This is a genomic window from Paenibacillus sp. CCS19, from assembly GCF_033239625.1.
Classification (GTDB): Bacteria; Bacillota; Bacilli; order Paenibacillales; family Paenibacillaceae; genus Paenibacillus_T.
On record NZ_BTCK01000015.1, the window covers coordinates 1 to 57671 of the forward strand.

At 52.5% G+C, this 57671-nt stretch carries 45 protein-coding genes, 1 pseudogene and 1 riboswitch (1 of these 47 running past the window's edge); of the genes and pseudogenes, 15 read left to right on the top strand and 31 right to left on the bottom strand.

Going from position 1 to position 57671, the window contains the following annotated elements:
• Window positions 1–105 precede the first annotated feature (105 nt).
• Window positions 106–534 (bottom strand): MarR family winged helix-turn-helix transcriptional regulator, encoded by a 429-nt coding sequence (locus SBI19_RS12360; protein WP_317968504.1) that lies wholly within the window; start codon window positions 532–534, stop codon window positions 106–108.
• Between the two features lie 82 nt (window positions 535–616).
• The gene (locus tag SBI19_RS12365) at window positions 617–1294 is read right to left on the bottom strand and encodes a carboxymuconolactone decarboxylase family protein (RefSeq protein ID WP_317968506.1); all 678 of its coding nucleotides are present in this window, start codon (window positions 1292–1294) and stop codon (window positions 617–619) included.
• Window positions 1295–1547: 253 nt separating this feature from the next.
• On the opposite strand from SBI19_RS12365, the gene SBI19_RS12370 reads away from it, so the two are divergent.
• Entirely contained in the window at window positions 1548–1895 is a 348-nt protein-coding gene (locus tag SBI19_RS12370) for a YuzC family spore coat inner layer protein (RefSeq protein ID WP_317968508.1), read from the top strand.
• Window positions 1896–1975: 80 nt separating this feature from the next.
• Here SBI19_RS12370 and SBI19_RS12375 read toward each other — a convergent pair whose 3' ends face one another.
• From SBI19_RS12375 to SBI19_RS12385, 3 genes are all read right to left on the bottom strand, one after another.
• Window positions 1976–3370, bottom strand: a complete 1395-nt coding sequence (locus SBI19_RS12375; protein WP_317968510.1) for an NCS2 family permease — start codon at window positions 3368–3370, stop codon at window positions 1976–1978.
• Between the two features lie 135 nt (window positions 3371–3505).
• A riboswitch (purine riboswitch) is annotated at window positions 3506–3606 on the bottom strand.
• Window positions 3607–3831: 225 nt separating this feature from the next.
• A complete protein-coding gene (locus SBI19_RS12380) occupies window positions 3832–4425 on the bottom strand; it encodes a YdeI/OmpD-associated family protein (protein WP_317968512.1) in 594 nt (197 codons plus the stop codon).
• A 111-nt stretch (window positions 4426–4536) separates the two neighbouring features.
• Window positions 4537–5574, bottom strand: a complete 1038-nt coding sequence (locus tag SBI19_RS12385; protein WP_317968514.1) for a PLP-dependent cysteine synthase family protein — start codon at window positions 5572–5574, stop codon at window positions 4537–4539.
• A 326-nt stretch (window positions 5575–5900) separates the two neighbouring features.
• Here SBI19_RS12385 and SBI19_RS12390 point away from each other — a divergent pair, with 326 nt between their 5' ends.
• A complete protein-coding gene (locus SBI19_RS12390; RefSeq protein WP_317968516.1) occupies window positions 5901–6341 on the top strand; it encodes an OsmC family protein in 441 nt (146 codons plus the stop codon).
• A 33-nt stretch (window positions 6342–6374) separates the two neighbouring features.
• Here SBI19_RS12390 and SBI19_RS29565 read toward each other — a convergent pair whose 3' ends face one another.
• From SBI19_RS29565 to SBI19_RS12405, 4 genes are all read right to left on the bottom strand, one after another.
• Window positions 6375–6554 (bottom strand): IS3 family transposase, encoded by a 180-nt coding sequence (locus tag SBI19_RS29565; protein WP_350340447.1) that lies wholly within the window; start codon window positions 6552–6554, stop codon window positions 6375–6377.
• A gap of 56 nt (window positions 6555–6610) precedes the next feature.
• Entirely contained in the window at window positions 6611–7171 is a 561-nt protein-coding gene (locus tag SBI19_RS12395; protein ID WP_317968700.1) for an IS3 family transposase, read from the bottom strand.
• A gap of 110 nt (window positions 7172–7281) precedes the next feature.
• Entirely contained in the window at window positions 7282–7542 is a 261-nt protein-coding gene (locus SBI19_RS12400; protein ID WP_317968518.1) for a helix-turn-helix domain-containing protein, read from the bottom strand.
• A gap of 703 nt (window positions 7543–8245) precedes the next feature.
• Window positions 8246–8773 carry a GNAT family N-acetyltransferase gene (locus SBI19_RS12405; protein ID WP_317968520.1) on the bottom strand — a complete coding sequence of 176 codons (528 nt, stop codon included), beginning with the start codon at window positions 8771–8773 and terminating at the stop codon, window positions 8246–8248.
• Window positions 8774–9210: 437 nt separating this feature from the next.
• Here SBI19_RS12405 and SBI19_RS12410 point away from each other — a divergent pair, with 437 nt between their 5' ends.
• Window positions 9211–9996, top strand: coding sequence for a hypothetical protein (locus SBI19_RS12410; protein WP_317968522.1), 786 nt, complete (start codon window positions 9211–9213; stop codon window positions 9994–9996).
• A gap of 187 nt (window positions 9997–10183) precedes the next feature.
• Here SBI19_RS12410 and SBI19_RS12415 read toward each other — a convergent pair whose 3' ends face one another.
• Together SBI19_RS12415 and guaA are read right to left on the bottom strand one after the other, a co-directional pair.
• On the bottom strand, window positions 10184–10654 hold the full coding sequence (locus tag SBI19_RS12415) for a hypothetical protein (protein WP_317968524.1): 471 nt from the start codon (window positions 10652–10654) through the stop codon (window positions 10184–10186).
• Between the two features lie 331 nt (window positions 10655–10985).
• Entirely contained in the window at window positions 10986–12524 is a 1539-nt protein-coding gene (gene guaA / locus SBI19_RS12420; protein WP_317968526.1) for a glutamine-hydrolyzing GMP synthase, read from the bottom strand.
• A gap of 309 nt (window positions 12525–12833) precedes the next feature.
• On the opposite strand from guaA, the gene SBI19_RS12425 reads away from it, so the two are divergent.
• The 4 genes from SBI19_RS12425 (at window position 12834) to SBI19_RS12440 (ending at window position 17731) form a co-directional block, all read left to right on the top strand.
• Window positions 12834–13646, top strand: coding sequence for a (2Fe-2S)-binding protein (locus SBI19_RS12425; RefSeq protein WP_317968527.1), 813 nt, complete (start codon window positions 12834–12836; stop codon window positions 13644–13646).
• 169 nt (window positions 13647–13815) lie between these two features.
• Window positions 13816–14907 carry an endospore germination permease gene (locus tag SBI19_RS12430; protein WP_317968529.1) on the top strand — a complete coding sequence of 364 codons (1092 nt, stop codon included), beginning with the start codon at window positions 13816–13818 and terminating at the stop codon, window positions 14905–14907.
• A complete protein-coding gene (locus SBI19_RS12435) occupies window positions 14907–16565 on the top strand; it encodes a spore germination protein (protein ID WP_317968531.1) in 1659 nt (552 codons plus the stop codon). The genes SBI19_RS12430 and SBI19_RS12435 overlap by 1 nt, the downstream gene beginning before the upstream one ends.
• Window positions 16565–17731: a Ger(x)C family spore germination protein gene (locus SBI19_RS12440; RefSeq protein ID WP_317968533.1), complete on the top strand. Its 1167-nt coding sequence runs from the start codon at window positions 16565–16567 to the stop codon at window positions 17729–17731. Before SBI19_RS12435 ends, SBI19_RS12440 begins: the two co-directional genes overlap by 1 nt.
• Before the next feature lie 123 nt (window positions 17732–17854).
• Here SBI19_RS12440 and SBI19_RS12445 read toward each other — a convergent pair whose 3' ends face one another.
• Both SBI19_RS12445 and SBI19_RS12455 read right to left on the bottom strand, forming a co-directional pair.
• The gene (locus SBI19_RS12445) at window positions 17855–20572 is read right to left on the bottom strand and encodes a transglutaminase-like domain-containing protein (RefSeq protein ID WP_317968535.1); all 2718 of its coding nucleotides are present in this window, start codon (window positions 20570–20572) and stop codon (window positions 17855–17857) included.
• A gap of 1497 nt (window positions 20573–22069) precedes the next feature.
• Complete coding sequence (locus SBI19_RS12455) at window positions 22070–23104, bottom strand: AAA family ATPase (protein WP_317968537.1); 1035 nt, start codon at window positions 23102–23104, stop codon at window positions 22070–22072.
• A 239-nt stretch (window positions 23105–23343) separates the two neighbouring features.
• Here SBI19_RS12455 and fabI point away from each other — a divergent pair.
• Window positions 23344–24122 (top strand): annotated as a pseudogene (gene fabI, locus SBI19_RS12460) (enoyl-ACP reductase FabI).
• A gap of 212 nt (window positions 24123–24334) precedes the next feature.
• Here the strand turns inward: fabI and rsgA are convergent.
• The 6 genes from rsgA to SBI19_RS12490 form a co-directional block, all read right to left on the bottom strand.
• On the bottom strand, window positions 24335–25432 hold the full coding sequence (gene rsgA, locus SBI19_RS12465) for a ribosome small subunit-dependent GTPase A (RefSeq protein WP_483312284.1): 1098 nt from the start codon (window positions 25430–25432) through the stop codon (window positions 24335–24337).
• An 865-nt stretch (window positions 25433–26297) separates the two neighbouring features.
• A complete protein-coding gene (locus SBI19_RS12470; protein ID WP_317968541.1) occupies window positions 26298–27818 on the bottom strand; it encodes a polysaccharide deacetylase family protein in 1521 nt (506 codons plus the stop codon).
• Window positions 27819–28429: 611 nt separating this feature from the next.
• Window positions 28430–29380 (bottom strand): class 1b ribonucleoside-diphosphate reductase subunit beta, encoded by a 951-nt coding sequence (gene nrdF, locus SBI19_RS12475; protein ID WP_317968704.1) that lies wholly within the window; start codon window positions 29378–29380, stop codon window positions 28430–28432.
• Between the two features lie 56 nt (window positions 29381–29436).
• Window positions 29437–31521, bottom strand: a complete 2085-nt coding sequence (nrdE, locus tag SBI19_RS12480; protein WP_317968543.1) for a class 1b ribonucleoside-diphosphate reductase subunit alpha — start codon at window positions 31519–31521, stop codon at window positions 29437–29439.
• Window positions 31508–31879: a class Ib ribonucleoside-diphosphate reductase assembly flavoprotein NrdI gene (nrdI, locus tag SBI19_RS12485; protein WP_317968545.1), complete on the bottom strand. Its 372-nt coding sequence runs from the start codon at window positions 31877–31879 to the stop codon at window positions 31508–31510. The genes nrdE and nrdI overlap by 14 nt, the downstream gene beginning before the upstream one ends.
• A gap of 815 nt (window positions 31880–32694) precedes the next feature.
• Window positions 32695–33057, bottom strand: a complete 363-nt coding sequence (locus tag SBI19_RS12490) for an ArsR/SmtB family transcription factor (RefSeq protein WP_317968547.1) — start codon at window positions 33055–33057, stop codon at window positions 32695–32697.
• A gap of 163 nt (window positions 33058–33220) precedes the next feature.
• On the opposite strand from SBI19_RS12490, the gene SBI19_RS12495 reads away from it, so the two are divergent.
• Window positions 33221–34384: a cation diffusion facilitator family transporter gene (locus SBI19_RS12495; RefSeq protein ID WP_317968549.1), complete on the top strand. Its 1164-nt coding sequence runs from the start codon at window positions 33221–33223 to the stop codon at window positions 34382–34384.
• Between the two features lie 1046 nt (window positions 34385–35430).
• On the opposite strand, the gene bcp is transcribed toward SBI19_RS12495, so the two are convergent.
• The gene (gene bcp, locus SBI19_RS12500; protein ID WP_317968551.1) at window positions 35431–35952 is read right to left on the bottom strand and encodes a thioredoxin-dependent thiol peroxidase; all 522 of its coding nucleotides are present in this window, start codon (window positions 35950–35952) and stop codon (window positions 35431–35433) included.
• A gap of 109 nt (window positions 35953–36061) precedes the next feature.
• Complete coding sequence (locus SBI19_RS12505) at window positions 36062–38287, bottom strand: MMPL family transporter (protein WP_483312285.1); 2226 nt, start codon at window positions 38285–38287, stop codon at window positions 36062–36064.
• A gap of 142 nt (window positions 38288–38429) precedes the next feature.
• On the opposite strand from SBI19_RS12505, the gene SBI19_RS12510 reads away from it, so the two are divergent.
• The gene (locus tag SBI19_RS12510; RefSeq protein WP_317968555.1) at window positions 38430–39053 is read left to right on the top strand and encodes a TetR/AcrR family transcriptional regulator; all 624 of its coding nucleotides are present in this window, start codon (window positions 38430–38432) and stop codon (window positions 39051–39053) included.
• Window positions 39054–39148: 95 nt separating this feature from the next.
• Here SBI19_RS12510 and SBI19_RS12515 read toward each other — a convergent pair whose 3' ends face one another.
• The 3 genes from SBI19_RS12515 to SBI19_RS12525 are packed head-to-tail and all read right to left on the bottom strand — an operon-like array spanning window position 39149 to window position 41819.
• Window positions 39149–39940, bottom strand: a complete 792-nt coding sequence (locus tag SBI19_RS12515; RefSeq protein ID WP_317968557.1) for an ABC transporter permease — start codon at window positions 39938–39940, stop codon at window positions 39149–39151.
• An 8-nt stretch (window positions 39941–39948) separates the two neighbouring features.
• Window positions 39949–40743 carry an ABC transporter permease gene (locus tag SBI19_RS12520; RefSeq protein WP_317968559.1) on the bottom strand — a complete coding sequence of 265 codons (795 nt, stop codon included), beginning with the start codon at window positions 40741–40743 and terminating at the stop codon, window positions 39949–39951.
• A complete protein-coding gene (locus SBI19_RS12525; protein WP_317968561.1) occupies window positions 40740–41819 on the bottom strand; it encodes an ABC transporter ATP-binding protein in 1080 nt (359 codons plus the stop codon). The genes SBI19_RS12520 and SBI19_RS12525 overlap by 4 nt, the downstream gene beginning before the upstream one ends.
• A gap of 317 nt (window positions 41820–42136) precedes the next feature.
• Here SBI19_RS12525 and SBI19_RS12530 point away from each other — a divergent pair, with 317 nt between their 5' ends.
• The 4 genes from SBI19_RS12530 (at window position 42137) to SBI19_RS12545 (ending at window position 48419) form a co-directional block, all read left to right on the top strand.
• On the top strand, window positions 42137–43225 hold the full coding sequence (locus SBI19_RS12530; RefSeq protein ID WP_317968563.1) for an LCP family protein: 1089 nt from the start codon (window positions 42137–42139) through the stop codon (window positions 43223–43225).
• 154 nt (window positions 43226–43379) lie between these two features.
• On the top strand, window positions 43380–44690 hold the full coding sequence (locus SBI19_RS12535; RefSeq protein ID WP_317968565.1) for a glutamate-1-semialdehyde 2,1-aminomutase: 1311 nt from the start codon (window positions 43380–43382) through the stop codon (window positions 44688–44690).
• An 809-nt stretch (window positions 44691–45499) separates the two neighbouring features.
• Window positions 45500–46192 carry a response regulator transcription factor gene (locus SBI19_RS12540; RefSeq protein ID WP_317968567.1) on the top strand — a complete coding sequence of 231 codons (693 nt, stop codon included), beginning with the start codon at window positions 45500–45502 and terminating at the stop codon, window positions 46190–46192.
• A complete protein-coding gene (locus SBI19_RS12545; RefSeq protein WP_317968569.1) occupies window positions 46170–48419 on the top strand; it encodes a sensor histidine kinase in 2250 nt (749 codons plus the stop codon). The genes SBI19_RS12540 and SBI19_RS12545 overlap by 23 nt, the downstream gene beginning before the upstream one ends.
• Before the next feature lie 75 nt (window positions 48420–48494).
• Here the strand turns inward: SBI19_RS12545 and SBI19_RS12550 are convergent, their stop codons facing one another.
• The 7 genes from SBI19_RS12550 to SBI19_RS12580 form a co-directional block, all read right to left on the bottom strand.
• Window positions 48495–49232 (bottom strand): nucleoside phosphorylase, encoded by a 738-nt coding sequence (locus SBI19_RS12550; protein ID WP_317968571.1) that lies wholly within the window; start codon window positions 49230–49232, stop codon window positions 48495–48497.
• 40 nt (window positions 49233–49272) lie between these two features.
• Complete coding sequence (locus SBI19_RS12555) at window positions 49273–50124, bottom strand: inositol monophosphatase family protein (protein WP_317968573.1); 852 nt, start codon at window positions 50122–50124, stop codon at window positions 49273–49275.
• Window positions 50125–50208: 84 nt separating this feature from the next.
• Window positions 50209–51027, bottom strand: a complete 819-nt coding sequence (locus SBI19_RS12560; RefSeq protein WP_483312286.1) for a sulfite exporter TauE/SafE family protein — start codon at window positions 51025–51027, stop codon at window positions 50209–50211.
• 102 nt (window positions 51028–51129) lie between these two features.
• Window positions 51130–52215 (bottom strand): UV DNA damage repair endonuclease UvsE, encoded by a 1086-nt coding sequence (uvsE, locus tag SBI19_RS12565; RefSeq protein ID WP_317968577.1) that lies wholly within the window; start codon window positions 52213–52215, stop codon window positions 51130–51132.
• The gene (locus SBI19_RS12570) at window positions 52212–52532 is read right to left on the bottom strand and encodes a hypothetical protein (RefSeq protein WP_317968579.1); all 321 of its coding nucleotides are present in this window, start codon (window positions 52530–52532) and stop codon (window positions 52212–52214) included. The genes uvsE and SBI19_RS12570 overlap by 4 nt, the downstream gene beginning before the upstream one ends.
• A gap of 73 nt (window positions 52533–52605) precedes the next feature.
• On the bottom strand, window positions 52606–53721 hold the full coding sequence (locus tag SBI19_RS12575) for a D-alanine--D-alanine ligase (RefSeq protein ID WP_317968581.1): 1116 nt from the start codon (window positions 53719–53721) through the stop codon (window positions 52606–52608).
• 165 nt (window positions 53722–53886) lie between these two features.
• Complete coding sequence (locus tag SBI19_RS12580) at window positions 53887–55023, bottom strand: amidase domain-containing protein (RefSeq protein WP_317968583.1); 1137 nt, start codon at window positions 55021–55023, stop codon at window positions 53887–53889.
• A gap of 300 nt (window positions 55024–55323) precedes the next feature.
• On the opposite strand from SBI19_RS12580, the gene acnA reads away from it, so the two are divergent.
• Window positions 55324–57671 carry the 5' portion of an aconitate hydratase AcnA gene (gene acnA, locus SBI19_RS12585; protein WP_317968585.1) on the top strand. 364 nt of this gene lie beyond the right edge of the window, so only the first 2348 of its 2712 coding nucleotides appear in the window; the start codon lies at window positions 55324–55326; its stop codon lies off the right edge, out of view.

The following is a 57671-nucleotide window of genomic DNA, read 5'->3' on the forward strand; positions in this document are numbered from 1 at the left end:
ACGATTAAACACAAAGAGAAACCCAGCGTTTTGAAAAAAAACGTGGGTTTCTCTACAATCTGAGGGAGGAGACGTTGTGCGTCTCCTCCCCCTTCGATCACCTATCTAATGCTCGAACCGTTCCGCAATCCGTTTCATCCACACGACCATCAGCGCCGCTTCCTCATCGGACAGCGGCTCTCTTACTTTACGCTCACCTTCGTCAACGATAGCAAGTGCCGGCTCACGCAGTGCCTGCCCTTCCGGCATCAAATAAATTCGGTTCGCCCGTGTATCCTGCTTATCTTGTTCTCTCCGAATAAGCCCCTTCTCCTCCAGCCCCTTGAGCAGAAACGTCGTCGACGCCGGCTGAATGCCCAGCACTTGAACGACCTGCTTCTGCGTAACGCCTTCCTGCTCCCACAGCATCATAAGTACACCGAGCTGTGAATTCGTAATGCCAAGCGGCTCCAATCGCTGGTCCAAGTAGTTGCACATATTCCGATAGTTTCGTTTCAGCCAATAGCCGAGCTTCGACACCAACAACTGATCCATATGATCTCAACTCATTTCAACAAAGTGATTACCCTCATCCTACAATAGAAAGGAAACCACTGGAAGAGTGCAGGCGGTCAACCTATCTCGTCGCCTCCGCCTCCGCCGCATCGAAGGCTTCAAGCGCATTAACGCCATGCGACAGAACGAGACCTGCATTAACGACTCCTGCTACGAGCAGCGCCTCCGCTATCTCTTCACGAGTACCGCCTAGCTCGCAATAATGCTTCACATAACGGGCAATGCTGTACGCACAGCCAATCACATGAGCGGCGGTGACAGCAATCAATCCCTTTAATCTGGCATCCACTGCCCCTTGCTCTGCGAATACGGCGTCGGCGAAACGATCATACGCTGTGAATGAAGCCGGCGCCAGTGCGCGGAACTCGTCAAACCGATCCATATTCGATGCGCTGTATAAGGAATCCGTCTGCTCTCCGCTCATCGTTAGCACTGCGTTGACCCCATGGTACAGCACGCTCTCTGCATGAACGGCGCTGGCGACGAGGATCGCCTCTGCGAGCTCGCTCATGGATCCTTGCTGCTTCTTAAGCTTGCCGGCATGAACATCAATGCAATATGGACAACCTGTCACATGAGCCACCGCGGCTGCTATCAATTCTTTCTCCTTCGTGCTAAGCAGCTTGGGTTCGAATGCCAGGTGCTCAAGCTTGAAGTAGGACTTCGCCCCTTCCGGCACAAGTTTCTGCAGTTCCGCGATACGAGCCAAATTAGAACGCTTATACAATGATCCATTCATCTGGTAATCCCCTCCATATATTGAATCATTATTATGATATCTAACTAAAACTGGAACTGATATCCATCTGCAGAACTAAATTAACAACGTCCATCAAATCCATTCCCACTTCATATCGTTAGATAGTTAACTATATTTCGTTCTATATCTAACTATTCCAACTCATTTTGCAGGCTCACGTCACATCGCCCACATCAAACGCATATGTATGGAGCATCTATTCGAATCGCTGTGCAGGAGGCCGATTCATCTCATGACCGCCCGATATGCCCCTCGCCGACCGATGCTTGCCGCCACGACGCGCGAACTTCCTGCTGTGGATCCGGCGAGACTCGAACATTCCGCTCAATCGTTCCAACCGATGCTGCAGGATGCCTCGCGAGTTATTAGCCGAATGACGGAACGCTCCTTCGCGCTTCCGCTCATGACAGCGGCGCAAGCCGGTCATCAACAAGAAGTGGATCGCATGATCAAAGCTGCAGCCGGCGCCTCGCGCATCCATGCCAAATATACGCCAAGCGGCATCGTCATCACCGTTGAACCAACGAATGTGAATGACAGCTGCTGCAATCTGTCCATGACATTGCGCTGGGGGAACTGATCCTCCCAATCTGCCTATAAACGCAAAACACCCCTGCGCCGGTCCGCGCAGGGGTGTTTCAATCCGTATAGCCGTAAGGTTTAGCCTTGGCTGCCAATATAGACGTAACGGAGTACAACGAGAATAGCCAGAATCCACATAAGCGCGTGGATTTTGTAGCCGCCGTTCTGGTCGCCCTTCTTCGTAATATTAGCGAATGCTGCAAGCAGTACATACGATACGATACCGAACGAGATACCGTTCGCAATGTTGTACGTGAACGGCATAAGCGCCAGCGTCAAGAACGAAGGAATCGCGTACACCATGTCAGTGAAGTCAATGTGCTTAACGGAAGACATCATCAGTACGCCGACGATAACGAGCGCTGCTGCCGTAGCCGAACCAGGAACGAGCGACACAAGCGGTGCCAGGAACAACGCAAGCAGGAAGCAGATACCTGTCGTAACCGATGTCAGACCCGTACGGCCGCCTTGCGCTACGCCTGCCGAGCTTTCAACGTACGCCGTTGTCGTGCTCGTACCGAGAATTGCGCCGCCGCTTACTGCAACAGCGTCAACGAACATCGCTTTACCGATGCGTTTCTTGCCTTCTTCTTCGTTCTTCATCAGTCCTGCACGGCTAGCCGTGCCGACGAGCGTTCCGAACGTATCGAACAATTCAACGAACGTGAACGTCAGAACGACCGAGATCAAGCCAGCTTCCATTACGCCGTCGAAGTCAAAGTCCCAGAAGTTCAGTTGACCGAAGTCAGGTGCCCAAGTAGCGCCCGACAGCGTGTCGTTCACATTCACTTCGCCCATCAGAATTGCAATGATCGTCGTACCGATAATGCCGAACAGGATCGCGCCCGGCACGCGCATAACCATCAGAATCGCAATGAGGAAAATACCGATAATCGTCAGAACAACGCCGTTGTTCTCCAGGCTGCCCATGTGAATGACCGTTTCAAAGCCAAGCACGTCCGTGAAGATGCCCTTCGGCACTTCCGTTACCGTGTTCTCAACGGCAACCGTCAGCAGGCCGCTGTTTTTCAGACCGATAATCGTAATGAACAGACCGATGCCGGCAGTAATTGCATGTTTCAAACTTTCCGGCACTGCGGTAATAAGCATTTGACGAACCTTCGTTACCGTCAGCACGATGAAGATCAAACCGGAAATGAAGACGGCCGTCAAAGCGATTTCCGGTGAAATTTTACCATTGGAAGTCAATACCGTCGTTGCAAAATATGCGTTCAGACCCATGCCCGGTGCAAGTGCAACTGGGAAGTTAACGAACAAGCCCATAGCGACTGTGAAGATACCGCCTGCAAGCGCCGTCGCGAGGAATACGCTTGTCCAGTCCAGCCCCGTCGCAGACAAGATGTTCGGGTTGAGCGCTAGAATATACGCCATAGTCATGAAAGTCGTCAAGCCCGCCATAATTTCTGTCCGCACATTTGTTCCGTGTTCCTTTAGTCGAAAGAAACGTTCCATTTTTCGAAAAATCCTCCTTAAAAAATGTGTTGGAACAAACAAAAGAACCTAGGAAAATGCAGATAATCATCGCACTTCTCCTAGGTTCCTCAAAAACAGGAAAAACATACACGCACGCTGGACCGGCGCACGCGCTGCTCTTCCCATTTTTTTCGTAGCCAGATCATTTACGGTGATCTTGTAGAGACTCTCAAGCCAATTCTTGAGATTATACGAAAAGATATTTTGTTTGTTGTGATAATCAGTCTTCATTTTAAGGACGAGCACACGTTATGTCAACGATAATTTACGAACATTAAATCTTGAAAGGGTTTTCAACCTTCGGTAATTGATGGAAAAACATCGTTCTAAAGCCTCATACAGGATACATTTCGTAGCTCATTTGGGTGATTATGGTGTATGTTTGTAAAGCCAGAAGAAGCCCTGCAGGCCATAATCGGCTTGCGGGGCTTTTATATCGATCAGTCATATAATCCTTTGCCTTCCAGGATCTTAGGGATGTATTTCTCGACCCGAGCGGCGCGCGTCTTGGACGTCTTAGGGTCCGAGAAATGCAGCAAGTATGCTCGCTGCCGACCCGGCGTCAACGCCTCGAAAGCATCCTTCAAGCCAGCGACCTCATCGAGCTTCGCTTGAAATTCCTCCGCCATCGCAAACTCCGTAGGCGCCTTAAACTCAACGGTCAAACCGGATCTTTCCGCCTCGATCGCTTCGTAAATATAGGCCTGCACGATCGATTCCAGCTTCTCGACGTCTTGTACAGTCGTGAACCGGATCTGGCGCGCCGACTGCACATTCTCCGTCTGCTGAATAAGCACTTTATCAGGATCGCTCAGCAGAGCACCTTTATGAAACAATACTGCGCAGTATTCTTTGAATCCATGAATAAGGACGATGTTCTTGCCCTGCGACGTATAGCACGGACAGCCCCACTTCAACTCTTCGGTCAGTTGGCAGTTCAGGGAGATCGCTCGCAGCCGTTTGAATTCTTCCTTCCACTTGCCTTCTCGCTCTATGAAAGCATCAACCTTAGGGTTCGTCTTGGCAGTCGCCATCCCGTTAATCCTCTCTTCTTGGTCATTAATGATCTATTCTAGTATCTATTATGAGCCATTAGGCAGAGGAGTCAAACTAGGATTAACACCGACTGTTACTAAACACGCTCTTTATTCAGCTGCGTCAGACGATTCATCTTCTTTTCTATCCTCGAATAGATCCGTCGACAAATAGCTTAAGCCCGTATCAGGCAAAATGACAACAATCCGCTTCCCTTTATTCTCGGGACGTCTTGCCAGCTTCGTTGCTGCCCATATGGCACTGCCAGACGAAGTCCCTACAAGAATGCCATCCGTTCTGGCAACTTCACGCGCAGCTTCATAAGCTTGCTCGGTTTCGACTTCAAGCACCTCATCGATAATATCGGTGTGTACATTGGCCGGCACCCGAGCCTCCTCCTGATCAGAGAATCGGTGAACGCCCGTTATCTCGGCTATTTCCGGATTCTCCGCAGTAGCGATGGAAGCATGTCCCGGTTCTACTCCTACAACCTGAATATTAGGATTTCTGGACTTCAAATAAGCGCCTACCCCACTGATCGTTCCGCCTGTTCCCACTGCTGCGACTATAATGTCTACTTCGCCATTCGTATCCAACCATATTTCGGGTCCCGTCGTTGCTTTATGAATAGAAGGATTTGCGTCATTGTCCACTTGATTCAAGAATACAGCATTTTCTACATGCTCTTCAAAATAAGGTGCAATGACTTCTTTGATGACAGCGACGAAATCCCCCTCTGTTCGTTCAATCGCTTCTTCCACACCAGGAATCTCTGACATGTTGGAAATCTCCGCCCCGTACGCTCGAGCGGCTTTCTTACGTTCTTCGCTTACATTATCTTGAATAACGAGCTTAAGCTTATAGCCTTTTGCGGCTGCTATTGCTGCAAGCCCGATTCCCGTATTGCCGCTTGTCGTCTCTACAATGGTGTCGCCCGGCTTTAAGATCCCTTTCTTCTCTGCATCCTCGATCATGGCAGCAGCAATACGATCCTTCACGCTGTTGGCTGGATTAAAATATTCAAGCTTTGCAACGATTTCTGCCTCTAGTTCATGCTTCTTGTTATAATTCACCAGCTCTAACAAGGGGGTCTTGCCGATTAATTGCGTGATGGACTTATTAATGTTGTTTTTCGTAATTGGTGTCATGCCTTGTTCCTCCCTTGATAGATGAAGTGAGACAACCCAATTGTGCCAATAGGAATAATATGTAATTAGCTGTCTTGAAGCTAATCATTACATGATTTTAATGAGCAATACCATCAGGAATAGAAACTTTCTGGGCTTCCATATAAATTATCTATCCGAGCATGAAAGATGAATAGAAGTTGTGAAGCATGTATTGAGAACTTCTATTGGTCAAAAATTGTGAGCCGAGATAAAATGAACACAACAATAAACTTAATAATTCCTATAAGAAAACAATGCTTAAATCAATGTAGTTATTATTGTATTTTAGAGGGGATGTACGACTGATGGCTAAATCCGTAAAAGTAACGACATCATGGAATGAAGACGGTTATGTAGAAATTGAGTCGAGAGGGCATAAAGTGATTTCGGATGTGCGAGCGGAGCTCGGAGGGACAGATAGAGGCTTAGCTCCAGGTGAACTGCTTATTGGTTCGCTAGGCGCCTGCCAGTTGCTGGTCGCTCAACTGAATGCAAAGCGATTCGATATTGATATTCAGAACTTGGCGGTGGAATTAGAAGCCGAAAGCGTTAAAAACGAACAAGACGGCAAGTCGCTGTTCCCTGCGATCAAATTCAGTATTCGGATTGAATCCAATTCCCCTGAGGAGAAAGTCAAAGCATTTATCGAATTCGTTGAGAATCATTGCCCAGTCGGCGCAACCTTATCGAGTGCAGTCCAGCTTATTCAGTCCGAGTTAATTGTGAAGAGACCGGAATATCACTGACACTATAAGGGGTACCGTCAGCAAAACGCAGATTTACAACGCTAAGGAATTTGGGCTATAAAAAAAGCCGGTTCTCACCTGGTCAAAACCCTTATTTGTGGACAGTAAGAAAAACCCCTTATTTTGAAAGCTGGCTTGGTACTGTACCGGAGTCAGCTTGTTTAATCTTCTTTGAGGACGACGATGATTGTAAACGTGGATATATTCCTCAATTCGTCTTTATGCTTCCTCAATCGATCGGATATCATAAGGGTAGAGACCTTCTGTCTTCAAATGTGAGAAGAAGCTCTCCATGAGACATTGTCATAACAATTGCCTCGACGAGACATGCTGATTTGGGCGCCAACCTTTGGCAGCATGTCGTGGTAATCGAAGGACGTGTATTGGGTTCCCTGGTCGCTGTGAACGATCAGTCCAGTCACGTCTTTCTCTATTTCAAACGCCTTAGTGAACGTTTCTAGCACAAGCTCTTTATCGTTTCGCAAGCTCATGTTATAGGCTACAATTTTGTTGCCGCATAAGTCTTTAATGGCAGAGAGGTACAGCCAACAGTCTTCTACTCGATATTGCGTGATATCCGTTACCCATTTATGCTTCGGCGCAGTCGTTTCGAAATTGCGATTTAGTATATTTCTAGCCACCCGGTCACCATAATTCCATCCCCAATGATGATGAAATTTTCGACGTATTTTAGCGCGCAGATTCATTTCCTGCATAAGTCTCTGCACTTTCTTATGGTTCATCCACACCTCATGATCTTGATGTACGAACAGCTGTATTTGACGATAACCATATTTACCATCATAACGATCATACGTGGCACGAATGATCTATCTAAAGGGCTGATCCTTATCTATAGCCTTTCTTTTGAGATAGGCGTAGAATCCGCTTCTGGAGATCCCGACTTCTTTGCAAAGCTCTGTATTGGTAAAATGGTCTCTCAGCTCTTCGACGAGCCGATGCTTCTCTGGTACACCTCCGCCTTCGTAATGGCCAACCACTTTTTTAGAACAGCATTCTCCAACTCAAGCCTTTTGACATAGCGGTCCTGATCCACGTATTCCTTTCTCTTCCCGCGAGTATCCATTAATCCGAATTCACCCATTTGCTTGTACCGACGCATCCACACTTTCAACCGATCGACATCAACGATCTCTAGCGTTTCTGCAACCTTCTCCTTCGTCATTCCTTGCAGTCTCATTTCAATTGCTCTTTTCTTTGTTTCGAAGCTATATGTTTTGTACTTCCGTTCCTTTTTCGCCATACGAAAAACACCCCCTATAGTATTACATCGGCATAAACACCAGGGTGTTTTTCCAATGTCCACTATAAGGGGTGCACTTCAACCACTTAAGGGTGCAACCGGCTTTAATTTAACTTAGTTCAATGGTCGTAATGATTCTAAGGTTGTAGCCCCTCTCCATCACTTCTATAACAAATCTCGATCAACATTAAACGGAGCATATAATATTTGGTCGTGGACGCTAAGTTCTATAATTATTGGTATCTATTTCTCTTTGTATAAAGGTATACCCAGAACCTTTTCATTAAATAAATCTCGGCTCATAATTCTAATCATAAGTTTTATCTTTACCGCGTATCCGATCCTTACGTTTTACACCGATTCTTCTTTTCTGAAGTTAAATGGATTATATGAGTACAATGGACATTTTCTTATTGCTCTTCTATTTGGGTATTCCTTGGTCAATACTTTCTCCGACTTAGTTCCGAGTAAATCCATCTAATTTATTTGAAAAATATATCATGAAAGAGACATGAGAAGAATTTCTTTAAGTCTATTCGTTTAACGGTCTACTCGATCGTTGTTGGTGGCTTTGACATTAAAACTCCCCTCCAACCGCAGAATATCGCAGGTGGAAGGGAGCTTGTTTTATAAGGGAAAATTATAAGTCGACTTGTTTATCTTTCGTTAGAAACAGGACTAAGTCATCGTCAGCCCGTACCAGCGAGCCAGGCACAACTTGAACGTTGTCATAAAAGATGCCTCTCTCGTCTGGGACATACCCCCGCTTCACATAGAGCCGCTGCGCGTTCCCATAGTACGGATAGAGACCAACGCCAATGCCAATGACGTCGTAACGCTCGAACGCAATCTGCTCAATAGTATCCATTAACGCGCTGCCGATTCCTTGTCTTCGGAGCGAAGGCATGACATCGAAATTGTTGATCTCAGGAATTCCCTGTTCCATGAAATACGGATAATTCGATTCGGACAGCAAATGCAGCCATCCAGCGAAGCTGTCATTATGCAAGGCAACAAGGGTAATCCGTTTCCCTGTCGTATTCTCATCCCAGCAGCGCTGGATGTAATCCCGCGGCTTGCTGACGTCTTGGTCGTGAAGTGCATGGAATACGAGATCGATATCTTCATTTATCATACGGCGAATCGTAATAGAAGTATCATCCAGCATGCGGCGGCGATCTTGCACGTGGGGCACTACGATTAACTAGGACTACATCGTTCTCATTCCTTCACCTAATCAAGTGGGCTTTATTTGCAATTCTATTCCGTTTACTTCAACGGTATGAAGAAATTCCTTCTTCTCACATACACCAGAAAGAATTGCAGCAGTGTTTACAAAAGAGAGCTAAGAAACTTGGAAGTCCAAAACAATATGGCTCAGAAATCATTTGAGAAAAACATTGTGGAATCCAGTTCGTGATGAAAGAATCCCGAAATTTTGTAACAATTTAGGTAAATAGATATTGATAAATCTTACTGTATGCTATATACTTCAAAAGTGTTTTTATCTCAAATTATCCATATAATGGTGTTAAGGGGGTTGTAGAAGGTTTTTCAAGGTGGATCTTGAGCCCAATAATAAACCAAAGACAGGAGAATATTAAAATGAAAAAAATGATGTTGTCGCTTGTTTCATCAGTAATTTTAGCTACATTTATGTTAATTGGGGGGGCATATGCTGCTGCACCTGATAATAGTACAAAAGATGCTATCAAAGTTGCTAATGAACACTTCCGTAAACTTATTATTGATAGTGCTGATGGGCATGATGGGAATCCTCTGAAAGCTTACAATATCGTAGCGCAAGATACTAGTGATGCGAACAATGTCCAAATTTCTGTAGAGCTAGTATATGAAGGTTCGGAAGCATTACCACCTGTGCCATACTTTATTGTAAAAGAAAATGGAAGCTACAAAGTTAAGGAAACAATTGTTCAGATCGATCTTAATCCCCTGTCTCCTAATTACAAAAAGGTAAGAGTAGGAAATGCTAAAATTTCCAAAGGTGGAGATATTATTACTTATGCAGTAATTAGTGGATCTTTCTATGCTGATGAGATTCTTGCTAATTCGGGAGGCCTGAATAGCTCGACAACTACATATTTTGGCCATACTTTTTCAAATACGAAAACAAATATTACAATTAACGGTTGGCAAGAGAAATCATCTGGAACAGAGTCTCTTTCTTTACGATATGGAATAGCCGTAAAAAATGCTGGTGGAGTGTACACAGATTTGGCTACATCCTCACTGGTTACTGGCAATGTGCCACAAAATGGTACTTGGTTCAACAGATATTTAACTAACGTGACTGTAGGAAATAACCGCTGCGTATTTGTAGAAAACACCAATTACTCCAAAGCCTTGGTTGCAGGAAATGCATATGAGTAATATATTCTTCGAATAAAACGGATTAGCTAGAAATCCTACAATGTGATATAACGTGCCCCGCATAAAATGAAATTTATTGTGGTTAAAAAATAGGACTTCGTTTCCACCTAACTGTGGATGCCGAAGTCCTATTTATTTGCTCTTGAGTTGATTAATTTTGTCAGACTTTTGGAGATAACACTTACACTCAGAATTTTGCAGTGATAGAATGCTTATCCACAACAAAATCAGGGGTACACTTAACCGTCTTATAGTTTGGGGATCTGACATCCATATCGACTGAACAGATCTGTTTCTGTACTTGATAACGATCTAAGACTTGAACAATCGAATACTCTATGGCAGGCAACGGGCCAAAATCATTACCATAGTCTAGTATCACGGAGGCCTTTATACGATCAGGTGAGGATATATCAATATTATTGATTGTAAAACCTAGAAGAGGCTCTCCATCACGATCACCTGTTTTCATAATCTCAGTAAAATAATCATTAAATATATATTTCGCAGATTCGAGGGGGGCTTGACGAAATTCGTTTACAGAAAGACTTGTCTTTTCTTCAATAGAAGTATCGGGGCTTTGAGCATTCGTAATGGAAATCCCTAGACATAGAACAACTAAGAGTCCAACTAAGAGTGAAGCGAACTTTTTGTTCATTAACACTATTACCACCCTTTCCACATACATGTGATATGTATATTATACGATCTTTGAGCAAATTATGTTTCAATCCCCTCCCATTATTATGCTAAATCCGTAGGCATTACGGAATGAATTCCACCCAATGGTCGACACACCTCTCTACTCTGCCCTAAATTTCTTGGTTTAACAAACAATACTCCCTTCTATTTGCTTTACAACGCAAATAAAAGAGAGTATCTTTTGCATTCTATTGTTGCAGGTATACGCTTAATCCCAATGCCTCCAACGCTCGAAACCCTTATACATCAAGAATTCCAAGCGTTTACCGACATTGAATTTCTCCAGCCTATTCCCACTCGATCGTTGCCGGTGGCTTCGACGTTACGTCGTAGACGATACGGTTAACGTTGTCCACTTCGTTGACGATACGTACGGAGATTTTCTCGAGAACGTCCCAAGGGATGCGCGCCCAGTCTGCCGTCATGCCGTCGATCGACGTTACAGCGCGGATGCCGATCGTGTACGAGTACGTACGAGCATCGCCCATAACGCCTACGCTCTTCATGCCTGGCAGCGCCGTGAAGTACTGCCAGATCTCACGATCAAGGCCAGCCTTCGCGATCTCGTCGCGCAGAATCGCATCGGATTCGCGTACGATGTGCAGCTTGTCCTCCGTTACTTCGCCAAGTACACGGATCGCAAGACCCGGACCTGGGAATGGCTGACGCTGTACGATTACGTCTGGCAGGCCGCATTCCGCGCCAACTTTACGAACCTCGTCTTTGAACAGCGCCTTCAGCGGCTCAACGAGCTGGAATTTCATATCTTCAGGCAGACCACCTACGTTGTGGTGCGACTTGATCGTCTGCGCCGTAGCCGTACCGCTCTCTACGATATCGGTGTAGAGCGTGCCTTGTGCGAGGAAATCGAAATCGCCCAGTTTAGCAGACTCTTCGTCGAATACGTAGATGAATTCGTTGCCGATGATTTTACGCTTTTGCTCTGGATCCGTTACACCCTTCAGCTTGCCAAGGAAACGCTCGCTTGCATCGATCTTAACCACTTTCATATCGAACTTGCCGACGAAAGTCTCCATTACTTCCTCAGCCTCGTTCTTACGAAGCATACCGTGGTCGATGAACATACACGTCAGCTGGTTGCCGATTGCTTTGTGGATCAGCATTGCAACTACCGAGGAATCTACGCCGCCGGACAGTCCGCACAGCACTTTCTTGTCGCCGACTTGCTCGCGGATGTCGCGAACCGTGTCCTCGATGAATGTTTCCATGCTCCATGTGCCTTCGCAGCCGCAAACATTAAACAGGAAGTTGCGGATCATTTCGTTGCCGTATACAGAGTGACGAACCTCTGGGTGGAATTGTACCGCATGGAAGTTGCGCGACGCATTGCTCATTGCTGCGATTGGCGCATGCTCCGTGCTGCCCGTTACAGTAAAGCCAGTTGGCGGCTCAACAACGAGGTCGCTGTGGCTCATCCATACCGTTTGCTTCGCGTCGAGGCCGCTCGTCAGTGCGAAGTCAGATACGAAATCAACTTCTGCTTTACCATACTCACGCTTGCCAGCGCGTTGAACTTTACCTTCCAATTGGTGCGACATCATCTGCATGCCGTAGCAAATGCCGAAGATTGGAACACCCAGGTTGTACACCTCAGGATCAACAAGCGGTGAATTCTCTTCATATACGCTCGCAGGACCGCCAGAGAAGACGATACCCTTCGGATTAATCGCGCGCAGCTTCTCAGCCGACGTGTTGTACGGCAGCAGTTCGCTGTATACGCCCAAGTCGCGGATACGGCGTGCGATCAGCTGGTTGTACTGTCCCCCGAAGTCGAGGACGACGATGATTTCGTTCGGTTTGTTCATGAGACCCTCCTAATAGTGTGCAGCAGCAAAAATATATATCAACGCCTAAGCTGTTGAGATCGATGCTGGGGCAGTGCTTTTCCTTCGATGGGTACAAGCTCTCCATCATGATTGTAGTCATTATATAAAACCACGTTCGCGGCAGTCAAGGACAGCGCCCGTCAGCTATGATCCCCAATCCAGCCCTATGCTGCACCAACACCTCTCATTGACATTGAGAATGAGAACACTTATCATTTTAAAGATAGTAATGATAAGTATTCTCATACACCTATAGACATCATTTGAACAGAAAGGTGCTGAGGCATCGTGTTCTCTCCCGAACAGCGTCAACTGATGGAATCCCATTTTGGCTTGACGTTCGAGCCGCATCCATCTCCAGTTGCAACATTCAAGCTAATTGATTTGTATGAAGCCGAGCATATGCAGCGCTTCTTAGATGAATATAACCCCGTCATTAAAGGCTTGGAGCCTGCCGTTGGCGCTATGTATTTGACGAGCAACCTAATTCTATTCAGCTCTGCGCTTCATTATATGGTCGCATGCTGCGATCACGCTATCGATTTTGCGCCTGAGCATTTTACAGCTGAACTTATCTATATTGAGGGCAATTACTCGTACTACACCGTTCGTTTCTGCGTAAACGAAGCGGTTGCCATTCCAATCGATCTAAACAATCGCGAGCAGCAGCGCAATGAATTGTTCGCAAGGTTGTATGCGCATACGATCCGCCCGCTTATCGAGCTTCTTCACCAACTGACCAAGACGCCAAAGCTGCAAATGTGGGGCTCGTTCCCTCGGATTACATACACGTACGAGTCGCTCATCGCACAAGAGAAGGACCCGATCCGCAAGCAGCGGCTCGAGGCTGACTTCCATTACACGACGGATGAAATGCCTCCCGATGCGTTCGGCACGAAGCGCAATCCTTACCATCATACGTACCGCTATGTCGACAATCCGCTCAACCCGGATGTTCCTTATCGCATGAAGCCGACCTGCTGCATGTACTATCGTACGGAAGACGGCGAGTACTGCTATACATGCCCGCGTCTGAAGCCGAAGGACCGGGAGGTACGCAAGCAGCAAATGATCAAGGAGCTAGCAGCGAAGAAATCTTAATTTTATATCGTGTCATAGCACTTAAAGCCTTGCCTGGCTTACGCCGGGCAGGGCTTTTTTATTTGATACAACCTACTGTTCTACAGCTGCGGACGCATAGGATTGGCGTTTATATCCATAATAAGCATGGTGTACCACACTCTAACGAAGACGGCGCAGGTGATGCGAAATGGCTATTGTTCAACGCAAAATAACGTTTCTTCAAGCAGCCATGATCTTCATGCTAGCGAACGGACTAGTCAGTCATGTCATCGTCAACCCGCTGCTGCTCGATGCGTCGGGACGCGATGCGTGGATTACAGTCCTTTTATCCGGCGCATTCCTCATCCCATGGTGCATCCTATTGGCCGTCGCCATGCGTCGTTCCGGACAGCAGAAGCTCATCCCATGGCTTTCGGCCCGCACGCATCCGGTCATTGCATGGCTTTTCGTTCTGCCGGCTCTAGTCTGCCTATACATGATCGGCGGAATGACGGTCTCATACACGACAACTTGGACGATCTCCAACTATTTGCCAGGTACGCCGCCACTTGCCCTCAGCATCCTGCTCACCGTCACCAGCGCGGTATGCGCCTTATGGGGCATTCGCGTCATTGCGATAACGTCAGGCATTCTGCTGCCGATCGTCGTGGTGTTGGGTTATTTCGTCAGCATCTCCAACATGCCGGAGAAGGATTTCGCTCTGTTGAAACCTTATCTTGAGCACGGCTGGGGCAGGGTATGGAAAGGGATGATTTACGCCGGCGGAGGATATATCGAGTTCGCCTTTCTAATGAATTTGCAGCATCACATCCGTACCAAAATAAAACCTTGGCATATCGTCACCCTAGCCATGATCATGGTCTATATCTCGGCTGGACCGATCATCGGGGCTATTACGGAATTCGGGCCGAATGAAGCGGCGAAGCAAATGGCCTCGCCCTATGAGCAATGGCGTCTCGTCAAGCTCGGCGACTACTTCGAGCACGTCGATTTCTTCTCGATCTACCAGTGGCAGGCCGGCGCCGTCACCAGGATGAGCCTCGCTATCTTTCTTATCGTCGACATGCTGCCGATCACAAGGCGAATAACCAAAATGATGGCAATCGGGCTGATCTCGTTAAGTTACATCATCCTTGCGGTCATTCCCATTAACGAATACACCTACTATTTGTTCCTGTATCGTTACTACTTCCCGGTATCGTTCGTCGTTCTGTTCGTCGCATCAGCGATGTGGATGCTGATCTCAATGGCCTCGAAGCCTTCAAAGGAGGTGCAATAATGGCAAACTCAAGCGGAAGCAGCGGCAACGTCAGCTCTTCGAGCGGAGGCAATACGGCCAACATGAGCTCGAGCAATAAAGGCAGCAACAATGGCAACGATAGCAGCAGCGCCAGCAACGCCCCAAACAACGCTAATCCCGACAATGCCAATAACGCCCGCAATGGCGGCAGCTCCCGCAAATCGAACAAGGCAAGCAACGAGCCTTGGACAGAGGAGCGGCTGCAGGAAATATTCAAGCGATTCAGCGACGTAAACTTCCAATCCTATCAGCTGGACGAGCAAGCGAATTCGCGAGTATTGCTGTTGATGGCCGAAGGATTGAGCGACAGCTCGATGATCGGCAAGATCGTCCTGCCAGGGCTTGTCGATATGTACCATGAAGGCATATTAAGCGAATCGACCAAGAAAACCCTATGGACCGGCGATCTGCCAATGAGCCTGATTCAACGATCCGCTACGCCTGAGGAAGTTGTAGAAACGGTCTTTCGCGGCAGCCTTCTCGTGCTGATCCCGGCGATTCATATGCTGTTCGCGCTCGATCTGGCCGACCCGCCGAAGCGCGTCCCGTCGGAATCGAATACCGAGATATCCATTAAAGGTCCTCGCGACGGCTTCGTCGAGGAAATTACAACGAATGTCGCGCTCATCCGGAAACGAGTAAAAAGCGATTCGCTCTGCTACGAAACCTTCATTTTGGGCACGCGGACAAAGACGCGGGTGGGTTTGCTCTATTTTGACGACCTTCTGAATCCGGCGGTATTGAAAGAGGTCCGCAAGAGGCTGCAGCAGATCGATATCGATGGACTGTATAGCGTGGGGCAACTCGAGGAAATGATTTCGGATTACAAATTTTCCGTACTGCCGCTTATGGACTACACCGGGCGGCCGGATTATGCATTAAGCAGTCTGTTAGCCGGCCGTTTCGTCCTGCTTCTCGATGGCAATCCGATGGTCCTCATCGGGCCAAGCACGCTTACGCTCCTGTTGAAATCGCCGGAGGACATCCATTTCAATTTCTTCTATGTCTCGTTCACTCGATCAATCCGACTGATTAGCCTGTTGATCACGCTTCTCCTGCCTGGGATTTGGGTTGCGCTCATGGCGTTCCACCAGGATCAAATCCCGTTCCGGATGATGGCCACGATCTCCGTATCGCGGCTCGGACTACCGCTCTCGCCGCAGATGGAGTTTTTCATTCTTCTGCTGCTGCTCGAAATTTTCCGAGAGGCGGGCGTACGGCTGCCGAACCCGATCGGACAGACGCTCACCGTCGTAGGAGGACTCATCATCGGCGATGCCGCCATCCGCGCCGGCCTCGTGTCTCCTTCCGTCGTCGTCGTCGGCGCTGTAACGGCTGTGTCAGGCGCCACGCTGGTCAATCAGACGCTTAGCACCACCGTCAGCATCATTCGGCTGTTCATTTTCGTGCTGGGCGGCATTCTAGGCATGTATGGCGTCATTCTAGGCATCGTTCTGTTCGCTGCCTATACGTCGCGATTGCATTCGTTCGGCGTGCCGTTCATGACGCCGTACTCGCCGCTTCGCTTCAAGGAGCTGCTTGCCGCATTCCTTAGGGTGCCATGGAGATATATCGCGAAGCGTCCGAGCTCGCTAGAGCCGACCGACCCCGATCATCAGCCGGAGACTGCCTCCTGATGGCGCTTCGGGGCAAGACGTTATACCGAATTTCCGCAGCCGCGTTATCGCTGTTGTGCACCCTACTGCTTACGGGCTGCTGGAATTCGAGGGATATTCAGAATCTCGCCTATGTCACGGCTATCGGGATCGATTACAAGGACAACCATTATATCACCTATGTTCAAGTGCTGAACTTCTCGAACATAGCCCGAACCGAAACAAACACAATCGGCAAACCTGTGCCAATCTGGATCGGCAAAGGGGAAGGAACGACGGTTGTGGATTCGCTTGACGCCATGATGGCGACATCCCAGCTTCGCATGTTCTGGGGACATGTCAAGGCGCTTGTCTTCACGGAAAATCTGATGCGCAAGGGAATCGTCGAAACGTTCAATGCGCTGAACCGTTATCGGGAAATCCGCTATCGGCTGCTCGTCTACGGAACGAACGAAAAGCTGGAGAATGTGTTCACTAAGAAATCGCTGTTGAATCTTTCTCCCCTTGATACGATCATGTATACGCCGGAACAGACCTATTCGCAGCGCTCATTTATTCAGCCCGTGTATGGCCATCAAGTGATTGCCCGGATAAACGAGCCTGGACAGCCCACGATGCTGCCATCCTTGACGGTTACGAGAGAAATATGGACGGAGGACGCGAAGGGCGTGCCGCTTCTCAGCATATCCGGCGCCTATTTCTTCAACGACAATGTTCTATCCGGCTGGCTGTCTTCCGAAGATCTGAAGGGTTCGAGGTGGATTCAGAAGGATCTGAAGCAGGCGATTATTCAAGTCCCGAACAAAGACGAGATTGTCGCCACACTAGCTTTGTTAAAGCCGAAATATCGCATTCGACCGGTCGTCGACAGCGGCAACAAGGTCCGATACGATATCGATGTTCGCATCCAGGGAAAGCTGTTTGAGCTGATCAAAGATATGCCGACACGGACATTAGAGAAGCTCACCCAAGATGCCGTTATACGTGAAGTTCAGGAAACCTATCGCAAAGGGCTGGCGGCCCATTGCGACGTATTCAATTTGGAGGAAACGCTCTACCGCAATCACCCGAAAGTTTGGCATAACCAGCACCGACCAGAGCCCTACCAATTGTCGGAGGACTCGCTTAGAAAAATAACAGTGAAGGTGTCCATTCGAAACACCGGCAAATATAAAGGACGAGTGTAACGGTCGAATCGGGCTGCGCGCTTGCCGATTTATACGGATGAAAAATGAAAGAAGCTGTCGCCAATGCACCTGAGGTGTCTATGGCTCAGCTTCTTTCATTTCCGCTTGCCTATTCAGATGCAGCTACGGCGTTACTGCCGCCTTGCTGCGGCGTGCGTGAGAGGTGCCGCGCTGCAGTTGGCGGACAACGTCCGCGAGCTCATGGACGCTTGGTCCGCGGAATGAGGCGGCCTCGCCGAAGCGCGCGGCTTCGTCCCAGCGCAGGAACCGCTCCATCGCGGCCGCTTCGCCGCTCATGAGCGGCAGCTGCGCGCTGTACGCTCGCGCGCTCTGCGCCGGCGCGCGAGCGCCGAACCGGCGCTCGACGCGCCGCCATAGCGCATCCGATGCGGCGAGATATCTCGCCCGCATCGCGAGCGCGTTTGGCGCGTCAGCGCCTGCTGCGCGGGCATAGCCGCGCAGCGGTGCGGCTATGCCGCGCCGGCGCAGCCGGGCGGCGCCATGCGCCGCCAGCGCGCAGACCGCGAGCGCGGCTGCGCCGAGCGCCGCGGCCAGCGGCGCCGACGGCGGCCATGCCGCCGTCCAAGCGGCTTCGCCGCCGGCTGCGGCACGGCCGGCGGCGTGCCGCACCGCGTGCGCGAGGGCTTCGCCCGCTCGCGCGAGCGCGTCGGCGGTCCGCGAAGCGGCCGCCGACAGCCAGGCACCGGCGCCGCCGTCTTGCGCGGCGCTTGTGCCTGGGGCAGCTGCATCGGGCAGAGTGAAACTGCCCGATGCGCTGCCGTGCGAGGCGGCTGCGGACGGTTGTGCCGCCGACGCGCCGCTGAAGCCCGGGGTTGGGTCGAACGGTACCCAGCCCACGCCAGGGAAATACACCTCAACCCATGCATGCGCGTCCGAATCGCGCACCACATACGTTGCTGTTCTACCCGTCTCATCTACAGACGAATTCACTGTCGTCGCAGCACCAGCTTCAGCAGCATTGGCGCTGCCCACCGTACCTGCAGCTTCCCCCGCCATGCCTGCGATAATGGCGCCTGCCAGCTTCGCATCTTCATCATTGCGGGACAACTTATTACCTGCTCCCAATCCTACGCTCGCCAGCGTCAAGCCGCCGTTCGTACGGCCTGCGGCCACCGTCTCCGGCAGATCCGTGCCTCCTGCGGACTCCGCAAGCTCCCCAGGGGCAAAACCTTTCACCCAACGCGCCGGAATTCCCTGCGTTCGCAGCATGACAACCATAGCCGTCGAGAAATGAACGCAATACCCGCGCTGCTGCTCGAACAGAAAATCATCGACAAAATCAGATCCAACCGGCGGCTGATCCGTTTCATTAAGCGAGTACGTGTAATGCGTCTTCAAGTACGACTCCAGCGCTTTCACCTTCGCATATCGAGTCATCCCGCCCCAGCTGTCCTGCCCGTCGGCAATAACCTGCGCCGCCATCTCCGTAACGCGGGATGGCAAGCTCGCCGGCAGCTGCGTGTACGCTTTCGCAACATCCTCTGGATCGTCTTCCGTCGGCCCCTGCATCGCATTCAGACGCTGCTGCAGCTGCTCCTCGGTCAGCGGCGCCTGCGCCTCCACCGTGTACGAGGCCACCTTCACGCTTGTACCCGGCGCGAACAGCGTTCCCGCAGCCTCATCCTCCCAATAACGAAGCTGCTGACGCGACGGCGACTCCGACACGAGCTGAGTTACAATCGCATCCGTTCCCCCTGCAAAAAGCGGCAGCCCCGCTTCCGGTTCCGCCATATGGAACGTTTCCTTCACCGCGCCAATCGAAGTGCCTGGTTCGGCCACCAGTCTGCTCGACCATTCCGTCCCGTTGTCCGTCCACCCGCGGCCCGTATAGATGGATTTGGATGTGCCGCGCCAATACATCGGCTGATCCGTCTCCACGGTGAACATGACCTGATTAACCGATTTGAGCGATTCGCCCAGCCGGGTGTCATCAAATCCGTAACCCGTCGTCGCTTCGCCATTTCCTCGCGCGTTCGCCGTCTGCGCCGAATAGCGATCCGACAGCCGGTCGATCGCGCCTTCCCATCGGTCCGACCATTCCGCTGTCCAATTAGCTGGTTCGGTAGACCAAGGCTTCTGATAGGCGCCTATCAGAGCGGCGGCGGCAATCAGCGTACTCACAACGAGCGTCCCGCCCGTCCAGCGGCTCTGCCAGCCAGCCATTCGCCCTGCCCTCGTGCCGCTCTCCGCCCCCAAGCCATAAACCCGGTGCACGCGCGCCAGCGTAACGGATGCCGCTAATAACAGCCACTCCAGCGATGCTCTCGCAACACCCCACTGCGTATCCATACCCAGCCATTCATGCAGCAACAGCAAGTAGAGCACCGTTGCCAGTCCGATTCCGTGCGACAGCTGTCTGGCCCAAATAATAAGCTGCAGCGCAGGCACGAGCAGCGCCCAGCCGAGCAACAGTACAAGCGCCCGCACCTCGCCGGACATGAGCCACAGACCGCCTTCTGTCAGGTGCATCACTTCATCCGCCATTCTTGACGGAAAATCCATCAGCCAAGCCAGCGGAGCCTGGCCCTCTCCATATAGCTGCCACAGCGTCCACCCAATAACGAGAATATTCCAGAAGAAGGCGACGGCTGCGCGCCAGCGAAACATCTCTCCCGCTGCAAAACACAACACCGCAACAAGCAGCGGCGCGGCATCCACCTTCATATTGCCGGTCGGGCGGGTCCACGGCCAGATCCATTCCAGCAGCAAGCCATACAACAGAAGACTCGTCCACAGCCGATGGACAAAAGGAACCGCCTCATATAAGCCGCGCTCCTTGCGGTGAATATCCTGCACGTTCTTATTGGCTTGCCCGCTCATTCGACTCACCGCCTTCCGCTATTGCAGTCTGCTGCGTTATATCGCTGCTGTCCGGCATCGGAACCCACACGACGCGAATGCCTGCATTCTCCCAATCGCGCTGTCGCGCTCTCATCGCAGCCGATGGCAGCCGTTTCGATGTCAACACATGCACCTCAATGCGACAGCCGTTCGCTGCCGCATAAGCAGCCAGCCGTTCGCCGAGATCGCCGCTTCGCCACTCTGCCGTGATGAGAAGGAAGGTCGCGCCGCGGCTAACTCCTTCTCGATTCAACGCATCATCTAAGCCGGATATTCCTTTATCCTCAGCAGCCGCGGCACCCGTTGGAGCCGGCTTCGGCTTCATCCGCGCCAATCGCTCCAATGCCTCCCGCTGCGTAGACAGGCGTGTTGCCTGCTGTCCACCGGTCGACTCCATGCCGCCAAGCAATCGGAACGTTACGCCGTTGTTCACCGCATAACGAATTTGCGCAGCAGCATAACCAGCGGCAGCATCAAACCAATAATCATTGCCGTCATACGCCTCCGCTGCTGTATCCAGCAGCATGAGCAGCGCCGGCGGCTGCGACGCGGGCTCCCGCTTCGTCACCCAGCTTCTGCCTCGCGATGCCGCCCGCCAGTCAATATGACGCGGATCATCGCCAGGCCGATAAGGCTGACGCTGTACGCCCGCCCCGTCAGCAACCGTCGTTTGCTGACGAGGCACTGACCGGCTGCGTGTCCGTTCCGTCGAATGCACATAACCGCCAGTCGATGCATCAAGCGGTCTGCTCTCCATCAGCTTCTTCGACTGCCCGCTTCCAATCGGCAGCTCTAATGGACTTGTCCAATCCGGCAGCACGAGAAAAGAAGGCCGTTCGGCCTTATCCCTGCTCACCGGACTCTCCTTGCTTCCTTGGCGTATCTCATCGCTCGTCACTCGAACCGGTATAAGACGCTTCATTGCTGTCAAACCGAACGCATCTCCGATCGTTACCTCCATCGCTTGATACCGATAGGAACCTCGTGCCAACTCGCGAATCGTATAGGCAATTTGCCATTCTCGTCTCTGCCATGGCAGTCCGACATGGCCATAATGGACCGCTCTCTGTTGTCCGCCGCTCTCATTGATGCATTCCTCGCGAACGAACACCCATAAGAGCGGAAGCGGCATTCGCATGCGCAGCGTCAACACAACCTGGAGCTCACCGCCCGCCGCTGCCTCCGGCGCCGATAATGTACGAACCGCCTCGATACCAGCCGCTCGTACGGCAATGACAGGAAGCAGTCCCACGATGACGATGCCGCTTAACAGCACGGCTGCGAACAACTCAGGCATCTCTCCGCGCAGCGCCGAAGCCGACACCGTGAACATCCAGCCCGCCGCCAGCAGCGACCACAACCAGCGACGTGTTCGGTAAGCGGGCAGTACTTCCTTCAACCTCGGCTTAGATGCCGCCCTACCCGTACCATTCACCTTCGCAGCACTTGCCGTCCGCGGAATACTGCTGCCGCTGCTCATCGCCGGCGCCTCCCGGCGACCGATGCCGGCATCGGCGTGCTGCGGATAATACGCTCCAGCACCGTCGCCGCCGTCTGTCCGGATGCCGCATAAGCCGGCTGAACCGTCAACCGATGCGCCAGCACCGGCTCCGCCGTTGCCAGCAGGTCGTCCGGCAGCAAGAACCGCCGCCCTTCCATATAGGCCGTCGCTTGCGCTGCCCGCAGCCAATCGCGCGATGCGCGCGGACTCGCGCCAGCCGCAAGCTCCGTCGCCTTCCGCGTCTCGCTCACAATCGCGACCGCATAGGGCAGCAGATCCGGGTGCACATGCACCGTCCTGCACTCGCGCTGCATTCTGCGCCACTCCTCCACCGCGACGACGGGCTTCAAGGACGCCGGATCGATCGATCGATTATCTGCCATTGCAGCTAATAAACGCACTTCATGCTCAACCGATGGGTAGCCGATCGACAGCCGCATCATGAACCGGTCCGTCTGTGCTTCCGGCAGCGCGAAGGTGCCCTCGTAATCCCAAGGGTTCTGCGTCGCAATAAGCATGAATGGATCCGGGAGCTTGCGGCTCTCTCCATCGGTCGTGACGCATCGTTCTTCCATCGCCTCGAGCAGGGCGGATTGCGTACGCGGCGGCGTCCGATTCAACTCATCGGCCAGCACGACATTCGCCATAATAGGCCCCGGCACGAATAGGAAGGAGCCGCTGCGTCCGTCCCATACCGAGCCGCCCGTTACATCGGCCGGCTGCATGTCCGCCGTCAATTGAATTCGCTTGAACTGACCGCCGATGACGGCGGCGAAGGCGCGGGCGAGCATCGTTTTGCCAACGCCTGGCACGTCCTCTAGCAATACATGCCCGCCTGCCAGAAACGCGGCCAGCACTTTCGTAATGACTTCTTCCTTGCCATACAGCACAGATCCGATCTTGCCCTTCATCCGCTCCAGCAGCAGCTCCGGCGGCTCATGCCACTCTCCTGTGCTGCTCCGCACTCCCTCATCCTCCGGCCAACGCTCATAGCTCGTCACGGTCGTCATCGCGATTTCCCTGCCTCCTGCCCTAAATCAAATCTCTTATCTAGCAGTGTCTCCGAAAATAGCATTTGTTAGACGCGTTTCTAGAGGTTGTTCAAAAAGTCCGCTTTTGTACTACTTTTTTGAATTCGCGTTTCTATGGATTTGATTCGAAACGATAGTTAAAGCTATAATGAATCTATACAATTTAGCATCTGGTACTAATGGTTGGTACTAATTCGAGGCATCACGGAGGGAAAACAATGAACGGATTCATGAATGGAAAAACCGTCGTCGTCATGGGCGTGGCGAACGAGCGGAGTTTGGCTTGGGGCATTGCGAAGTCGCTGCACAATGCGGGGGCGAAGAGTTGATTTTCACGTATCGGAAGGAGCGCTCGCTGGCTAAGCTTACAACGCTGCTGCAGGATGCAGCGATCGAGCCGCTCATGTGCGTATCGTGCGATGTGAACGATGATGCAAGCATCGAGGCTGCTTTTGACCAAATCAAGCATCAGACGGGCATTATTCACGGTCTCGTCCACTCGGTCGCTTTTGCAGAGAAGGATGAATTGAAGGGCGAATACGTCGATACTTCGCGCGAAGGATTCCTGTTGGCGCAGGATACGAGTGCTTACTCCCTTGTAGCTGTCGCTAGAGAAGCGAAGAAGCTGATGACGGAAGGGGGCAGCATCGTCACGCAATCCTATATTGGCGCGAATCGCGTCGTGAAGAACTACAACGTCATGGGCGTAGCCAAAGCATCGCTCGAAGCGAGCGTCAGATATCTAGCCGAGGATCTCGGCAAATACGGCATTCGCGTCAACGCGGTATCCGCAGGTCCGATTCGTACGCTGGCGGCCAAAGGCGTCTCCGGCTTCAATGACATAATGGCGACGATCGAGGAGCGCGCGCCACTGCGGCGCAATATCGACCAGGATGAAGTTGGCGATGCGACGTTATTCCTGCTGAGCAACATGTCGCGCGGCATTACCGGCGACGTGCTGCACGTCGATGCCGGCTATCATATCTTGGGTCTTTAACGAGGCGACAGCCAATCGTCAATCCCTCACGCCCACCCATCTATCCAATCGTTGCATCATGCTCCAGTCACACGAAGCATCGGCGGCGACATATAAGCGTGTCATGATCGCGCGACAGTTGCAGTTGAGCTTGTTGAAGCTCCATTGACACAATAACGGCCGCCCTCTCGGGCGGCCGTTTCTTCTAAGCGCTTAAGCTTAGCTCAACAAGCCTAGTCCTCATCCCAACCGTGAGAGCGTTTAGCCGCCGGACGCGGTTTGCCCGCTGATCCGCTTCGGCGCTCCTTGCTTCGCTGGTCGATCCGTTCCTTACGCGCTTGATGCGCAATCTCCTTGCCCGTCTTCACGTAATTGTTGTAGCGTCGGCGGTCGAGCTCGCCTGTGTCTAACGCTGCGAGTACAGCACAACCTTCCTCCCGCTCATGACGGCAATCTCGGAAGCGGCAGTTCGCGGCCAATGCCGTTATATCGCTGAAAGCTTCCTCATGCCCCTCGTCGGCATGCCACAGCTGCAGCTCGCGCATACCCGGCGTATCCATAAGCAGCGCGCCGCCTGCAATCGGGAACAGCTCGCGATGCGTCGTCGTATGCCTGCCCTTTGCATCGTCCTCGCGAATATCCTGAACACGCATGCGATCCGCTTCGGATAGCCAGTTGAGCAGCGTCGACTTGCCTGCGCCAGACGAACCGGCGACCGCAACCGTCATGCCTTGGCCAAGATAAGGGGTAAGCTGCTCCCTTCCTTCGCCTCGAGCGGCGCTGACGACTACCACGGGTACGCTTGATGGGATGAATGCACGCGTCTGCGCCGCCATTGCCTCCGAGTCTGGACACAGGTCCGCCTTCGTCAGCACAATAACCGGCTGTGCACCGCTGCCCATCGCAGCGGTCAGATACCGCTCGATGCGCCGCAGATTGAAATCTTGGTTTAGCGCGTTGACCAGCAGGATGAAATCGATGTTCGCACCGATGACCTGCTCCTCCTGCTGGCTGCCCGCCACCTTGCGGGATACAGCCGACTTGCGCGGGAGCAGCGCATGAATAACAACGCGTTCATCCCCTGGCGCAAGCTCCGCCATCACCCAATCGCCGACCGCGGGATAGTCGCCTTTGCCTGACGCCTCGTATTGATACCGTCCGGCGACCGTGCCAAGACGATCGCCTTCGCTCGTCATAACCCGATAGACGTGAGAGAACTGTGCGATAATTCGAGCCGGCGCAAGTGCTTTCGCCTGCTGCTGATCATTTGCTGTGGCATCCGCAGCTTTCTTCTCCCACTCTTCGTTCCAGCCGTATTCTTGCAATCGCAAGGTATTATAACCTTGAATAGATGGATTATGGTTCAAATGTTTAGCTCCTCTAATGAAATTCATTGTCGTTTAGTCATTTTTTAATAGATTGTGTCCGTATCGAATACGCTCGAAGGCCATTCTGCAGCACCTTCAGTACGCACATGCTCGCCATTGCACGCTGTTCAACAGAAACGCACCCGCTTGCCCGCTCCCCGCCATTACGTTGCATTCCGTACAACTGAAACAGACCTCTCCAGCGCAAAATAGATGTTTCGAGAACTCCACACGCTCACTCTGTTGTCTAAAATGCAGCCCGACTCTGCAGAATGAACGCATCATGCTCATTCTGTTGCATGGAGTGCAATGGCGAGGCAGCGAGTGGGAGTGTTTGTTCGGCGGACAACACGCTTCGATACGCATATGCTTCACTGCTCTGGCAGCATTCATGCCCTATGGGTAGGGTGCTGCGTACCACTGACGGGCGGTATGCTGTGCGCAGGCTGCAGCCATATCCGCCCCATAACAATAAACCTGCGCGGTCTCCCGGCAGGTTTCCATGCTCGCGCTGAAGTATAAACGCACAGTACTAGGGTGCGCTTATACTTCTAGGGCAAAGCAAAAAACCAGGGAGACCCATACCATGCGGTCTCTCCCGGTTCTGCTTGCAGACGCCGTGCACAATGCACGATGTCTGAGATATCACACCGATCGCCAACTAATGGCGATTAATGTGTTCAAGCGTCCGTAGAGACCGATGTCCATGTTGTTGTACCGTCATCATTATTGTTCTCATAGCACATCAGCCTCCTTGAAATTGGTATCACCAGTATATCCCTTAATCGTAAGTTTGTGCAACCTTATATTAGACCAAACGACAATTTGTTTACGCCGCAGCCGATGTTAATGCTGATGCATGGCTACTCTCCCCGAATACAATCTGCTCTCCGCTCTGTTTAGACTCGACAGGCTTGCCCTCAATCTGCAGCAGCACTTCACGCAGCGATGCGTACACTTTGTTCTGCTCTACAGTACCTGGCTGTCCCACGCCCGTTGCCAGATCGAATGAGCTTCCGTTAGCCAGCTCAACATGCACCTTCCGATCGACTTTGCTCCAGCTCAGCTTCCCGCCCATTCCTTCGATCATCTCGCGAAGGGGTACAAGCCAATCTCCGTCACTGCCTGTCCAATATGAACCTGGCTCGAAGAGGATGGTTCGATCTGCGACGTACACGACCAGTTCTTTGCCCTCTTGCGGTGCTGCAGCTGTTGGCTCCGATGCGATTGGTGCTGATGCACCATCTGCATGCATCTCCTGCCCACCAGAGAATACGAATGATGCTGCGCCCTGTGCGGCTTCCAGTCCCCGACGAACTACAGCTTCCTCCTTCGACGTCGCCTTTGGCCGACTCCATTTGAGCTTATCTGCAAGTCGGAACGTCACAGGCTTCACCGCCTCAGTCAGAGGCGCAAACGTATAGCCTTGCTCCTTGTAATAACGGATAATGTCCGGCAGCGCCTTTACGGACTCGCCGTGAATCGAGCTGTCATGCAGCAGTACAACCGTCTCATCCGACAGCTTCGAGCTGTGGATGTTCTTTATAATTTCAGCCGCTGGAACGCCTACTCGAACGGAGTCGCCGCTATCCACGTTCCAGTCGAACATCGTATAACCTGCCTGTTTCATCGCGTCGAAGTACGTTTGGTCAAAGTTGCCGAACGTGCCGCCTGGCGCACGCACCAGCTTCGTTCGAATGCCGGCCGCCGTCTGCAATGCATCCTCTGTCTTCACGATCTGTTCAGCAAATTCGCCAAAGCTATTATACAGCTCTTTATATTCATGATCATACGTATGATTGCCGACCGTATGTCCTTCTTCCACAATGCGTTTCAGCAGCTCCGGATGCTCATTCACCTGCTCCCCAAGCACGAAGAATGTCGCTTTAACGCCTTCCTTCTTGAGGATGTCGAGCACCTCCGGCGTCAGCTTGCTAGGACCATCGTCGAAGGTCAGATAGACGGTACGTCCTACCGGCTTATCCGATACTGTCTCACTACTATCGCTGGTGCTGTTACTATTGCTATCGCTAAGTCTGCTGGGACCCGTTCCGGCCTTTATAATAATCGGTTGATTGTCGTCCACGATTGCTGCTTGATGCTCTGTTGATCCGTTCGTCTTCGTCCACACCGTACCCGCCTGCACTTGTATATCGACAGCTTGTCCCGCTTCGACAGCTGCTTGTCTTCCCACAATAACAGCCTCCGGAGCTGGCGCGAGCCACGCCTGCTCATTCACGATTGCTTCCTCTGCCGCTTCCCCCTGGTCGACAAACCATCCGCTCCACGCTGCTGCACTGACAGCGAATGCTGCTGCAATTACGGCTCTTACGATTCGACGACGAATCATATCCGTCCACCTCGCTCAACGTTTCCGGCCTTCCCGGCCTGGTTGATAGATTATATGAGACGGAAGTCTAGCAAATGACTCGTATTCGAAAATAAGAGGAATCCTCTATTGCTCTCATCCCAAATGAGAGACTGTAACTTCAGGCACTTAGGCAGGGACTCCTGCAATAATGCAGGTATTCTAGCGAAGTATGATTAAAATGGCTGAATTGCTGCACATATGCAGTTATCGAGCCTCAGATTGCCGATTAAAACTAATTTCATTTTATTTCCTGCACTCTTGCCGTTTTCAGTTGCGCGAACTATCGAAGGCTTATATTTCCTTCGCTTTTGCATTTTTCGACTATTATCTTGATATGTGCATCTATAATTGCATGGAGCGCCGCGACAAGCTTTAACTCGAATGAAATTGTCAATCCATGAGACTATTTGCTCTCCGTCTGTAGGCGCTGATTCTCCAGTCCTCTTTGAATGCATTCGCCCTTTGCACGGATCTGATACTGCGAGCTAAGACTAAGCTATAAAAGCTGCATCCTCCCAAACAAAAAGCCGCCGTCCACGGGAGTCCCGCAGACGGCGGCTATCGGCTGCCAATCTAATGATCTATTTCTATTAAAACTCGAAGTCCTCGTCGCGCAGCGTCTCGACGTTAAGCGTACGGACATAGCCGTTGCCCTTCTTGGAGAAGAAGTCGTGCTGCTTCGTCCGCGTGCTGATGCCGTTGAAGACGATCGGGTTGATGTCCTCTTCTTCGAAGCGCGGATCGAGACCGAGATTCATAAGTGCTTTGTTGCAGTTATAGCGCACGTAAGCATGTACGTCGTCTGCCAATCCGACTTCCGTGTACAGCTCGTTCGTGTATGCTTCTTCGTTCGCATGCAGCTTGTCGATGAGCGTATTCAGCTCTTCGTTCGCCTCTTGACGCTCTTCTGGCGTCAGGCCGCGATATACCTCTTGCGCGAGTACGCCAACGTACAGGCCGTGGATGCTCTCGTCGCGCAGAATAAGGTCGATAATCTCGCCGCTGCTCGTCATCTTGCCTTGACCGGCAAGGAAGAGCGGATAGAAGAAGCCGCTGTAGAACAAGTAGCTCTCGAGCAGCACCGACGCGGACAGCGCCAGGTACAAGCTCTTAGGCGTTTTAATATTGTTATAGTAGACCGAGATCCACTCCGCTTTGTTCTGAAGCTTCGGATGGCTCTTCACCCATGCGAAGACGCCGTCGATCTCTTCCGTCGTTGCAAGCGTCGTGAAGATGCTGCTGTACGATTTGGCATGGATCTGCTCCATCATGCCCATGAACGACAATACAGCCTTGCGCTGCAGTCCGTCGACATGCTCAACGATCTTCGGAATGCCTACGCCGCCTTGAATCGTGTCGAGCAGCGTCAGGCCGCCTAGCACCTTCATGTACAACTCGCGCTGCTTCTCGCTCAGCTCGATCCACGACATTTTGTCATCCGACAGCGGGATCTCCTCGTCCGTCCAAAATTGCATAATGTTCTGGTTCCAGAACGTCAACGTAAAGTCGTCGTCCGGTCTGTTCCAGTTAACAGCTTCCAATGCCATCGCTCAACCGTTCCTCTCTCTATATGAAAAGAGCCACGCTAACGCCGTCATTAGACGGCGCAGCTGATGCACTCCTCAACGCTCAGTCTGTTCGTCCGCGTGTAGTAGAGCGACTTAAGGCCCTTCTTCGCGGCATAAATATAGTAGCGCGACAGCTCACGTGTCGTAACGTCGCTATTAACATGCAGCACCGTCGAAATACCTTGGTCGATATGCTGCGAGATTTCGGCGATCATATCGATGACCTTCAGTTGGTCCATCTGATACGCCGACTTGTAGAAGAAGTAGTTATCCTGTGCCAGGTACGGCATCGGATAATACGTCGTCGAGTTCGCATACGTGCGCGTCTCGATATGTTCAACGACCGGCATAACGCTCGAAGTCGCATTTTGCACATAGGAGATGCTTTGCGTTGGCGCGATTGCCAGACGGTAAGCATGGTAAACGCCGTGCTTCATCACAAGCGCCTTCAGCTGTGCCCAGTCCTCAGGAGATGGAATGTGCATTTCGCCGAACAACTTGCTCGCGCGTTCTGTCTGCGGACGGTAGTCCGTCTCCAGGTAACGGTCGAAGTAGTTGCCGTTCGCATATTCGGATTGCTCGAAACCATGGAAGGTCACCCCGCGGTCGCGGGCGATCATCATGCTCTTCTCGAGCGAATAGTAGTTCATCATCATGAAGAACGTGCGTGCGAAGTCGCGCGCTTCTTCGCTCTCATAAGCGATTTTGTTCTTCGCGAGGTAGCCGTTCAGATTCATAGCGCCGAGGCCGACCGAGTGAAGCTCTTCGTTCGCCTTGCGTACGCCTGGTGCATTCGCGATCTTCGCCATGTCGCTGACGGACGTAAGTCCTTCGATGCCCTCGTGGACGGACTCTTTGATTTTGCCAAGATCCATGACGTTCACGATGTTAAGCGATGCAAGGTTGCAGCTAATATCGCGGCGGATGATGTCTTCTTGACCGTAATCGTTGATTTCGGACGTCTCCTGCAGCTGGAAAATCTCCGTGCACAGGTTCGACATTTTAATAGGACCGATTCCCTTGAGCGCATGATCGCGGTTAGCGTTCGTGCGGTTCATAATATATGGATAGCCCGATTCGAGCTGAATCATCGCAATCTTCACAAGCATGTCGCGCGCGCTCATAACCGTCTTCTTCTTCACGCGGTCGTCTGCGAGCAGCGTGTCGTACATTTCGTCGAGGTCCATGTCGTCCATATGAACGCCATATGCCTTATGCACCGAATGCGGTCCGAATACGATAAGCGGCTTGTTCTGTGCTGCCAGCTCGTAGAACTTGTTCGGTACGATCAGACCGATCGACAACGTCTTCAGGCGTGTCTTCTCGTCTGCGTTGATCTTCTTGCTGTCCAGGAACTCCATTACGTCCCAGCCGAAAATGTTGTAGTAGCCCGCTCCCGAGCCTTTGCGCTGACCCATCTGGTCCGCATAGGAGAACGCATCCTCCATCAGCTTCAGTACCGGCATAATGCCCTTCGCTGCGCCTTCAACGCCTTTGATAGCCTCGCCGCGTCCACGAAGCTTGGACAAGTTAACCGCTACGCCGCCGCCGATCTTGGACAGCTGCATGCAAGTGCCAAGCACATAGTTGATCGAGTTGAGCGAGTCATCCATCTCGAGCAGGAAGCACGATACCATCTCGCCGCGGCGGCTCTTGCCCGCATTGAGGAACGTTGGCGTTGCCGGTTGGAAACGCTGCTCCATCATCGCGCCAGCTAAGCGCATCGCTTTGTCGAAGTCGCCTTCGCCCAGATGCAAGGCTACCGTTGCTACACGGTCTGGATACTGCTCCATGTATTGCGAGCGATCATCGCTCTTCATCGCGTAGTCCGTGTAGAACTTCGATGCCGCCATGTACGAAGCGAATTGGAAGTTGAAGCCGTGCGTCTTGGTGAAGATCGCTTCAACCTGCTCCTTCGTGTACTGTTTATATACATCTTCGTAGAAGTCGTTATCAATCATATATTGGACTTGCTCGGTGTAGCTATTGAAGCGCATGCTCTTCGCAGCCACTTCCTCCATGAACGCCGCCACCGCTTCTTGATCCTTCTCCAGACGGAAGAATCCATCCTCATTACGCTGCATCAGCTCGTTATTAAGCTCAATATGCCGCAAGTTTATTCACTCCCTGCCGAAATTGATCGACGTCGCGTCCTGTACCCGACAGCTCGAATTTATGAATGACCGGAACATTGTATCGTTTCGAAATATCATCAGCGCTTCTGGCGAACGACTCTCCCCAGTTGCGGTTGCCGCTTGCCGACACACCCTTCAGCTGCGACTTGTTGCGGCGCAGAAATTTCTCGACTCGTTCCGGCACTTGTCCGAATCCAGTCGTGAACGTTACGAGTACGAATGGCTCGTCCACCATCATGTCACCTGCTTCTCCGTCGTCAAGCGAGACCGACTTCATATTCAGTTTTTCGACAAAGCGGCGGACGTTCCCCGTCCTCGAATCATACACAACCAGCATGTTATTATACCCTCCATATGTAGCAGCCTCTCTTGGCTACCAACTCTATTAAAATCAATATGTAGGTTGACTGAGACAATAATATATCTATATATTGTGCGTGTCAATGGTTCGAAGCCCGCATTTGGCAACAAAAAGTGCTTGACAATCGGAGAGCCCAATAGGGACAAGGCTTTACGGTTTTGTCTGACTTTTCTGTATCCAAAGGAGGGGGTATGACGGAGTTTGTCGATTCATCGGGAGGGCTATAGAAGTGAAAAACGAGGGTGTTTTTCATAAATGTGGGAATAAATTTGCAATGAAAAACAGTCTGTTTTTCATCAATAACAGCACCTACACAGCTTAATAAAATAACAAAGCGGCCTCCCGGCAACAGGAGACCGCCCATGTATCTCAATCTATTCCTTCTATATAGTACGCTTTCATTATTACAGCCTCATGCTGTTTAAGTCTGTATGAGTCCATTGGCAGCCTCTGCCGCTCGATAGTAAGATGCTTTGGGTTGATGAAGCTCGTCGAATAAAAATAGCCAGTTCCTGCGACCTTGGACCGAAAAAAAATCACTGAGCTACGTATAGTCGTCAGCAGCCCCCAGAACGTCATTCCCGTCAATATATTGTGGTACTCACGAAATAAACGGAATATCGCCTCTTACCGCTCGGCCTGCCTCTCCAACATCTCTGCTGTGGGCGCCGACAGATCGGTTCGACAATCCTCCCTAAGCTGCTCGGCTCATTACATGCACGACTGAAGCAAGCGCCGCATACGAATGCTCCTACAGCGAATGCAATGACCCGCTGTAGGCGACGCTATATTCAGTCATGCGCAAGATGCTGTCTAGTCAGCAAGAACAGCTGCTCGATATGCGTATCATCTAAGGAGTAGTAGACCATCTTGCCTTCCTTGCGACGTTTCACGATACGTAGATTGCGCAAATAACGCAGCTGGTGCGAGACAGCCGACTGCCCCATGCCAAGCGCTTCGGTCAGATCATGCACGCACAGCTCCTGTATGGATAGCGCATGAATCATTCGAATTCGTGTGGGATCGCCAAGCGCCTTGAACAGTTCAGCCATCGCTGATGCTGCTCCGTCCTCCAGCAGCTCGTTTCTGACCCGTTCCGCCGTTTCGGGTCCTGCGCCCTCGCATATCGGCTCGCATTTGTCCAACGTGTCCATCGTAATGTCACCACCTGCTCCCTATTATACATGTAAATACGTATGCGTTGTCATGCTGCTTGTTTCGCTATCTTAGGCTTGCGAATAACTTCTTCCACTGGTATGATGAGGTTAATTAATATATGAGCAAGTATTCATATGTTCATTTTGGAGGGCGATGCACATGACCAGCCGTGAGAACGATGCTCGGCATAATCATACCGAGCACACGAATAGTACACCCGATCAAACTCAGCATGACCATCACAGCGAAGATCATACACATGAAAGCTGCGGTCAGCATCAGCATGATGAGGCACCTACGCAGGCTCAAGCTCATATTCACAGCGATTCATGCTCCCATTCTACAGGGCACAAGCATGCTCATTCGCATCAGGGGCGCAACCATCACGGCCATTCGCACAATCATCACGGGCACAGCCACCACGGACATTCGCACCATGGGCATGTTCATGGCGGCTCGGGCAATCGGCAAGGACTTGCGATTGCGCTTTGCATTACCGGCGGCATCATGGTGCTCGAATTCGTCGGCGGCTTGCTGACGAATTCGCTCGCTCTGCTCAGCGACTCCGGTCATATGTTGAGCGATACAGCTGCGATCGCGCTCAGCCTGCTCGCTTTCTGGTTCGCCGCGAAGCCGGCAACTGCAGCGAATACGTACGGCTACCACCGCTTCGAAATTTTAGCTGCTTTGTTCAACGCGCTGACGTTGTTCGTCATTGCCGGTATGATTGCCGTTGAGGCCTACCACCGCCTGAGTGAGCCGCCGGACGTAGCCGGCTTGCCGATGATGGCTATTGCCGCTGTCGGTCTGTTGGCCAACCTGATTAGCGCGTGGGCGCTTATGCGCAAAGGCGATGTCGAGCACAACTTGAACGTTCGATCCGCTTATTTGCACATTCTCGGCGATGCGCTTGGCTCTGTCGGCGCTATCGTCGCAGCGCTGCTCGTAGCGTTGTTCGGCTGGAATTGGGCCGACCCGATCGTCAGCGTCCTTGTTGCGCTGCTTATTCTGCGCAGCGCATGGGGCATTCTGAAATCGGTCATTCACATCCTAATGGAAGGTACGCCTGAAGGCATCGACTCGGAAGAAGTCCGCCAAGCGCTGCTAGGTGTACCCGGCGTGCGGGACATTCACGATCTGCACATCTGGACGATCACATCCGGACTTCCTGCGATTAGCGGCCATCTGCTCGTGCAGGAGCATATCGATTGCCAACACGTTCTGCGTGAGGCGCTTGCCAAGCTCGAGTCGCAATTCGGACTGACGCATGCGACCTTGCAGATTGAGAAGTCAGACGGGATGCATTCACCGCTTAGCGTATAGGGGCTCCTGCCCCTTTAGACCCCGTTGTTTCATTTCGAATGAATTTTTTCAAACTGTCTAAACCAGATTTCCTACCCACCCAAACCCTCCCTGCAAGGGAGGGCCCCAAAGGGCCTGTGCCCTCTGGACTCCTCACAAGGACGGTATCTTGGTTGAATGGATCGCACGCCCGCTCTTGCCGCATCCGCGGCAAAGCTAATGGTTCGTGGTATCTGGACACGGTCAGTCGGCCGCATACTTATTTCGCACATATTCATCTGTCACCGCCCATTAATGCTACTCCGATGGCAGCCCCTCATGGGATAAGATTTTCTACCCACCCAAACCCTCCCTGCAAGGGAGGCCCCAAAGGGCGTGTGCCCTCTGGACTCCTCACAAGGACGGTATCTTGGTTGAATGGATTGCACGCCCGCTCTTGCCGCATCCGCGGCAAAGCTAATGGTTCGTGGTATCTAGGAACGTTCAATCGACCGCATACTTGTTTCGCGCATGTTCATCTGTCACCGCCCACTGATGCTACTCCGATGGCAGCCCCACCCTGGGACCCCATAATGGGATGGTGACGATACTGATGCGTAGATGAGATACATCGTGCTGGGAGTCGCGTGCCTCTGTTTAGCACGGCTTTTGTTCGAATGAGTTTTACCTGTGCCCTGCTGTAACGAATCTCAACAACACTATATGTGATTAAATCGCCTTGTTTGAGCGGTAACGAACTCAATGATCGCTATTGGGCCGACTTTTGTGCTTTTATATAGTAAATTCATCAAATAAGAGTTTCTGAGTTCTTTAGAATCCTCGGGTGTTGATCAGACGCAAATAGCGCCTTCCCAGTTCGTTATGTGCGTTCACCGTACATCGTACTGGGAGTCGCGTGCCTTCGGGCCATAGCTTTTGTTCGAGGAACACTACAAAATCGAAAGTTAATGCAAAAGTTCGAGCGAAAATCATTCGATTACTATAATGAAACAAAACGAAAAGCTGCCCCCGTCCACTGTCGCATACAGTGAGCTGGAGGCAGCTTTTGTTGAGCTGGCTGAAAAGCATTATTTCGTTTCCGCCTTCGCCTTTGATTTCGACTTCGGCTTGGATGCGGCCTCGATAGCGGCGAGGACCGTGTCAACGTGGCCCTTGACCTTAATGTTGCGCCACTCCTCGACGAGCACGCCCTTCTCATTAATGAGGAAAGTCGACCGCACGATGCCCATATAGTCGCGGCCGTACAGCTTCTTCATCTGCCAGACGCCGAACTGCTCGCACACTTGATGCTCCGGGTCAGCGAGCAGCACGTACGGGAGATCATACTTGGCTATAAAACGTTCATGCCGCGCCACATCGTCGGTGCTGATGCCGATAATAACCGTGTTATGCGCGCCGAGCTTCTCGCTCGCGTCACGGAAATCGCAGGCCTCCTGCGTGCACGCCGTCGTCATATCCTTCGGATAGAAGAAGATGATGACCTTCTTGCCTATATAATCGCTCAGCGAGATGGATCCCCCGCCAGAGCCCTCTAATGTAAAATTCGATACTTTGCGCCCTAACTCAACCGGTTTAAGCTTCTTCCCCATTGTCATCCCCACCTTGTGTCCATCCATCGAATCATTCCCTCATTATACATGATGGACGGCAAGGATACGAAATGTCTCACCAGCTGCCGTTACCAACATCCTCTGCCTTCTAATGAGGAGACGCAGCTGTCGGCTGTTCTTTCACTTCTTCATGCTTGCCAGGCCAGAACGCGGCACGGCCCAGCAGTGCCGTTATTGCAGGCACGAGGAACGGACGAACGATGAACGTATCGAGCAGCACGCCGACGGCCGTTACGATACCGAAGTGAACGAGCACTTGAATCGGGAGCGACGCCAGTACCGCGAACGTGCCTGCCAGAATGATGCCAGCCGACGTAATGACGGAGCCGGTCTCACTGACGCCTTCGCTGATCGCCTGCTTAAGCGGCATTCTTTTTCTTTTGTCCCAGATGCTCGAGATCATGAAGATGTTATAGTCCTCGCCAAGCGCAACCAGGAAAACGAACGCATACAGCGGGATGGAACCCGAGATTGCATCAGCTCCGAGCACGTAGTGGATAATGATCCAACCTAAGCCCAGCGCGGCAAAATAGGACAAAATAACGGTGCCGATCAAATACGCCGTCGCCACGACCGAGCGCAGGTAAACGAGCAGCAGCAGCGTTATGAGACCGATAACGATCGGGATAATGACCCGCGTATCGCGGTCACCCGTTTCCTTGGTGTCATACTGCTCCGCCGTCTGACCGCCGATCCATACCCGATCCTCCGCAGCAGCGCCGCTGCTGGATGCAGTCAATGCAGCGGCCGCTTCATCGTGCAGCGTAGGAATAAGCGCCATCGCTTCGAGCGAATAAGGGTTCATCGTAAGGTTGACGTCCATCGCGGCGATTTGATTATTCACTTGTCCTTGCTCCGGTTCAGACACGCTCGCTACATAAGGAAGATTCGAGAGACGGTCGGTTACCGCCTTTACATCGCCGCCTTCTGTATCGACGATGACGCGAACCGGTGCGAGACTGCCCTCGGAGAACTGCTCGCCGATGACCGTGAACCCTTCACGCGATTCCATATCCTCTGGGAAGGAAGACAGAATATCGAACGTTACTTTCATTTGCGAAGAGAAGCCTGCCAGCACGCCGAGCAAGATGACCGTCGAGAGTACGACAGCCCACGGACGACGGACGACAATGCGGCCAATTCGGCCAGCTCGTGAAGCCTTCTTGCTAGGTACCGGTTTGCCTTTCTTGCGTGCACGCTCTGCGATCATCTCAGGCGTGCGCGGTACGAATGGATAGAATGAAGCGCGCCCAATAATGGCGAGCAGCGCAGGTACAAGCGTCAGACTGGCGATCGCCATAATGAGAATCGACAGACTGAACGGAACCGCGAAACGGTGATACGCGCCGTATTGCGCGAACAGCAGCGCAGACAGCGACAGCACGACCGTCAGACCGCTCATCGCAATCGCGCCTGCCGAGCCGGTCAACGCCTTCATCAGCGCCTCCCGCTTGTTCGCCACTTCGCCTAGATGGTGACGGAACTGCGAGATCAGGAACAGGCAGTAGTCCGTCCCTGCGCCGAACAGCAGCACCGTCATAATGGAGATGCCTTGCGAATCGACTTCAATCCATCCCTCACGCGCCATCGCGCCAAGGATCGGTCCAACGACCATATACGCGAATCCAACGGCAATGAGCGGAATGAACGCCAGTACGGGCGAACGGTAGATGAGCAGCAGGATGATAAGGACAAGCAGAACCGTCGCGATCAGAAGCGATACGTCTGCATTTTGGAACAAACCGGTTGCATCGACTTGAATGCCGACAGGACCTGTAATGCGGGCGCTTAGCCCTTCCGCCGCATCCGTCGACGTGCCAAACGGATCGCCGCCCAGCGTCGCCGCTGCATCCTTACGCAGCTGATCGAGACTTTCCTTCACCGTCTCCGTCTCAGCGCCTGTTGCAAATAAGACCGGCGTTACGATCGTGCTGCCGTCCTCGGACAGTTCTGCTTGCAGCGCGGGCATCGGCAGTTTATGAAGCGGCGGCACGCCGACCTGCTCCGGCAGCGGAGCTGTCTCCCATTGTGCCGTCAGCTTCTGCAGATTGGCCAGATCGTCTGCGGTCAACCCGCCTTCGCGGTGCAGCACGAGCAGCGCGGGCGTCCCGCTGTCGCTTGGGAATTCGCGTGCATCGACCGCCGCAGCCTGCTCGGACGGCTTCGAATCGCTAAGGTTTGCTGCATTATTGACTTCCTCATCCCCTACCGCCGGCAGCGTGACCGTTAATACAACAGCCAGCACCAGCCAGATCAGCAATGTGATCCAGCGGCCTCTTCGCCCCGTCACCGAGGAGTGGAATCGTTCAACCATAGGCATCTTGCATCCTCCGTTCTTTCTTTCATGCTATAATGAACTTATTCAGTTACCCATAATTATATATACCGTACGGTTAATTAATCAATGGGAGAACGGCGAACTTTTTGTTAAATCTTTAAATGAAGGTGTCCAATCTATGAAAACTACGCGTACAACCAAAGCGCTCGGACGTCCGAAGCGCAGCGAGCAGGATGCGCCGACGCGCGATACGATTATTCAGATCGCTTCCCGCCTGTTCCTGGAGAACGGCTACGAGCCGATCTCCTTGAACCAAATCGCTGTGGAATGCGGCATGACGAAGGCATCCCTCTACTACCACTTCGCGAATAAAGCGGAGCTGTTCACCGAATCGCTCATCTGGATGCTGACCCGCGCCCGCATGAGTACTGAGAAGCTGATTAAAGATGCCGCCGACCTGAGAAGCGGACTTGAGCAGATGGCCATCGTCAAAATGTCCAGGCCGCACATGGACTTTGAATCGATCATGCGAGAATCGTCCTCCAACCTGACCGAGGAGCAGCTGACCCGCATCCGAGAGGCGGAGCAGGCTCTTCATGGCGTGCTGGCGACGCATTTTCAAGCGGCGATGGATAGCGGTCAAATGCGCAAAGCGAATCCGCTGCTGCTCGCGCATACGCTGAGCGCGACATTGATGCTCAGCAACAGGCAGCAGCCTGCTGAGCTGTTCGATTCGATGCCGGAGCTCGCGAAGGCGATCATCGATCTGTTCTGGAATGGCGTCGCACCGGAGCGGCTCTAGTTCTTATTCATGGCAAAAGGAGCTGCCTGCAGCGGGTTATTGAATCATAACCTGCTGCAGACAGCTCCTTTTTTATCGCAACCGATATGAACAATCTACGATCCTGCACCGCGATATCGCTTCACGCCGTGGTTCCACACCGTCAGTCCGATCGCGAATACGATCAAACCGACCAGCGGCGTATATAAAGCAAGCGACGCCATGTCGTCGTGCTTCTCATCTAAGAAGAACGAGGCTGGAATGATGCCTACGAAAGCAAACGGCAGCACCCACGTCAGAACGAATCGGATAATCTTGTTGTAGATGTTCACCGGGTAGCGGCCGTAGTTCTGAATGTTGTACATAAGCGGCAGAATGCCCGTCGGGGCGTCCGAGTAGAACGAGATTGCGGTCAATGCCGTGTACAAACCCATATAGATGAGCACCGCGCCAAGCGTGAGAAGCGCCATCACCGGAATGTCCCACCAATAGAACGTCAGATCAAGCTGCGTCCAACTGATGATCATGATGATGATGCCGACCAGCGAACCGAACAACGACGGCGGGTCGATATTCTCGAGCGTCACTTGGAACAGGTTGTGCGCCGGACGCGTCAGCACGCGGTCCATCTCCCCCTTGGCGATATAGCGGTCGGAGAAATTCCACAAGTTGAAGAACGTTCCGAAGATGCCGAACGGCACCATGAAAAATCCGTAGACGAATACGACTTCCGCCTCCGACCAACCGCCGAGCGACTCGGTCTGTTGGAAGACGATCAGAATGAAGATCAGGTTGACCCCCTGGAACAACAGGTCGGACAACACCTCGATCCAGAAGTCGGCCCGATAAGTAAGACGAGTCTTGGCATAGTTCTTCATATATTCCCAGAACAGTGATAAGTACAGCATAACTAACGTTAACCCCCTTGCACGAACAGCCGCGTACGCGCAGCCCGCCACATCAACAGAATCGGTACGAGCAATACGACGAACCAGATGACCTGCACGCCTAGAACGCCCCACGCTTCCGACAGCGGCGTTCGTCCTGTGAACACTGCCGTTGGCAGATAGGTGATCGCCTGGAACGGCAGCCACTGCATCGCAGCAGACAGCCACCCGGGAAAGAACGCGATCGGAACGACGACGCCTGAGAACAGGTCGACGATGACCCGCTTCATGCGCATCATCCCCTCGTTATTTTCGACGAAGAAAGCGAACAGGCCGGTCAGCATGTTGATCTGCGTATTAATGAGGAAAGCGAAGAACAACATGACCAAGTAGATCGTCCACACTTTCGGATCCGTCGGCAGCGATACCGGGAACAGCAGACATACGATGATCATGCCCGGCACCATGAACAGAAGCAGGCGGAACAAGCCTTCGCCGAAGCCCTGCATCATCTTAACGGCCAGGTACGAATACGGACGGATCAGCTGTACGGCGACGCTGCCATCCCGAATTTCATTCGCGATCTCCCGGTCTAGATTGTTGAAGTAGAACGCACGCGCCATCCAGGAAACAGCCACATACGTCGTCATCTGTGCGACGGTGAAGCCTGCCAGCTCCTGCTTGTCCCCATAGATAGCCTGCCACAAGAAATAATAAGCACCAATATTGATCGCATAAATAATAATGCCGCTGTAGTAGTTCACCCGATAAGCGAGCATCATGAGAAAGCGAATGCGGATAAAATCGACATAAGCGCTCATCATGACCGATCCGCTCCATTGTGCGGGGTATCGTCTGCTTCAAGCGCCGCCGCTGCTGCCGCCTTCGTCTCGGCGCTGCCCGACTGGTAAATTTCACGGACGATTTCGTCGGTGTTCGTCTCCATGATCTTGATGTCGCGGATATCAGCCGAAGAGCCAACGACACGCGCCAGCGCATCCGATACGTTAATCGCATTCGGCAGCCACATGGCTGCTTCCACGCCATTCTCCACCGTCCAAGTAACGCCCTCAAGTCCATTCGTCAGATTCCGCAGACGATCAACCGTAACCGCAGAGCCGAATTGGAACTTGATCTCGCGTCCTTTGCTCCAGCGCGACTTCAATTCTTCGAGACCGCCATCATAGATAATGCGTCCGTCGTCCAACATAATAACGCGCGAGCAGAGCGCTTCGATATCCTGCAAGTCATGCGTCGTGAGCAGAATCGTCGTTCCGTGCTCCTTGTTCATTCCTTTGAGAAACTCGCGAATCTCGGTCTTTACAATAATATCGAGGCCGATCGTCGGTTCATCGAGGAACAGGATCGATGGATTGTGCAGCAGCGAAGCAACGAGCTCGCAGCGCATCCGCTGACCGAGACTCAGCTTCCGAACCGGGCGATTCAACAGCTCGCCAAGCTGCAGACGCTCCACCAGTTCATCGAGTCGGCGGCGGAAATCCGCTTCCGGCACACGATACACTTTGCGAAGGAGCTGGAACGATTCGATGACGCCGATGTCCCACCAGAGCTGCGAACGCTGTCCGAAGACGACGCCGATTTCTTTGACGAATTTCTCCCGATCTTTATGCGGCACATAACCGTTAACTTGCAGCTTGCCGGAAGTCGGCACGAGAATGCCTGTCAGCATTTTGATCGTCGTCGACTTACCCGCTCCATTCTCCCCGATATAACCGCAAATCTCGCCCTGCGGGATTTGGAACGTAATATCTTTGACAGCCGTTATTTCGCGGTACTCGCGTTTGAACAAATCCTTCAGCGCGCCTCCGAGACCGGCACGATTGTTCTGCACCTTAAACTGTTTGCGTAAATCTTGTACGTCGATTGCAAGCTTGGACAAAATTGTTGAACCCCTTTCTTCCTTACCGAATTACCGATAGATAATGTTGAGTTGAACCAACTTATATTGGCCTTGCCGCGGCTTAAAATGTTCATTCCAGCAAACTATAAGCTTACATATAAGTGACGACTAACTTATTCTGCCTTATATTCTGATAAAACCTGCCGCTAAATGTTTGAAAATAAAGGTTTTCTCATTATTGCTAATTCAATATAACTTGATTCCATATACCCCTGAGCTTTATAATTTTAGGATGTGTATATCTGTAATTGTTTGAGATGCACAAGAAAGCATACTCCAAAAAGGAGCGACATTCAATGGAAGCGCGTAAGAAAGGAAAACGCAGACCGTGGTGGATGTGGTCATTGTTCGGTTTGTTGATTGTTGTTGCTGGTCTTTTCGTCTGGGCTGCTGTCTACGGAGTAGGCGTCTACAACGCTTTGGACGGTTTAAATAAAAGCGATGAAGAGTCCAAGTTCACGCAATTCAAAGACCAAGAAACAGCAACGCCCGAACCACCGAAGTGGGAAGGCACAGAACGCGTTAACATCCTGCTCATGGGCGGCGACGGCCGGGGTCTCGAGAAGACTCAAGTTGCACGCTCCGACACGATGATGGTCGTATCGATCGATCCGACAACGAAGAAAGCGCATGTGTTCTCGGTTCTTCGTGACACGTACGTGGACATCGAAGGGCATGACAGGGGACGGATCAACACGGCCGTTACACTCGGCGGCGAGCGTCTCGCGCGTACGACGATCGGCAATTTGCTAGGACTTGATATTCAATATTACATTTATACCGAATTCGAAGGCTTCAAATCGCTTATCGATACAATCGGCGGCATCGACTTCTATGTCGAGAAGGATATGAACTATGTCGACAATGCCGACGGCAACCGTTACGATATTCACCTCAAGCAAGGCCAGCAGCATCTCGATGGCGATCATGCGCTGCAATACGTGCGATTCCGCCACGATGCGATGAGCGACTTCACACGCACAGAGCGTCAGCGTGAATTCATGCAGGCTGTCGCCAGCAAAATCATGTCCGGCTGGAACATCGTTCGCATCACGGACATCATTAAGAGCGTCTCTCCTTTCATCGAGACGAACTTGACGGTTGAAGACATGCTCAAGCTTGGTCAACTTGGTCTCGGTATCAGCGTTGCAGGTACGGAGCAAGTACCGCCAATGGATCTGATCGGCGAAGACAAAGTCGGCGGCGCATCGGTCATCGGCATCAAGGACGAGGACAAGCTTCGCGAGTTCGTTCAAGAGGCGCTGACGAAGGATAAGAACGCGCCGGCAGCAACGGACGGTACATCGACATCGACTGATGGCACGTCGACTGATGGTTCAACGGACAGCAGCAGCACGAGCGGTTCGAGCTCGACAAGCAACTAAAACGATCACCCCCTTTCTCATGATTGGAGCTGCTAAGCTCCTTTCGCGGGAAAGGGGTTTTTATTTGCTCAATAGCGGCTGCAGGAGCGAACGCTGGCGGCTAGTGGTATAATAGCGTTTAGACTTGTATTGCACTTACGGAGGTTTATAGATCATGACGATGAATCGTGCGCGATCTGCGCAATTGTATGAAGAAGCCTTGCAGCATATTGTCGGCGGCGTGAACAGCCCGTCCCGTTCATTCAAAGCGGTTGGCGGCGGCGCCCCCGTATTCATGGAGCGCGCCAACGGCGCTTACTTCTGGGATGTGGACGGCAACCGTTACATCGACTATTTGGCCGCATACGGCCCTATCATTACGGGACACGCCCACCCGCATATTACGGAAGCGATCATTCGCGCAGCCTCGAACGGCACGTTGTACGGCACGCCGACCGAGCTCGAGATTAAGCTCGCACGCATGCTGAAGGAAGCCATTCCCTCGATGGACAAGGTTCGCTTCGTCAACTCCGGCACGGAGGCGGTTATGTCTACGATCCGCGTAGCCCGCGCCTATACCAAACGGAGCAAAATCATCAAATTCGCAGGCTGCTACCACGGCCACTCGGACCTTGTGCTCGTAGCGGCCGGTTCCGGCCCTTCGACGCTTGGCATTCCTGACAGCGCGGGCATTCCGACGAGCATTGCGCATGAGGTCATTACGGTGCCGTTCAACGACATCGATGCACTGCGGGCTGCGCTGGAACGTTGGGGCGATGATACGGCGGCCGTCATGGTCGAGCCGATCGTCGGCAACTTCGGCATGGTTATGCCGAAGCCGGGCTTCCTCGAAGCGCTGTGCAAAGTGACGCGCGAGTTTGGCGCTCTAGTCATCTATGACGAGGTCATCAGCGCATTCCGCTTCCACTACGGCAGCTCGCAGACGTACCATGCGTTCCCTGATCATAAGGCGATCGAGCCAGACTTGACTGCACTGGGCAAAATCATCGGCGGCGGCCTTCCGATCGGCGCCTATGGCGGACGCAAAACGATTATGGAGCAGGTCGCTCCGCTTGGCCCCGCTTACCAGGCCGGCACGATGGCCGGCAACCCGGCTTCGATCTCGGCCGGCATCGCCTGCCTGGAGGTGCTGAGCGCACCAGGCGTCTATGAAGAGATGGAGCGCCTCGCGATCCGTCTGGTCGACGGCTTTAGCGCCGCTGCAACGCGCCACGGCGTGCCGCTGACGATCAACCGCATCCGCGGCGCGTTCTCGACCCACTTCTGCGACCATCCGATCACGAACTACGAGGAGGCGCAGCAGACAGACAGCGAGCAATTCGCACGTTTCTTCCGCGGCTTGCTCGAGGAAGGGATCTGCATCGCGCCTTCGAAGTACGAGGCATGGTTCCTGACGACGGCGCATACGGATGCGGATGTGGATGCGACGATCGAGGCCGCCGAGCGGGTGCTCAAGGGGATTTGATCCCCTTGAGAAACCCCTCATTTTTAACATAGCAATCCTAGTATCTATCTGACCCTTCGGGATTTCTACACATTAAAACCAATTTTTCTACCCACCCAAACCCTCCCTGCTAGGGAGGGCCCCAAAGGTCCTGTGACCTCTGGACTCCTCACAAGGACGATATCTTGGATTTGTTGGATCGTGTGCCCGCTCTTGCCGCTTGCAGCGATAAAGCTATTGATCGGAAGGATCTAGATACGATCTATCGTCCGCACACTCATTCGTTCGTGCCCGCCTGTCACCGCGCATGGATGGAACTTGGATAAGCTGCACCATTAGTTCATCTACTCACCCACCCCCTCCCTGCAAGGGAGGGCCCCAAAGGGCTCCACCCCCTGGACCCCGGTAACGAGAATGGCAGCCGGATAGCGATGGAAATTGGTTAATGCGTGCTAGGAGCCGTGTGCCCCTTTGGGGCACACCTCTTGTTTGGTGGTTATAAGTGTGTTTTTGAGGAAATAAGCGCTGCTCTAAGCAGCGCTTATTCTCTGTTGGAGTACCTGGGCCACAACTACTATTTCAGAAGACCACACGTGATTCTATTACCCATCATGATTACGCTCCACGGAATAGGTACTCGCCTCTCCCTCATCGTGAACAACAGCAGCTCTATTGCCGTTTTATTCGTTCAGTTGAAGAGATAGATATGCTATTCTGATGCCTATTCCGATAAATTAAGAACTTCTTCATAAATTTGATGAACGAATATTAAGATTTTCCATATACAATGGGCTACAGAAACAAATGGCACGCAGGAGGGATTGAACACGATGGAACAGCGCGTGGTGCTGGTCGTCGACGACGATAAAGAGATACGTGACGCTATTGAGATTTATTTGAAGCAGGAAAGCATATCCGTTCTGAAAGCTAAGGATGGCTTGGAAGCGCTGGAGATGTTAGAAGCCAATCAGGTGCATCTCATCATCATGGATATCATGATGCCCCGGGTTGACGGCATAACCGCAACGTTCAAGATCCGTGAGCATCGCAACCTTCCCATTCTAATGTTGAGCGCGAAGAGCGAGGACAGCGATAAAATTCTCGGGCTTCACGTAGGAGCCGATGACTATGTCACCAAGCCTTTTAACCCGATGGAGCTGGTAGCGCGAGTGAAGTCTCTGCTTAGAAGATATGTGACATTAGGCTCCTACGAAGGCGTCAAACGAATGATTGATCTGCGCGGCCTCGCATTAAATCTGGAAGCCAAAGAAGTCACCGTGAATGGCGAGGCCGTGAAACTTACGCCTATCGAGTATAAGATCGTGGAGCTGCTGATGACCAATGCGGGACGAGTCCTCTCGATCCAAGATATTTATGAACGCGTCTGGAAAGAGCCCGGCTATAACGCGGAGAATACAGTTGCGGTTCACATCCGCAAAATCCGCGAAAAGATCGAGATCGATCCGAAAAATCCGAGATTTTTGAAGGTGGTATGGGGCATTGGATACAAAATGGAAAAATAGAACCTTATTCGCGCTCTGCGCTTTCATGCTGGTCATTGGCCTGAGCGGACCGCTTGTATTCTTCGATCAAGGAAGCCGTTACCTGCATCGCGATTACTACCGGACAGCGGATTTTACTCGGCAGCTTAAACAATTTGCCTTCTTCTTGAATCTGTACGAGCTGAACCCGATCTCCAAACAGCAGGCCAAATCATCCATTACAATAACGGAAGACGAAATCATGTCATATCGCGGCCAGCAGGCTCCTCTTGCGGATCAGCTCAATGCGCTCCGCAGCGAATATGAACCGCTCATTCAAAATGCAATCGAGAGCAAGAACGATAAAGTCGCCGGCTACTATAAGGACAAGCTTGAACTCGAGCAGCAGAACCTAATGAAGCTGTACGAGGATGATGAATATGTCACCGCGCTTATTCGCAAGGATAAGGAGCAGCAGGTCGACAGCTATTACGAATACGAAGAGAACTCCCGCTCCGAATTCAATTATCTTCGGGATCAATTCGACTATTATTTTCGAAATGTTTCCACAGGCGAGGCACATACAAGTCTCAGCGCTCAGAATGAGTACACCGCTGTCAATCAATTAAACGGCGACGGCTACAGCTATGCCACCGAATACAGAACGGATGCTAACCATTACATATACAGCTGGATTCAAGGATTCGAGGAAGCGGATGCTTCGAACGTCCCCCATCGAGGCTGGATTGCCGTTCCCAAGACCAGCGCGCTTCAGGAGTCTGCCGATAAGTACAGACGAGAACAAATTCTCTTATTTGCCTACTGCCTGTTAAGCGCTACTTTACTCGTCCTATGCTTCCTTCGAATGAGAAAATGGTTAGTTGTTCGAACAGAAAGGGAGCGGTTAACTACCAACTACCTTCGGATTCCAGTGGATATGCGCATGCTGCTTCTTGCCGCATCATCCGTGCTGACGATCGCTCTTATCGCCCAGCTGGCGGACCGGTTCATCTCGTTCATTGATGCACCTATGGTTTACGGCGGAACACTTTTATCGATCATCGCATTCGCAACAATCGGTATGATGCTGACGATTGTTCAAGGTCAGCTATTTACCAATCCGCTAAGCAACTGGCGGGCGGTTAGAGAGGAATGGACTCGTTCCTTGTTGATGCGCGGCGTCATCCGTACGAAGGCAATTTTCACAATCGCGTTGAATCAGGTAAAAGACTCTTTTATATATCGAAACACGGGGATACGGCTGCTTGTTTTCGCTTTTATTATGATTGGACTAGGGTTTATCGAGGGGTTCTCAGCATCAGTCGTGCAATACGGCGACCCTTCCATTTTCTTGTTCACTCCGATTCTCGTGATTGCAATAATTGCAGCGCTCCTTCTGTTCAACAAGCAAATCGCGTATCTGAATCGGGTCGCCCAAGCTGCGGATGAACTGGTCGCCGGCCGAACGCCAAGCGAGCTGCCTCTAACGGGAAACGGCGTGGTTGCAGCGCTTGCATCCAATATCAATGCTTTGCGGCGAGGCTTCAGAACCCTTCAGAACGAGCAAGCCAAGAGCGAACGATTGAAGACCGAGCTGATTACGAACGTCAGTCACGACCTGCGCACACCTCTTACTTCGATTATCACCTATGTCGGATTGTTGAAATCGGAGGACGCGACGGCGGAAGAGCGAACGGCCTACGTCAACATCATCGACCAGAAATCAAAGCGATTAAAGACAATGATCGACGACTTGTTTGAAGTATCCACCATGGCCAGCGGCAACGCGAAGCTGACTCAGGCGAAGACCGATCTCGTCCAGCTCATGCAGCAGTCGCTGGCAGAGTACAAAGAAGCGATGGACAGCTCTGACGTTCAATTCCGCATCTCATTGCCGGAACAACCGATCTACGTGCTTGCCGACGGGCAGAAGCTGTGGCGCGCGTTCGACAATCTCATTGGGAACATGGTGAAATATTCGTTAAGCCATACGCGCGCTTACATTACAATGCAAGTTATAGAACCACGGCGCGTTACGATCACATTCAAGAATGTATCCAAATACGAAATCGTAGACCATGCCGATGAGCTGTTCGAGCGGTTCAAACGCGGGGACGCCTCTCGCCATACGGAAGGCTCAGGACTCGGGCTCGCGATTGCTAAGTCGATCGTCGACCTCCATGAGGGCCAACTAATACTAGAAACCGATGGCGATCTGTTTAAGGCTTCCATTATTCTTTCCCTTCAAGAAGAAGCGGCAATCGCTTAATTGTCCAAAAGCAAAGAAAGCCTCTAACTCCCACTCCGAAGTGAGGGTTAGAGGCTTTCTATTCGTGCAAGGTCACTAGCTTGGACGGTCAGCGAGTTTCACAATCGCATTCAACGCAGCTTGGATCTCGCGCTCAACCGCTAGCGCAACTACGTTCGTATGCGGATCATATTCCGCCGCGAGGTCGGCGTCGGCGTAGCCGTCCAACGCCACGATGGCGCCCGCACGAACGCCGCGCAGCGAGGCGATGACGTACAACGCCGAGATTTCCATCTCGACAGCGAGAGCGCCTGCCGCTTTCCATTTCTTATGCGGGAACTCTTCGATGCCGTTGTAGAACACGTCGAGCGTAACCGTCATTCCTTTACGTACAACGATGTCGCCTTTGATTTCCTGTGCCGCCGCATAAAGTGCATTCACAACGTCACTGTCCGCAACAGCCGGGAAGCCATCCGGCACTAATTGGCGCGTCAAACCGTCCGTCCGCATCGCAGCCGTGCTGATGACGAGTGAACCTGCCGGGCTGTCGGCAGAATACGAACCCGCCGTACCAACTCGAATGAGCGTCTTGACGCCTGCGCGAATAAGCTCCTCGAAGCATATCGCAGCGCCAGGACAGCCTATGCCATGACTGACGACTGCCAGCTCCACGCCGTTGTATTCGCCGACGAATGTCCGATATTCTCTAGCGAAGGCAAGCTCTCTGACGCCCGCAAGCTTCTCTGCGATTAGAGCTGCACGGCGAGGATCGCCACATACGAGGGCGTATTCCGGAATCTCATCCGACTCCACTTGCAGAATGGGCAAGAACAACGTCGTGCAGCCCCCCTTCCTCTTCTCAAATCTCGCCGAATTAACCGTGTACCGCTGACTTCTTCAACTCGCTGACGAAGCTGTCGTGCAATTTGCCGTTCGATGCCGCAACATGGCGGACGCCGAGATGATACGGTTCACCCGCGATGTCGGTAACGACACCGCCTGACTCCTTGATAAGCAGCGAACCCGCTGCCATATCCCAAGCATTGAGGCCGTATTCCCAGAACCCGCTCAGACGACCCGCTGCTACATACGCCATATGTAGGGCAGCCGAACCGCCAGATCGGATGTTGCGTACTTGCGGCGCGATCGCTTGCAGGCTTTGCATATTCAATCGAGCGTTCTCTGGGCTTGCCGGGAAGCCTGTCGCAATCAGTCCTTCATGGAGCGTTCCCTCTTCGGATACGCTCATCCGCTGGCCGTGCACATAAGCGCCTTTGCCCTTCTCGGCTACGAACAGCTCATCGCGCATCGGATCGTATACGACGCCGACGATAACTTCGCCCTTATGCGCCAATGCGATCGATACCGAGAAGAACGGGAAGCCGTGAACGAAGTTGGTCGTACCGTCGACTGGATCGACGATCCACAAGTATTCCTCGTCCTGCATCTCCTGCAGCGCTTGCGCAGATGCTTCCGGCCCAGGCTCGACTCCTTCTTCGCCTAGAAAAGAATGATGAGGAAATTGAATCATAATGAGATTGCGAATCATCTTCTCTGCGCCTTTGTCCACTTCGGTAACAAGGTCCTGCGCCGAATATTTCAAAGAAAGGCTCGTATGTTTGCCGAGCTTCGTCTTAATCCATTCCCCTGCTTTGGCCGCGCAGTTGATTGCTACGGCAGTGAAGCTTTTGCCCCCGATTATGGGCGTTTCCTGTTCGCTCACCATTACGCACCCCTTCCTATTACACACTGCATTTGTTTAACTACAATACGTCCGGAGCCCCTCAAAGTTTCGCCTGTTTGTGATCGTCTACAATTCCGACAAACCTTCAATGATTAATTGGGCCGCCATAACAACAAATGTAATCCGAAGCAGCCACAACAGCGATTTGCCTGTCATCTTCGAAGCGATATACGCACCCAGCTTGCCGCCAATCCATGCACCAGGCACAAGCATCAGCACGATCCACCAATTCGTCTCCCCCAGGTATGCGTGCACGCCTGTTCCTAATATCGAAGATAAGAAAATGACGAACATCGAAGTTGCCGTCGCCACATGCGGCGGGAACCGGAACAGCAGCACCATGACCGGCACGAACAGCGAACCGCCGCCAATGCCGAACAATCCTGAGATCATGCCCACGAGCAGACCTACCAGAAGCGCGGGCAGTACAGCATAACCATATTCATGCGTAACGCCTTTGTCATCCGTGTATGCACGCGTTACGGGCCATTGCTTCGCAATTGGCTTCATATAATCGCGCGCAACGAGCAGACCTGCCATGAGCAGCATGAAAATCCCGAATGACAGCTGGAATGCGCCGCCTTTGATATGTCCGGTTAAAGCAGAGCCCACCATCGCTGCAGGTCCGCTTGTAATAAACAGCATCCATCCGCTGCGCCAATCGACGCGGCGCTTCTTAGCATATGACATCGTAGACGCCAACGCTGTGACAATAAGCACTGCAAGCGAAGTACCGACCGCCGTTGGGTGATCAACGGCGCTGCCCGTAAGCTCTGCACCTAACAATGTCAATGCCGGTACGATAATGATGCCGCCGCCAAGCCCCACGATGCTGCCGAACACAGCGGATACAAGGCCCAGCAAAGCAAGCATTATGATTTCCAGCAAACTCGTTCCTTCTTCCTATGTATATGTCTGGATAGTCAATCCCATCAATCATGGCTGAAGGCCGCCACCGAATTGCAGTGGCAGCCTTCCTTCCTAGTGCTACAACTCAATAGCTGATGGGCCAACGACGCGAACCGATTCTCCGCGCTCCTGCATGGCGCGAAAGTCTTCCATTAAGCGGAACAACGCGTCGTCCTTCCGTTTCGCCTCCAGCATGCAATCGATCATCGGCACCGAGCCTGCGACCGACTGGAGAAACCGAAGCAGCGGCTCCGGCTCCACGTAATCGGCATGCCCCCGCGGATCCGTGAGGCTCTTCGGGCTGGAAGCATGGATCTTCGGCGGCAGCATCATCGCACCGCGAGGCCATTCGGACACTGAGCTTGAAGCCGCCTCGAGCGAAGTAGCACCTTGCGCTGCAAGAATGCTCTCATCGCTCGCCAGCCGCTCGTTCTCACGAAGCCAGGTAGCAACGATGCGAGGCCATAGTTCACCTACGAGTAATTCCTCGCTCTCGCCGCCGTCGTTGACCGCATGGTGATGAATATCAAGCACCATCGGCACTTCCACTGTTTCAGCTATGCCGAGTGTTTCGCGGACATTGAACGTTTTGTCATCGTTCTCCAGCGTCACGCGATTGCGCAGCCGCGCATCCAGCTCGCTGAACTGCCGGACGAACCGTTCACCCGCCACCTGCTTGTCGCCGTAGGCGCCGCCGACATGGATATTGTTTTTGGCCGATTGATCAAGTCCCATAGCCTCCAGCATCCGCACATGATAATTCATATCGTTGCGCGAACTGGCCAGCACTTCAGGTCTTGGGGTACTGAACACACAAAAATGGTCCGGATGAAACGATACACGCATGCCGCTCTCGCGCACGAAGGCGCCAACCTCTGCGAACTTGTCCGACAACGCCAGGAACGGATCCCAGTCCTTCAAAGCGTCGTGCGTCGCGAGCGGAATGAGCTTGGACGAGAAACGGTACATCTGAATGCCGCTCCCTCGACAATGACGCAGCAGCCGCAGCGTATTGTTCAGGTTCTCCTCCGCCAGCCGCTCCAGCTTCCGCAGTGCCGCCTCCCGGTCGTCAAGCTTCGAGAAATTCGCATAAGTCATCGTCCGTGAAGGCGACGCCGACTCCAGCAGCATGCTCATCGCAACGAATCCGAACCGTACAATCATGCGCCTTGCTCTCCGAAGAACATTTCGTGCGCAAGCGCGGTCTGCACGCGCGCCTCTTCCTCCGTCAGCTTCCGAATCAGTTCCATCTCAACTTGCGTCACTTCTTCGCCTTGGAAGTTGATCTCCGCAATCGAAGCGACGATGCGAACGATCGCAATCGCTTGGTTGCTTGGCGAGTAAGCAATCACTTTCTGACCGGTCGGGAATACGCGGAAGTCTTTTTTGACCATTTTGCCACGGCCATATTCGAGAAGCTCGTACAGCTCCTGTTCCGACTTGAACTTGCATACGGAATTGAACTCAGTTTGAAAACCCATGATTGTACTGCCCCCTGCTCATACGAGAATAAACTGCTGATGATAGCTTGTCCTGCGTGAGGAAACGGTCCCTTTATAGAGGGGAACCGCCGCCATATTCGATACGCTGCTTGTCAGCATGACGCTGCAGCGCTAATTCGATCAGTGTGTCGAGCAGCTCGCTGTAAGGTACGCCCGTTTCTTTCCACATAAGCGGATACATGCTGAACGGCGTAAAGCCCGGCATCGTATTCACTTCATTGATGAGCAGCTCGCCATCGGACTTGCGCAGGAAGAAATCGACGCGGGACAATCCCGATCCGTCGATCGCTTGGTAAGCGCGAAGCGCAAGCTCACGAACCGCATCCGACGTCTCTTGCGGGATGTTCGCCGGAATTTCCATCACGGAGGTGCCATCAATATACTTTGCTTTATAATCGTAAAAATCATTCGAAGCGCGAATCTCGCCCGGAACGGACGCACGCGGCTCGTCATTGCCAAGCACGCTTACTTCGATCTCGCGAGCATCGACGAACTCCTCTACGATGACCTTACGGTCGTAACGGAAGGCATAATCGATCGCTGCGACCAGCTCCTCGCGGTTTCTAGCCTTGGAGATGCCCACGCTGGAGCCGAGGTTTGCCGGTTTAATGAAGCAAGGGTAGCCAAGCGAAATTTCGATTTCGTTAATGAAGTAGTTCGCGTCCTTCTCCCACTGCGTCCGGTTGTAGTAACGGAACATGCATTGCGCGAGCCCTTCGTGCGCGAACACTTTCTTCATCATAATTTTGTCCATGCCGACTGCCGACGCCAATACGCCAGCGCCCACGTATGGAATGTTCGCCATCTCCAGCAGCCCTTGAATCGTGCCGTCCTCGCCGAACGTTCCATGCAGCAGCGGGAAAATAACGTCCAGCGCACGGCTCTCGCCGCCGCCCGCAGCACCTGATTGCAAGCCTTGGAATACGGGCGCAAGCGCTGCGCCTTCCCCTGCGTTGCTGTCCTCTAAACGCAGTGTTGCTGTGTCCGTCGGAGGCGCCAGCAGCACATCGCCTGAACGCCATTGTCCGTCTTGCGTAATGTAGATCGGCTTTACCTCGTAACGGTTATAGTCAAATTCGCCCATCACCGCAAGCGCAGTGCGGAGCGACACTTCATGTTCTCCTGATTTTCCCCCGTAGATCAATCCTACGCGAACCTTCTCGCCCATTTCATTATTCCTCCGGTTTGCTCGTAATTGCGGCCATTCTTGAAGAGGTCGTTCAAAAAGTCGTCTTTTGATCACGAAGTGAGTCAGGAAATCTTCTCGGTGCTGAAAACCCAACTTTTTGAACACGTACTTAAGACATTCCTAAAACAGGCTCTTCCGCCTTCTTTAGAATTGATCGGCCAGATGAAATAATCGGTATCTTGTCTTCTCGGTCCAGGCATACGAATCTTTGTAGTCCCAGTAACGATGCCGGCTGGCAACCGTATTGGCGTTGACGAGCGGCATGCCGTCGACATCGAACGCCGTTACGATCGTGCTGTGCTGGTACCGGTAATCCCCGTTCCAGTCATAGAGAATCACATCGCCGAGCTGCAGCTGATCAGCGGATTCGACGATTGTCCCCCGCATGCCGCTGTGTCGGCCTGACGCCAGATAGGATTGGAGCGCATTGGCGACTGCCCAGCTATAACTCCAATTCTCACGTCCGCCGCTGCGCCCTTGATACCACCAGCCGCTATCTCTTTTACCAGTATAGTGCATCGGCGCATGGCCTGCAAAGATGCACTGGGACACATAGTTCGTGCAGTTCACCTCGAACAGCTCATAGGCCGGATTCGCCTCATTCCACCATCTGTCAGCGTAGGCAGCAACAAGATCTCTTCGATAATTTTGCTTCGCCCGCTGTTTGAATTCAGGCAAAATATCATAATTTAAGAAAGGTGCCGAAGGCGGACGAGTTCGACGCTGCTGACCGTCGAACAAAATGTCTCCTTCTTCAGGCAGCAGCGACTGTTCATTCGCGCCAAATCGGGGGCGGCGCTCGGATACGACCGGCTCAACGCGCGTAATCGTCCAGCTTCTGCCGTCGCGGGCTAGCCACAGTCGTTCATGCTCGAGCCTCTCCTCTGTATAGGTTCGGCTCTTCTGTTCCATAATTCGCTTTATACGGAGCTTGAGCAGCACCGAGGTTTCAGCGGCGGACTCGTTCACCCTGACGATCTCCGCTTTCGTCTCGCTGCGGGAGGACAGCACGCCGCGAAGCAGATCTCGTTCGCGCAGCCGCTCAAGACGGCTGCCGAGCCGGAGCAAATGATCCTGATCGGCGATTAAACCGTCAAAGACGGACGGATGCTGGTCGACCTCTGCTTGGTTGAACAGCTTAACGTACGCATGTACGCCCGTCTTCCAGGTTTCGGTTTCAGACGACGGTTGCGGCGGAGACGGCAGCACTTGACGCTGCTGCGGTACCCGCGGCGCTATACCGCCCCGTTTGCCAGCCACACGACTTGTTGAACGCGGCATGCTCATCCCTCCTGACATCAGGATCTTTGAGCGTGTCATCAGGACCTTCGAAGCGTTCAAAGGTCATTATGCTTACTCAAAGTCACTCTTCTAAGCCATTTCCATGCTTCTTTGACGCTTCTTCTATCCTATGTGGGCGCTGGCCTATTATGAGAATTGGCAGTCGAAAACCTTGCAAACAGGCTTTACGTAGCCCCATCAATCACGATATACTGTAGTCAGAAGCATTTTGTGAAATCGTGTTTCATCTAGTGAAACGCGATGACAATAGCATTTATCTTTAAGGAGGCGTTATTGTACATGGCTAAGCAAGACCAATACGGCGTACGTTCGACGCTGGAATCCGGCGGCAAGTCGTATGCGTACTACAACCTGCCAGCTCTCGAGAAGCAAGGACTCGGCAGCATCTCCAAGCTCCCTTTCTCCATTAAAGTGCTGCTCGAAGCAGCGATCCGTCAATTCGACGGACGCGGCATCACGGAAGAGCATGTTAAACAACTCGCAACTTGGGCTGAAGCTCGTTCGGACAAAGAAATCCCGTTCATTCCAGCTCGCATCGTTCTGCAGGACTTCACTGGCGTACCAGTAGTCGTTGACCTTGCAGCAATGCGCGACACGGTTAAGAAAGCTGGCGGCGACCCTAAACGCATCAACCCGCTCGTACCGGTCGACCTCGTAATCGACCACTCCGTCATGGTTGACGCATTTGGTTCCCCAGATGCGCTTGAGACGAACATGAAATATGAATTCCAACGGAACGCAGAGCGTTACAAGTTCCTCCGTTGGGCACAAACGGCGTTCGATAACTTCCGTGCGGTTCCACCGGCAACGGGTATCGTTCACCAAGTTAACCTTGAATATCTTGCATCTGTAGCAGCTACGAAGACGGTTGACGGCGAAACTGTCGTATATCCAGACTCGCTCGTTGGTACGGACTCCCATACAACGATGATCAACGGTCTTGGCGTAGTAGGCTGGGGCGTTGGCGGCATCGAGGCAGAAGCTGGCATGCTCGGTCAACCACTCTACTTCGTAATGCCAGAAGTTATCGGCTTCAAGCTGACGGGCAGCCTGCCAGACGGCTCCACAGCAACTGACCTTGCACTGACGGTTACTCAAATGCTCCGCAAGAAGGGCGTTGTAGGTAAATTCGTTGAATTCTACGGCTCCGGTCTGTCGAATATCAGCCTTGCTGACCGCGCTACGGTTGCTAACATGGCTCCTGAATACGGCGCGACGATCGGCTTCTTCCCGGTCGACGACGAGACGCTTGCGTTCCTCCGCTCGACGGGTCGCGAAGAAGAGCAAGTGAAGCTCGTTGAAGCTTACTACAAAGAGCAAGGCATGTTCCGTACGGACGATCTGGCTGATCCAATCTTCACAGACGTTATCGAACTCGACATGTCGACGGTTGTTCCATCGCTCGCAGGTCCTAAGCGTCCGCAAGACCGCGTAGAACTGACGGCGATGAAAGAAGCGTTCAACAGCATCATCCGCACGCCAATCGACAAAGGCGGCTACGGCCTGTCCGAAGAGAAGATTGAGCAAAAAGTTGATGTGAAGCATCCGAACGGCGACGCTAGCAAGATGGGTACGGGCGCTGTTGTTATCGCAGCGATCACGTCCTGCACGAACACATCGAACCCAAGCGTAATGGTTGGCGCCGGTCTCGTAGCGAAGAAAGCAGTCGCTCGCGGTCTGACGAAACCAGGTTACGTTAAATCGTCCCTGACGCCAGGTTCCCTGGTTGTTACGGAATATCTGAAGAACGCTGGTCTTATCGAGCCGCTCGAAGCACTCGGCTTCCACGTTGCTGGTTACGGCTGCGCAACTTGTATCGGTAACTCCGGTCCACTGCCAGAAGAAGTTGGTCAAGCAATTGCTGACAACGACATGACGGTAGCGGCTGTACTGTCCGGTAACCGTAACTTCGAAGGTCGCGTTCACGCGCAAGTTAAGGCTAACTACCTGGCATCGCCTCCACTCGTTGTTGCGTACGCACTGGCTGGTACGGTTAACATCGACCTGGCGAACGATCCAATCGGTTACGACCAAGACAACCAACCGGTTTACCTGAAAGACATCTGGCCAACGAAAGCGGAGATCCAAGAAGCGATCAGCACGGCGATGAGCCCTCAAATCTTCCGCGACAAGTATGCCAACGTCTTCACGCAAAACGAGCGTTGGAATGCAATCGACGTACCAGAAGGCGAAAGCTACGAGTGGGACGAAAGCTCGACGTACATCGCGAACCCACCATTCTTCGCGAACCTTGGCGCTGACGTTGGCGACATCGCTGACATCAACGGCTCGAACGTTCTTGCCCTGCTCGGCGACTCCGTTACGACGGACCACATCTCGCCAGCTGGCAACATCAAAGCTGACAGCCCTGCTGGTAAATACCTGATCGAGCATGGCGTCAAACGCGAAGACTTCAACTCGTACGGCTCGCGTCGCGGCCATCACGAAGTGATGATGCGCGGTACGTTCGCTAACATCCGTATCCGTAACCAAGTAGCACCAGGTACGGAAGGCGGCGTAACGAAATACCTGCCTACGGACGAAGTAATGTCGATCTACGACGCTTCGATGAAATATCAAGCAGAAGGCAAAAACCTCGTCGTTATCGCAGGCAAAGAGTACGGTAC

What these genes read in the sequence shown, in the direction of transcription:
- SBI19_RS12535 (WP_317968565.1), top strand. Translation starts at nt 43,380, where the DNA reads ATGACGATGAATCGTGCGCGATCTGCGCAATTGTATGAAGAAGCCTTG.
- uvsE (WP_317968577.1), bottom strand. Translation starts at nt 52,215, where the DNA reads ATGATTGTACGGTTCGGATTCGTTGCGATGAGCATGCTGCTGGAGTCG.
- SBI19_RS12430 (WP_317968529.1), top strand. Translation starts at nt 13,816, where the DNA reads ATGGCTATTGTTCAACGCAAAATAACGTTTCTTCAAGCAGCCATGATC.
- SBI19_RS12380 (WP_317968512.1), bottom strand. Translation starts at nt 4,425, where the DNA reads ATGGCGACTGCCAAGACGAACCCTAAGGTTGATGCTTTCATAGAGCGA.
- SBI19_RS12385 (WP_317968514.1), bottom strand. Translation starts at nt 5,574, where the DNA reads ATGACACCAATTACGAAAAACAACATTAATAAGTCCATCACGCAATTA.
- SBI19_RS12530 (WP_317968563.1), top strand. Translation starts at nt 42,137, where the DNA reads ATGGAAGCGCGTAAGAAAGGAAAACGCAGACCGTGGTGGATGTGGTCA.
- SBI19_RS12495 (WP_317968549.1), top strand. Translation starts at nt 33,221, where the DNA reads ATGACCAGCCGTGAGAACGATGCTCGGCATAATCATACCGAGCACACG.
- nrdI (WP_317968545.1), bottom strand. Translation starts at nt 31,879, where the DNA reads ATGCTGGTTGTGTATGATTCGAGGACGGGGAACGTCCGCCGCTTTGTC.
- SBI19_RS12580 (WP_317968583.1), bottom strand. Translation starts at nt 55,023, where the DNA reads ATGCCGCGTTCAACAAGTCGTGTGGCTGGCAAACGGGGCGGTATAGCG.
- SBI19_RS12555 (WP_317968573.1), bottom strand. Translation starts at nt 50,124, where the DNA reads ATGGTGAGCGAACAGGAAACGCCCATAATCGGGGGCAAAAGCTTCACT.
- SBI19_RS12575 (WP_317968581.1), bottom strand. Translation starts at nt 53,721, where the DNA reads ATGGGCGAGAAGGTTCGCGTAGGATTGATCTACGGGGGAAAATCAGGA.
- SBI19_RS12490 (WP_317968547.1), bottom strand. Translation starts at nt 33,057, where the DNA reads ATGGACACGTTGGACAAATGCGAGCCGATATGCGAGGGCGCAGGACCC.
- SBI19_RS12400 (WP_317968518.1), bottom strand. Translation starts at nt 7,542, where the DNA reads ATGAGACTGCAAGGAATGACGAAGGAGAAGGTTGCAGAAACGCTAGAG.
- SBI19_RS12440 (WP_317968533.1), top strand. Translation starts at nt 16,565, where the DNA reads ATGGCGCTTCGGGGCAAGACGTTATACCGAATTTCCGCAGCCGCGTTA.
- bcp (WP_317968551.1), bottom strand. Translation starts at nt 35,952, where the DNA reads ATGGGGAAGAAGCTTAAACCGGTTGAGTTAGGGCGCAAAGTATCGAAT.
- SBI19_RS12435 (WP_317968531.1), top strand. Translation starts at nt 14,907, where the DNA reads ATGGCAAACTCAAGCGGAAGCAGCGGCAACGTCAGCTCTTCGAGCGGA.
- SBI19_RS12365 (WP_317968506.1), bottom strand. Translation starts at nt 1,294, where the DNA reads ATGAATGGATCATTGTATAAGCGTTCTAATTTGGCTCGTATCGCGGAA.
- SBI19_RS12390 (WP_317968516.1), top strand. Translation starts at nt 5,901, where the DNA reads ATGGCTAAATCCGTAAAAGTAACGACATCATGGAATGAAGACGGTTAT.
- SBI19_RS12520 (WP_317968559.1), bottom strand. Translation starts at nt 40,743, where the DNA reads ATGATGAGCGCTTATGTCGATTTTATCCGCATTCGCTTTCTCATGATG.
- SBI19_RS12505 (WP_483312285.1), bottom strand. Translation starts at nt 38,287, where the DNA reads ATGGTTGAACGATTCCACTCCTCGGTGACGGGGCGAAGAGGCCGCTGG.
- SBI19_RS12360 (WP_317968504.1), bottom strand. Translation starts at nt 534, where the DNA reads ATGGATCAGTTGTTGGTGTCGAAGCTCGGCTATTGGCTGAAACGAAAC.
- SBI19_RS12410 (WP_317968522.1), top strand. Translation starts at nt 9,211, where the DNA reads ATGAAAAAAATGATGTTGTCGCTTGTTTCATCAGTAATTTTAGCTACA.
- SBI19_RS12415 (WP_317968524.1), bottom strand. Translation starts at nt 10,654, where the DNA reads ATGAACAAAAAGTTCGCTTCACTCTTAGTTGGACTCTTAGTTGTTCTA.
- SBI19_RS12515 (WP_317968557.1), bottom strand. Translation starts at nt 39,940, where the DNA reads ATGCTGTACTTATCACTGTTCTGGGAATATATGAAGAACTATGCCAAG.
- SBI19_RS12370 (WP_317968508.1), top strand. Translation starts at nt 1,548, where the DNA reads ATGACCGCCCGATATGCCCCTCGCCGACCGATGCTTGCCGCCACGACG.
- SBI19_RS12445 (WP_317968535.1), bottom strand. Translation starts at nt 20,572, where the DNA reads ATGAGCGGGCAAGCCAATAAGAACGTGCAGGATATTCACCGCAAGGAG.
- SBI19_RS12470 (WP_317968541.1), bottom strand. Translation starts at nt 27,818, where the DNA reads ATGATTCGTCGTCGAATCGTAAGAGCCGTAATTGCAGCAGCATTCGCT.
- SBI19_RS12405 (WP_317968520.1), bottom strand. Translation starts at nt 8,773, where the DNA reads ATGCTGGATGATACTTCTATTACGATTCGCCGTATGATAAATGAAGAT.
- guaA (WP_317968526.1), bottom strand. Translation starts at nt 12,524, where the DNA reads ATGAACAAACCGAACGAAATCATCGTCGTCCTCGACTTCGGGGGACAG.
- SBI19_RS12540 (WP_317968567.1), top strand. Translation starts at nt 45,500, where the DNA reads ATGGAACAGCGCGTGGTGCTGGTCGTCGACGACGATAAAGAGATACGT.
- SBI19_RS12455 (WP_317968537.1), bottom strand. Translation starts at nt 23,104, where the DNA reads ATGACGACCGTGACGAGCTATGAGCGTTGGCCGGAGGATGAGGGAGTG.
- SBI19_RS12570 (WP_317968579.1), bottom strand. Translation starts at nt 52,532, where the DNA reads ATGGGTTTTCAAACTGAGTTCAATTCCGTATGCAAGTTCAAGTCGGAA.
- SBI19_RS12510 (WP_317968555.1), top strand. Translation starts at nt 38,430, where the DNA reads ATGAAAACTACGCGTACAACCAAAGCGCTCGGACGTCCGAAGCGCAGC.
- SBI19_RS12375 (WP_317968510.1), bottom strand. Translation starts at nt 3,370, where the DNA reads ATGGAACGTTTCTTTCGACTAAAGGAACACGGAACAAATGTGCGGACA.